Genomic DNA, 54,001 nt, shown 5'->3' on the forward strand with positions numbered 1-54,001 from the left:
GCTGTCGTCGCTGCTCATTCTGATCGGCGTTAGCATCTTCAGCCTGTCCAGTACCAGCCGTCCCAAGGCGATCGGCAGGGCTTTCATCGGGCTCGGTCTCATGCTGCTTGCGCTGCATTTGATCGGCGCTGCCAGCGAACCAATGCGCAAGTCGCCGGTTATCGGCGCGTTGCTGTCGGTACTGAACCAGGCGCCGATTGTCGGCTTCTTTCTGAGCGGGATCATGACGTTGGCAACCGCCTCGAGTCTTCCGGTGATCTTTCTTATCATTTCATTGGCCACCGGGGGCACGATCGATTCAGAGCTCACGCTCTATCTGGTTTTTGGCGTGAATGTCGGCGGCGCAATGGTGCCGTTGCTGGCGATATCCAGCGGGCCAGTCGCCAAACGGGTGCCGCTGGGGAACCTCGCGCTCCGTCTGGCCGGCTTCATTGCAATCGTTCCTTTCGCCGGTCCGGTCGCGGCGCAGCTGCAGTCCTTTGCCGGAAATGGCGCGAGCTTTGTGATGGATTGCCATCTGCTGATCAACGTCGTGCTCGCAGCTGCATTCCTGCCTTTTGTTGGAACGCTGGGGAATGTGCTCGATCGCGCGCTGCCGGAGCCGACCGCGGCAGAGCACGGGCCAAGGTATCTCGACGAATCGTGCTTGGACAATCCGGGCCTGGCGCTGGCCTGCGCCGCGCGTGAAACAATGCGCGTCGGCGACCAGATCGACGCGATGTTGTCGACGAGCCTGAGGGCGCTTCAACTGAACGACATCAAGCTCTGCGGCGCTATTGGAAAAATGGATGACGAAGTCGACGATCTTCAGGAGGCCATCAAACTGTATCTGGCCAAGCTGGGAAGAGAGGAGCCGGTCGACGAAAAGGACGCTCAGCGATCGACCGAGATCATTTCCTTCGCGATCAATCTTGAGCACATCGGCGACATCATCGACAAAAGTCTGAGAGAGCTGGCGGAAAAGAAAATCAAGCACCAGGCGGCCTTCTCGAAAGAAGGTTCTGAAGAGATGGAATCCCTTTTTGCACGGACACGCGAGAACCTGCGGATTGCTCAAAGTATTCTCATCTCGCAGAATATCGAGCTGGCGCGGCGTCTTGTCAGTGAAAAAGTTCATATCCGCAGGTTTGAACAATCGTCCGCCGAGAATCACCTTCAACGCCTGCGCGATCGGCGAATCGAGAGCCTGCAGACCTCCACGATTCACCTGGACATCATGCGAGACCTGAAACGGATCAACTCCCACATCATATCGGTTGCCTATCCCGCGCTCGAACTGGCGGGTGAACTTAGGGAGAGCCGGTTGAAGGGCCTGGAAGACGCTGACGACAAGGCATTGCTGACCGCTGACACGCCGACCTTCCGCTAGTCGCGTCAATTCGCCCTGCGACGTGGCTTGTCAGTTCGTTAATTTGCGTTGAAAGTAGCGCCGATCTCATCGGCCGCGCTGACGCTATCGAGCGTGGTCTGAACCATTTGAGCGGCCATGATATATGCACAGCTAAAGGCATTCCATGCGGTTGCGATGGAGGGCAGTTTCACAAAGGCGGCGGAACGGCTGCGGGTAAGCCAGCCAGCGGTGTCAAAGCAATTAAAGGAGCTGGAGGAAGCCTACGGCGTCAAGTTGTGCTCGCGGCATGGCGGCCAGGTTAAACTTACCGAGCATGGGGAAAAATTGCTTGATATCATCAAGGATATCTTCCTGCTGGAAGATCAAGCCGATGATTTTCTGCGGTCTGCCAAGGGCATGGAGCCGATGAGCTTTCGCGTCGGCAGCGATGCGCCTTATTCCGTGAGCGAGCTAATGTCGCGGTACTGTCAACGCCATCCGACCTTGCCTGTGTCTCTCACGATCAGCACCGCCGAGGAAACCGTTCGAAAGCTTCTGTCGGCTGCGATCGACGTGGCGGTGCTTATCCGGGTCGATCCGGATCCCCGCCTGCATATCGTGCAGTTTGCGGAACATACGATCATGGTGATTGTACCGGTCGATCATGCCTGGAGCGACCGGGAGAGCATCCAGATCGGCGATCTGAATGAGCAGCCTATGGTTGTCCGGTCAAAACAGGTGTCGCTGACCAGCAGGGTGTTCGATCGCGCCTTGCGCGTTGCCGGCGTCCGGCCGGTGACCACGCTGGCCGTCGACAGCCGCGAGGCGATGAAGGAAGCTGTTGCGGCGGGAGTGGGGATCGGCGTGATCCCGGAGATCGAAGCGGTATCGGACAGGCGGCTCAAACCCCTTCGCGTCTCCGACGCGACCATGACAATTCCGGAGAACGTCGTCTGTCTGAAGGAGCGCCGCAATTTCAAGGCAATCGCATCCTTCCTTCAGGTTGCGAGCACGCTCGCAACCCGGGATCGAAGCAAGGCGCTCAAGTAATTTCTAGTCTGCCATCGACTGCAGCATCGAAACTCGTTGCGATACGATGTCCAGCCATGCCGCAGCCTTTGGAAAGTCGAGTTTCCAGTCCTTCCCGATTCGGAGGAGTTCTTTCCGCAGATCGAGATAGGATAGCGCGCAAGCCAGCCCCGCGCCGTCGACGCTGAACCGCTCCAGGCTTGGCAGCTCGTGGGATTCGAACTGTCCGAGCGCGCGCCAGATTGCCGTCTCTTGCCGCTCCATCCAGTACGGTGATTGCTGATCGCCGGGCCGGAACTTGTATTCCCATCGCCGGGCCAGGGACGCATCCATGATTCCATGGGCGAGCGCGTGCCTTGTCAGAATGCGCCAGCGGTCATAACCACCCGCGGGGATCAGCCGGCCGAAGCTGTGACGTAAATCGAGGTAATCACAGATCACCAGCGAATCATAGATTACTTGGTTGCTGGGCGTGACGAGGGCCGGCACCTTGCCGAGCGGATTGGCATCGATATGGTCCTGATTATCCTTCCAGACATCAGTCTCGATCAACTCAAAATCGTCGGCCTGATTTGTCTCGATCGCAAAGACAAGGACTTTGCGCGCATAGGGTGAGGTCCGGGAGTAGAACAGTCGGTGTCCGGTCATGCCTGCCGCCCCCGCAAGGCCATCGTGCCGGCGAACCGTGCAGCACTTCCAAGCTCGCTTTCGATCTCAAGAAGACGATTGTACTTCCCGACGCGGTCGGACCGCGAGAGTGAGCCTGTTTTCAACTCTCCGGCGTTTGTGGCCACCGCGAAGTCGGCGATTGTCGTATCCTCGGTCTCGCCTGAGCGATGCGAGATGAGGCACGAGAACATTGAGCGGTGTGCCAGTTCAACAGCGCGCATGGTTTCGGACAATGTTCCGACCTGATTGGGCTTGACCAGGATGGCGTTGCCTGCCTTTGTCTTGATGCCCTGTGCTAGTCGTTCGTAATTGGTGACGAACAGGTCGTCGCCCACGAGCTGAACCTTGTTTCCGACACGGGCGGTAAAGGCCTTCCACCCGTCCCAATCGTTCTCCGCCATGCCGTCTTCGATCGAGACAATTGGATACCGGCCGATCAGCGTCTCGTATTCGGCAATCATTTCATCGGCGGATAGGCGGCGGCCTTCTCCCGACAGCACGTAGGTTCCGTTGTCGTAGAGTTCGCTCGCGGCGGGATCGATCGCAATCGCAACGTCCTCGCCGAGGCGATAGACCGTCTTATCCACGGCCTTGGCAATCAGTTGGAGTGCATCGTCCGCCTTCGACAATTGTGGCGCGAAGCCGCCTTCGTCACCCACATTCGTCGCGTGGCCGGCATCCATCAGGATACCCCGCAAGGTGTGGAAGATTTCGGTGCCCATTCTGAGAGCTTCGCTGAAAGATGGAGCTCCAATCGGAACCAGCATGAACTCCTGAAAGTCGAGCGGATTATCCGCGTGCGCGCCGCCATTGATGACGTTGAAGAAGGGCAGCGGAAGCACGTGGGCATTGACGCCGCCGAGGTAACGATAGAGCGGAAGGTGATTGGCTTCCGCCGCCGCACGGGCCACGGCCAGACTGACGGCCAGAATAGCGTTGGCGCCAAGACGCGTTTTGCCCGGCGTGCCGTCGAGTTCACAAAGAATGGTGTCGATGGCCAGTTGCTGTTCCGCATCGTGCCCGACCAGCGCGTCCTTGATCTCGCCATTTGCGGATTTAACGGCGCCCAGAACGCCCTTTCCCCCGAACCGGTTTTTGTCGCCGTCTCGCCGCTCGAGAGCCTCGTGCTCGCCGGTCGATGCTCCGGAGGGTGTGCTCGAAATGCCAAATGCGCCGTTTTCCAGCGTGACGCGGGCTTCGACGGTCGGGTTGCCGCGGCTGTCCAGGATTTCGCGTGCGACGATGTTTGTGATTGCGGTCATTCGGGTCCCCTTGGGCTCGTGGCGAGCGGTTTAGAGATTGAGAGGACTCGTTGATTACGCACGGCTGGGAGAGGGTCAAGCGCAACAGAATTATACGCAATATAACTGGAAAATATGTGCATCGTGGAGAGGGTTACGATAACGAAAGGAAAGTGTTGCCGTCGGCGCTTTTCTGAAATTTGTCGCCTCTCGCCTTCCCGGAGTATCCATCATGAATGCCTGGCCTCACGCCAATTCACGCAGTGCCGTTGTTATCGGCGCAGGGCCGGTGGGCGTATGCAGCGCGATCTACCTTCAGAAGGAGGGTTTCGACGTCACGTTGGTCGATCCTCGTGGGCCCGGAGAAGGATGCACCGGCGGAAACACCGGTTGTTTTGGATTCGGTTACTGCGCGCCGCAGGCAACGCCCGGCATCGTGAAAAAAGTTCCGAAGATGCTTCGCGATCCGATGCATCCGCTGAAGATCAGATATTCGCACGCACTTTCGGCGCTGCCGTGGTTTTATCGGTTCGCGCGCGCGAGCGATCCGCAGCGGGTCGCCGAGATTTCCGACTCGATGTCCGCCATCCTGAAGAAAGCCGAGGAGTGCTACGCGCCGCTGATTGAAGAGTCCGGCGCCAGCAAATTGGTGAGGATGAAAGGGCGCGTCTGGATCTACGAGTCCGAAGCGTCGCTCAAGAAAGCCAGATACGCGCACGATCTCTGCCGGTCGCACGGCGTCATCGTCGAGGAACTCAGTTCGTCGGAAGTGGTCGATTTCGTTCCGCAGTTGAAGAAACCGAATCTTCGCGGCGCTTATATGCCCGGCAATGGGCACGTCACCAGCCCTTTGCGGTTTGTTCAGATCCTGGCGGAGAAGTTTGTGAATGACGGCGGCCGCATCCTGAAGGAGGAAGCGACGGACGTTGAGAAGATGGGGGATGGCCGCTCGCGTGTCAGTCTGAAGAGCGGCAAGTCATGCATTTCGGATTCGGTGGTCATCGCGGCGGGCGCCTGGTCGAAGCGGCTTGCCGCCAAGCTGGGCGACCGCGTGCCGCTGGAAGCCGAGCGCGGGTACAACATGGTTCTGCCCAACATCGATTTCGAATTGAAGCAGCCGATTGTTCTGGCCGACCGCTTTGTTGCGCTCACGTCGATGGACGACGGTCTCCGGCTCGGCGGCATCGCGGAATACGCGAATATCGACGCAAAGCCCGATTATCAGCGCGCGGAGCGGCTGTTCCGGAATGCGATGACGCTTTTCGGCGACATCTCCTATAAGGGCTCGACCCGAGGGATAGGGCCGCGTCCCGCGGTGCCGGATTCCTTGCCGATTATCGGGCGATCCTCCAGCAACCCCGCAGTGCTTTATGCCTTTGGACATGGGCACGCCGGGCTGACATTGGGCGGGATCACCGGGCGTCTCGTCATGGAGATGGCGGTCGATCGCGAAACCACCATCGACATCTCTCCCTACAGCCCGCGACGCTTCGCCGCTTGATCTGGTTCCGGCGTTCCTCCACGCCGGTCTCCCGAGACGCCCCACTAGAGCGGGACGTCCTGATACTTGCCCGGTGCTTCGGCACCGGGCTCTTTTCAATTGGGCGGAGCTACCGATCATGACGCCAGTTCCGCCAGATCATTTGTCCATCAGGCGGCTTCTTGTCGCGAACCGCTCCGAGATTGCAATCCGGGTGTTTCGCGCCGCCACCGAGCTCGGCATCAGAACCTTTGGCGTCTATGCAGACGCGGACAAGCTATCGCTTCATCGCTTCAAGGCCGATGAGGCTTATCCGCTCGACCGCGATAAAGGTCCGCTGGAAGCCTACCTGTCGATCGAGGATGTGATCCGCATTGCGAAAGATCACAGCATCGACGCCATTCATCCGGGATATGGCTTTTTGTCCGAAAGCCCGGAGTTCGCGGATGCCTGCGCCGCCAATAAAATCCTGTTCATCGGCCCGTCGCCTGCGACCATGCGAACCCTGGGCAACAAGATCGCGGCGCGGACGCTGGCTGTCTCCTGCGGCATTGCTGTGATGCCCGCGAGCGCGCCGCTGCCGGACGACCCGGGCATGATTCTGGCGGCGGCGGATGCGATTGGCTATCCGGTGATGATCAAGGCCTCCTGGGGCGGGGGTGGCCGTGGAATGCGGCCGATCGAGAATAGAGCTCAACTCGTCGATGCGGTGCTGAGCGCCAAGCGTGAGGCGAAGTCTGCTTTTGGAAAGGATGAAGTCTACCTTGAGAAACTGATGCGGAAGCCCCGCCATGTCGAGGTGCAGATCCTCGGCGATTGCCACGGCAATCTGGTACATCTGTTCGAGCGCGACTGTTCGATACAGCGCCGCAATCAGAAAGTCGTCGAGCGAGCGCCGGCGCCGTTTCTGAGCGCCGCCGCGCGAGAAGCGCTTTGCGCGTCCGCGATCAAGATCGGCCGGGCATCCAACTACTGCAGCGCGGGCACCGTTGAATTCCTGATGGATGCGGATACCGGGAAGTTCTTCTTCATCGAGGTCAACCCCCGCATTCAAGTCGAGCATACCGTAACCGAAATGGTCACCGGTCTCGATATCGTTAAGGCCCAGATCAGGATTGCCGCGGGTGGGCGGATTGGCGATGCGGCGGAAACGGGTATTCCCTCGCAGGCCGACATTCGTCTGTCGGGTCACGCAGTCCAATGTCGGATCACGACGGAAAATCCGGCGAATGGCTTCATTCCCGATCATGGAAAGATCACGGCCTATCGTGGCGCCATGGGGTTTGGAATTCGCGTTGATGGCGGGACGGCGTATGCAGGCGCCATGGTGACGCCGTTCTACGATCCGATGCTGGAAAAGGTAACAGCGTGGGCGCCGACTAGCGGCGAAGCGGTCGATCGAATGGCACGCGCCCTGAATGAGTACCGGATCCGCGGCGTTGCAACAAATCTCGCATTTCTTCACAACGTCATCACGCATCCGCGTTTTCGCGCGAACGACTATACAACGCGGTTCATTGATGAGACGTTGGAGCTGTTCGATTTTGGCAAGCGCAAGGATCGCGCGACGAAGCTGCTAACCTGGATCGCCGATGTAACCGTCAACGGTCACCCCGATACGCGCGGCCGAGCCAGACCAGTTGCGGAGGCGCGGGCGCCGGAGATTCCTGCCTTCAAGAATTCTCCGCAGGACGGAACGCGACAGATACTGCAACGGCTGGGACCAGCCGGGTTCGCTACGTGGATGAAATCGCAAACGCGCGTCCTCGTCACCGACACCACCATGCGCGACGCTCATCAGTCGTTGCTGGCGACCCGCGTCAGGACGAGGGATATCGCCGCGATTGCGCCGGCATATGCTGCGGGCCTTCCGCAGCTGCTCTCGCTGGAATGCTGGGGTGGCGCGACATTCGATGTCGCGATGCGATTTCTGTCCGAGGATCCATGGGAGCGCTTGGCCCGGATTCGGGCGCAAGTGCCAAATATCCTGACCCAGATGCTTCTGCGCGGCGCGAACGGGGTTGGGTATGCCAATTATCCGGACAACGTGGTTCGGCACTTCATCGGCCAGGCTGCGCGCGCGGGAATGGATCTGTTTCGCATTTTCGATTGCCTGAACTGGGTCGAGAACATGCGGGTGTCGATCGACGCCGTACTAGACAGCGGCAAGCTTGCCGAGGGCGCAATCTGTTACACCGGCGACATTCTCGATCCGTCCCGCGCAAAGTATCCGCTCAAATATTACGTTGCGCTCGCCAAGGAACTCGAAGCCGCTGGCGTCCATATCCTCGGCCTGAAAGACATGGCCGGCTTGATGAAGCCGTCAGCCGCGCGTCTCCTAATTCGGGTGCTCAAGGAAGAGACCGGCCTGCCAATTCACTTTCATACGCATGACACATCCGGACTGGGTGGCGCGACGATTCTGGCGGCAGCCGAAGCGGGCGTGGATGCCGTGGACGCGGCAATCGACGCCATGAGCGGGACGACGTCGCAGCCGACATTGGGCTCCGTCGTCGCGGCGCTGGCGCAAACCGAGCGCGATACATGTCTGGACGTCGATGCGGTTCGCAGAATCAGCTTTTACTGGCAGGCTGTGAGGGCGCGCTACAGCGCGTTCGAAAGCGACCTGAAGGGCGGCGCATCAGAAGTCTACCTGCACGAGATGCCGGGCGGACAGTTCACCAACTTGATAGAGCAGGCGCGTTCGCTCGGCCTCGAAGCCCGATGGCACGAGGTGGCGAAGGCTTACCGGGCCGCCAACGATATGTTCGGGGACATCGTCAAGGTGACGCCGTCATCGAAAGTCGTTGGCGACATGGCCCTAATGATGGTGTCGCAAGGATTGACAGCGCAGAACGTGATGGACCCCGATCGCGAGATCGCATTCCCAGCTTCCGTCGTGGACATGCTGCGCGGAAATCTGGGCCAGCCCCCGGGCGGATGGCCGCCATCGCTTCAGGCGAAGGTTCTCAAGGGTGAAACGCCGATCATGCAACGGCCCGGATCGCTGCTGCCGCTGGCGGACCTGGCTCTGGAGCGCATCGAAGCAGAGAGAGTTTGCGGCCGGGCGCTGGAGGATACCGAATTTGCCACCTACCTGATGTATCCGAAAATCTTTGCGGAGTTTGACCGGTCACGGCAAAAATACGGGCCTGTATCTGTTCTTCCGACGGACGTCTTCTTCTATGGCGTGAAAATCGGTCACGAAGCTGCATTTGAGATTGAAGACGGCAAGACTCTGGTCGTGCGATTGATATCGGTTGGCCAAATCCGCAGTGACGGTCAGGTCAAAGTCCTTTTCGAACTTAATGGATGTCCACGCTTCATCACCGTTCCCGACAGGTCCGCGACTACCGCGGCCAAGGTTCGCGCGAAGGCGCAAGACGGGAATATCGGCCATATCGCGGCACCGATGCCCGGAATCGTCTCGACCGTCAACGTGACGAAAGGTCAGCGCGTGAAATCAGGCGACGCTTTATTATGTGTCGAGGCAATGAAGATGGAAACCGTCCTCGTCGCGCCATGCGACGGTCGCGTTGCTGAGATTCTGGTAAGTCCTGGAGTGCAAGTTGAGGCCAGAGACCTCCTTGTTGCAATTCTGGAAACGGACTGGAGTCATGAAAGCGGTGGGCAAAAAGCCGCGAGCGAGGCGAGGATCCTGTCGTGACAACAATTCCGATGCGTATTCGTCCGGTGCATCAGAACTTGGCGGATAGATCGCGCGTCGAAAACACGCATGACCGCTGTATTCGCGTATTTCGTTCTCGCATGTTGCGGAATAGTTATGCGTGCTTTGATAGCCGGCAAATTGCCCTCAGTAGCGGTCCCAGGCTGAGCGGTGCGACGGCAATTTGCCTTTCGCTAGTCGCGCTATGGCACTGTCATCGATCAGGGCCGTTGGGCTGGACAGGCTTTTGTCGAAAGCGAAACCCCATTTTCCGGCCGTAGCTCAAGCGGTAGGTTTTGGTCTAGGAAGGCCGAAAAAGCGTTATCTTTCAATGGAGGTTGACGGACACTCTCTCCGCCACATCGAATCTCCGTTCAATCAATCGCAAGGAGCGGATGTTGCGCCTCCCGTGACCACCGGTTCTAACGATATCGGCACGGATGGCCCGGAGGAGGCGCCTTTCGCGTTTTGGGCGACATTTCGCACGGTGGGGTGTTACGCTTCCGGGATTTGAACTCACTTCAAGGCCATTTCGGCGGCGAGGGATGGCGCACGAACGGCGGGTTTTGGTGAATGATAAAGACACTACTTCTAGAGTTAGGCTGCCCGTCGATATGAAAACAGCGCCTCAACGTTAGTGGGTTTCGCGATGTAGCGGACCACTGACTCGAACCCCCACCGCTCGCAGAGCAACTCACCGCCTCAAGCAAGATAGGGCCAAGTCCGCGCCCACCGTAAGGCCCAGCCAGTCTGGCAACGACCGCTCTGTCGGCTGGACCTTAGGCGAGTCTCAGCAAGCGCGCCCAAATCCCCGAAGATAGTAACGTCGGAGCGGTCGCCGTTCGCGTTAAGAAATGCCGCAACGAAATCGCAACGAATTGGGCGAAACGACCGTAAACAAAACGGGACGGAAGGGGCCGCCACAGCAAGAAAAATCAACAACTTAGAAAATGTTCACTGCGTTCGGGAAGCACGGTTCGGAGCTCGCGCGGCGTGTGCACGATGTGTGCACCGGAGGATCAAAGAAAATCTAGCGACAACCAACGTGGGCAAACTGAACTGAACGCGCGGCGGTGTCAGCGGCGCGTCGATGCCTAGGGGGGAAGTGATCTCGTTCGGCTGGCCGCGAAATTGCGCCGGCCGTTTGCCGCGCGCTCAATTCGCCAGAATGGGACCTTATGGAAATCTGCTGGGAGGTTGAACATGAACGATCGCTGCGGAACTGAGTTGTCTTCCGTTCGGTTGGTTCAATCGCGGCGAAACTGCGGGCGGCGCTTGGCGACGAAGGCTGCGATTCCTTTTTTTCGCGTCATCGCCGCGGCCGTTCGCGATAATCGATCCTTTTCGAGCTTCGAGCTGTTCCGACCAAAGGCGCGCGTCGGACGAAGCGCGCGCCGACGTTGCTCATCATGGACGAAGTTGGTCCGAACGCGACGCGGGATCGGAAGCCCACACGCTGCTTAGTGCAGCTGTTAGCCCGCTCGATGAGTATATTTCGTAGTCATTGTTGCGCGTTGCCCTGCCGCGAGGGGCTTCGCTCAGTAGCGTCTTCGGTGCCCACGAAATGGCCGGGCTGGAACGCGATACGAACGGTGGTAATCGGGCCGAGATCGCTCCAAGTGGTACGGTGCATGATCAACAGTGCCTGTCCCTGCCGCGTCTGCAACAACCGCGCGTCACGCCGGTTAGCGTTCTCGGCCGAGAAACCAAATTCGGCGCGCAGATACGGATAGTTGCGCACCAGCCATTCGTTGGCGTTTATTCGGCGGAAATCGGCCTGCTCCAGCCTCGGTACGGCGTGAGGATTGATCCAACGGTCCTCCAACTGGATGGGCTTGCCGTCACCATAATGCACGGTTCGAAGGTGCAGCAGGATCTCGCCTTCCGGCAGGCCGAGCCGTACGGCGACTTGCGCTGGAACCGGGCTGCGCCGTTGGGTCACCATGCGATGGCTGTAGGCCATGCCAGCCTGCTCGATTTGCTCCCGCACGATTGGAATGGAGAATGTCGCCTTGCGGGCCGGATTGACGGCAACGCGGGTGCCGGCCCGTCTACGACGATCCAGGAGCCCCTCGTCAGCCACGAGTTGCAAGGCCTTGTTGACCGTCGAGCGGGCCACGTCGAACTCGACGGCCAGCTCCGCCTCGTCTGGGATGCGATCGCCCTGGCGCCATTCGCGTTCGACTATACGACGCCGAACCTCGCTGGCGATGCTTTGCGCCTTGTGCACGGTCGGGCCGCCTTGTCTTTCGTTCACATCCGCTCCTGCAATCTGCCAATGCAGCCCAGATATTCGGCGATGATTTGCTCATGGTCCACATGCCGCCCATTGCGCACGACGTGGCGGCCTGCTGCCCAGACGTCGCGGACGAGACTGTCGTCGCCGGCAAAAATAAAGCTGTCGAGAATCTCGTCGCGCTCGCGAGCATAGAGAACCGGATTGAAGAGCGATACGGCGCAAAGATCGGCCCAAAGACCTGGGGCGATGGCTCCGCTCTCGCGACCCGCCGCCGTTGCGCCGCCGTCGAGCCCAGCCTCGTACAGCATCCGCCCGGTGGAGCGCCCCGGCTCGGCCAGAACGGCGCGTGCGCTGTCGCGCAGGCGCTGGCTGTATTCGAGCGTGCGCAGTTCCTCGACTAGCGAGATGCGGACATTGCTGTCTGAGCCGAACCCCAGTCGCCCTCCCGCTTCCTTCCATATCGTGCCGTTGAAAATCCCGTCGCCGAGGCTCGATTCCGTAATCGGACAAAGGCCGGCAGCGGCGCCGGTCACAGCCAGGCGGCGGGTTTCGTCCACAGTCATGTGTGTCAGGTGAATCAATGTCCAGCGCCGATCCGGGCTGTGGTTATCAAGCAGCCATTCGACGGGGCGGCGGCCATAAACAACCTCAACCTCCTCGATCTCGGGAATCTGTTCGGCGAGGTGCATATGCAGCGGGCGTTCGGGACGCAGGTTCACGCATAGCTCAAGCCCCTCGGGACTGACTGCCCGAAGTGAATGCGGTGCGACGCCGATTCCGGCATCGGACGGCAGGTGGCGCAATGTCCCCTCTACGGCCTCGAGGAGGCGCCCGAATTCGTCCGGCGTCGTCCCGAAACGCCGCTGGCCAGGCCCGCGAGGCCGCCGATCTACGCCGCCGAACTGATAGTGCACCGGCAGCAGCGTTAGGCCGATGCCCGTGCGCGCGGCCGCGGCGGCGATCCGCTCGGACATTTCGGCGACATTGTCATAGCGTGCCCCGCCCGGCTGGTGATGCAGGTAGTGGAATTCGACATTGGTGGCATAACCGGCCTCCAGCATCTCCATCTGCACAAGCGCCGCGATTGCTTCCACATCTTCAGGCGTGAGGTGGTCGAGGAAGCGGTACATAATCTGCCGCCAGGTCCAAAACGTGTCGCGCGACTGCAGGCCGCGCGCCTCCGAGAGGCCGGCCATTGCGCGTTGAAAGGCGTGCGAATGGACATTCGCCATGGCGGGCAGCAGCAACTCGACGCGTTCGCCGCCGGAGGACGACCCGGTTTCGACTTTCGCAATCCGCCCATCTACCCCGAGTTCAACGCGCACATTTTCCGCCCAACCTTCCGGAAGAAGCGCGTGCTTGGCCCAAATGGCGGTCATCCTTGTCTCCTTCGTTGGCTACGGCCAGGTTCGTCGCATCAATAAGTCTAGACATATTGGTATAATAAGATTAGACATATATATGTCTTATGTTCAGACTTATTACTTCATAGAGCTTGGCCGCGGAGGATGCGCGTCGGATGCAAATTCTCAGAAATGCCAGGATTGCAGGGGTGGGGGGCGGGGTGTCTGGGCTCCTCAACGGCGCTTCCATTGCGATCGAGGATGGCCGGATCGCCTGGGTCGGTCTCGACGCAGACCTGCCAGCCGCCCATAGCGATGCTCCTACACGCGATCTCGAAGGCCGGCTCGTAACGCCGGGCCTGATCGATTGCCATACGCATATTGTCCACGGCGGCGACCGCGCCGGCGAATTTGAGATGCGGCTCGAGGGGGCGAGCTACGAAGAGATCGCCCGCTCCGGCCACGGCATCCTGTCTACCGTGCGCAGCACCCGCGAGGCCGACGAGGAGAAGCTTCTGGCGCTGGCGCTGCCGCGCGTGGACGCCCTGATCGCCGAAGGCGTCACCACACTGGAGATCAAGTCTGGCTACGGGCTCGATGTCGCTTCCGAGATCCGGATGCTCCGAGTCGCACGCCGCATTGGCAAGGTGCGCCGCGTCCACGTCGTCACCACTTGGCTCGCGGCCCACGCCCTCCCTGCAGAATACCGCGAAGACCGCGTCGGCTACATCCGCGAGGTGGCGATCGCCGGCATGGAGCGCGCCCATGCCGAGGGCCTGATCGACGCGGTAGACGGCTTCTGCGAAGGGATGGCCTTCACGCGCGACGAGATCGCGACGGTGTTCGATCGCGCGATCATGCTTGGCCTGCCGGTCAAGCTGCATGCCGAGCAACTCTCGGACCTCGGCGGCGCGGCGATGGCGGCACGACGCGGCGCACTGTCGGTCGATCATCTTGAATATCTGGGTGCCGACGGCATCGCGGCGATGGCCGCGTCCGGCTCGGTCGCGGTCTTGCTGCCCGGCGCCTTCTATACACTGCGCGAGACGAAGCATCCGCCCGTCGAGGCGCTGCGCACGGCGGGCGTAGCGATCGCGCTTGCGACCGACTGCAACCCTGGCACCTCGCCGCTCACCTCGATCCTGCTGACGATGAACATGGGCGCGACGCTGTTCCGCATGACCCCCGCCGAATGCCTGAGGGCAGTGACCTGCAATGCGGCCCGCGCGCTAGGCTTGGCGGACCGCGGCGTGATCTCGCCCGGTGCGCATGCTGATCTGGCGATCTGGGACATCCGTCACCCGGCCGAGCTTTCCTATCGCATCGGCTTCAATCCTCTGCACGCCCGTGTTTTTGGAGGACGATATGTCTGAACTCGCGCTACCCCAGGTCAGGTCACTCTGGTGGCGCCCGGCGCGTGTGGCGCGAGGGGAAATTCAACGCAACATCATCTTGGGCCAATTGTCGGCCTGACTAGGGGAATGAAAACTTGAACAATCCGAGACACAACATCCGCGATGTCTTCCCGGCGACCGGCACTGAGATCAGCGCCAAGAGCTGGCTGACCGAGGCGCCCCTGCGCATGCTGATGAACAACCTCCACCCCGACGTGGCTGAGAACCCGCATGAACTGGTGGTCTATGGCGGCATCGGCCGGGCCGCACGGACGTGGAAGGATTTCGACCTGATCGTCGACAGCCTGAAGCGGCTGGAATCCGATCAGACGCTGCTGGTGCAGTCCGGTAAGCCAGTCGGCGTGTTTCGCACCCACCAGGACGCGCCGCGTGTGCTGATCGCGAACTCGAACCTGGTGCCGCACTGGGCGAACTGGGACCATTTCAACGAACTCGACCGCAAGGGCTTGGCCATGTACGGCCAGATGACCGCAGGCTCGTGGATCTATATCGGCTCGCAGGGCATCGTTCAGGGCACATACGAGACCTTCGTCGAGGCCGGCCGCCAGCATTACGGCGGCGACCTGAAAGGCCGGTGGATCCTGACCGGCGGCCTTGGCGGCATGGGCGGCGCTCAGCCGCTCGCCGCTGTGATGGCAGGGGCGAGCTGCCTCGCCGTCGAATGCGACGAGGCGCGCGCCGATTTTCGCTTGCGTACCCGCTATGTCGATGAGAAGACGCACAGCCTCGACGAGGCGCTCGCGCTGATCGACAGCTGGACCAAGGCCGGCGAGGCGAAATCCGTGACGCTGATTGGGAATGCGGCCGAGGTCTTCCCCCAATTGGTCAAACGCGGCGTGCGCCCGGACATCGTTACAGACCAGACCTCGGCGCACGATCCGATTCACGGCTACCTGCCGCTCGGCTGGACGGTGGCGGACTGGCGCGCCAGGCAGGCGAGCGATCCAAAGGCGGTCGAGAAGGCCGCGCGCGCCAGCATGAGGGTGCAGGTAGAGGCGATGGTCGCCTTCCACGGGCAGGGCATCCCGACGGTCGACTATGGCAACAACATCCGCCAGATGGCGCTAGAGGAGGGATTGGAGACTGCCTTCGCCTTTCCTGGTTTCGTGCCCGCTTACATCCGCCCGCTCTTCTGCCGCGGCATCGGACCGTTCCGTTGGGTCGCGCTGTCGGGCGACCCCGAGGACATCTACAGGACCGACGCTAAGGTCAAGGAGCTGGTCAACGACCCGCATCTGCACAACTGGCTGGACATGGCGAAGGAACGCATCAGCTTCCAGGGCCTGCCGGCGCGGATCTGCTGGGTGGGTCTTGGCCTGCGCCACAAGCTCGGCCTCGCCTTCAACGAGATGGTGCGCAGCGGCGAGCTGAAGGCGCCGATCGTGATCGGCCGCGACCATCTTGACGCGGGCTCCGTCGCTTCGCCGAACCGTGAGACCGAGGCGATGCGGGACGGCTCGGACGCCGTCAGCGACTGGCCGCTGCTCAATGCACTCCTGAACACGGCGTCTGGCGCGACCTGGGTCAGCCTGCATCACGGCGGCGGCGTCGGCATGGGCTTCTCGCAGCATTCCGGCATGGTCATCGTCTGCGATGGAACGGAGCAGGCCGACAGGCGTCTCGCCCGCGTATTGTGGAACGACCCCGCGACCGGCGTCATGCGCCACGCCGATGCGGGATACGAGATCGCGATCGACTGCGCCCGAGAGCATGGCTTGAACATGCCGGGCATTCTCTGAGCGTTTTTCGGCGCCGCCGGCTGCCGGCGGCGCTCAGACATGCATGGCAACCGATAAGTCCGGGAAGAAAACGAGAAGGTCACGCGGAGGCGGTCGAGGCTCTGGCCGCTCTGCTGCCCGTGCCGGAGGGGTGGGATGAGCGAAGTGTTCGAAGTTACCCGTGGCACCTCTCCGGTCATCCTCGGCTTTCCCCACACCGGCGTCGACGTGCCTGCTGACATACGGAGGCGGTTAAACGACAACGGCCTGTTGCTGGCCGACACCGACTGGCATCTGCACAGGCTCTATGAAGGCCTGTTGCCCAATGCAACCATCGTGCGCGCCACCTTCCACCGCTATGTCATCGACGCCAATCGCGATGCGGAAGGCGTTACCCTCTATCCGGGCCAGAACACCACGACGCTGCCGCTGACCGATTTCGACGGCAAGCCGATCTGGAAGGAAGGGGCGGAGCCGACCGAGGCCGACATCGTCGCCCGGCGCGACGCCTTTCACCGGCCGTATCATGCAGCGCTGGCCGCCGAGATCGAACGCGTCAAGACCACGCATGGCGTTGCGGTGCTCTACGACTGCCACTCGATCCGCTCGCTGATCCCCTTCTTGTTCGAAGGCCGCCTGCCGGACTTCAATATCGCCACCGATGGCGGCGTCACCTGCGATCCGGCAATCGAGGCGGCCACCGTTGCGGTGACGGAAGTGGCCGAGGGCTACACCCATGTGCTCAACGGCCGCTTCCGCGGCGGCTGGACCACGCGCCATTACGGCCGGCCGCAGCAGAATGTGCATGCGATCCAGATGGAGCTGGCACAGGTCAACTATCTGGCCACCGAAGGCTTCCCCTTCGATTACGACGCGGTCAAGGCCGATCGCATGCGTCCCCACCTGAAGACCATTCTCGAGCGCATCGAAAAGGTCGCGGAGAGCAACAGGACCATGACCACCCCCGCCACAATGAACGCGAGGCGAAAAACGGCTTGCAACCTTCAAGCGCTCACACGCCGTTGAAATTGTTGAAGCGCTTCCGCCCAATACCATGGGAAACCTACTCAAGCGCGAACTGCGAGATCCCTGTTGGATCGGTCGCGGCGTCAGATCCGATGTTCTCGCGAGGGCTTCGCCGGTGAAGATGGTACCGGCCTGGTGCCTGGCTATGCGTACTACGTTGCTGCCTGAGATTTCCGGGCGACGCTTTTCGACGGCCGGGTCTGGAGGAGGCCGGACATCATCAGATCGACCATCGCGTCCGCGAATTCATCGCCGCGCAATTTTCCGGCCGGCGAATACCACTTGGGCAACCAGAAAATGGCTCCCATGAACGTAAAGACTGCCAGGCTCGGCTCTACCGGTCGAATGGACCCATCACGGATCCCCTTCTCAATGATCTTCACGAACATCTTGTGAAAGACGTCGCGCTGTTTGACGATCTCAGCGCGGTCCTGGTCCCGTAGAGCATCCATGTCGACCAAGACGGCGCAGGCCCCTAGCTCCGTGGTAAATGAAGAAATGTGCTGTCGCAGAATGTTTCGCAACTGCTCGGCACCCGTACCGCCCAGCGCTTTCCCATGCTCGAAAGCTTCTCCGGCAATACGCATAGTGACCTTATGCAGCTCGTAGAGGATCTCCTGCTTGTCCTTGACGTAGTTGTAGAGTGTTCCCTTCGAGACCTCTAGCGCCTCTGCAATGTCGTCAAGCGACGTATTGTGATAGCCGCGCTGCCCAAAAGCCTTGCCGGCTTCCTTGAGCACAGCCTCGCGCTTGAGGCGCCTGATCTTCATGCTAGTTTGCAGCGAGTTCTTCCAGGGTGCCAATGTGAACTCCCGAATCATGGTGCGCGAATCTCAATCTACCATCCGTCGCGCTAGCCTGGATCAACGGTAAATCATTTTTCTGACTGGGGATTACAGGTTTTTGCAGGCTGCGTAAAACATAATATCTGTCGATAGGGCAGCCGACTGGGGCGGGCAGAAAACATCATTCCAGATGGCGGCGCAGACCCTCAGTAGAAGTGATGACCAGGGTGCTTCGCGTTTTACTGGCTCGCCCCTTTGCACACGCGCGCAGCCACTAGCCAAAAAAAAGCCAGAGTCCCGATGGGAGCTCTGGCAGTCTCGGGAGGAGAGGAAGTAGGTTCCTTCGCTCAGTCTCAACAAATATCATGTTGACTATGAAGTCAATATTTTATATCGTTTGAACATACATGGTGACGCGAACTGCTCGACCCGGGAGGCGACATGCCGGAAGCCGCGTGGCTTGCTGATGACCACCGTGCCTTCGGCCAGACGGTCCGGAAATTTCTTGAGCGGGACTACGAGCCCCATCGCGCACGTTGGACGCGGGAGCGGCGCGTGCCCCATGCCTTCTGGGAGCAGGCGGGCGCGCTCGGCATCCTCGGCGCCTCCACGCCGGTCGAGTATGGTGGGTCGGGCCTGTCGCGAACCTTCGATCTGGTCACCTATTTGGAGCAGGGCCGGATCGGCGATACCGGGTGGGGCATCGGCGTCCATAACATCGTCCAGCACTATCTGGCCGCCTTCGCGACGGATGGGCAGAAGCGCGCTTGGCTGCCGAGGCTCGCCTCCGGCGGATGGGTTGGTGCAATCGCGATGACCGAGCCCGGAGCCGGGAGCGATCTGCAGTCGATCCGCACCACGGCCATCGCCGACGGTAACGAATACGTCCTTAATGGCCAGAAGACCTTCATCTCCAACGCGGCGAATGCCGATTTCCTGATCGTCGTCGCCAAGACCGATCCGGAGGCGGGGGCCAGGGGCATTTCCCTGATCGCATTGGAGACAGCTGGCGCCGAGGGGTTCCAGCGCGGCCGAGCGCTCGACAAGCTCGGCATGGACCGGCAGGACACGATGGAGCTCTTCTTCCAGGACTTGCGCATTCCGCGTGCGAACCTCATCGGCGAGACAGAGGGCCGCGGCTTCTACCAGCTGATGGGGCAGTTGCCTTGGGAGCGGCTCGTGATTGGGGTTTGTGCCCTCGCGGCGTCCCGCTGCGCGCTCGAAATTACGCTCGATTACGTCAAGAATCGCAGGGCGTTCGGCCAGCGGCTGATGGACTACCAGAACACCCGCTTCAAGCTCGCCGAGGCCAAGAGCGAGAGCGAGATTTTTTCCGCCTTCATTGATCGCCTGGTGGAGGAACTGGAGGCCGGCACGCTCACGCCCGAGAGGGCCGCCATGGCCAAGTGGTGGGGAAGTGAAATGCAGGGACGCATTGTCGACAACTGCCTGCAACTGCATGGCGGCTACGGCTACATGAACGAGTACCGCATCGCCGAACTCTACCGAGATGCCAGGGTGCAGCGCATCTACGGCGGTACGAACGAGATCATGCGCGAGCTGATTGCGCGCTCGCTGGACCGGACCTGACTTGGCGAAGCTGATTGGCGACCGGCGTGACGTCATCATCGCATCCGACGTCACGATCGCTTAGAACTCCTCGCTCGATTGTCTGAAGTCAGAAGAAAAAAATTGACTTCATAGTCAATTTGTCGATATACAAGATCGCCTAGCGTACCGAGCTTGCCCGACAGGGGGAGCGACTACGACAGAAGCGATGAAGCGCCGACGATTAAACCCACCCAGGAGTCGGCGTCGAGGCGCTTGGCAGTCTGGGGACGGGCGAAGTACCTAACGGAGGAGAGGACATGACTGGGATCAGGACTGGTGTCGCGGCGACGGTGCTGTTTGGCTTCGCAATCGTCGGCTCGCAATCTTATGCTGGCGGAACGTACGACCCTGGTGCGACCGACGCTGAAATCAAGATCGGGCAAACCATGCCCTATAGTGGTCCGGCGTCGTCATATGGCGTCATTGGCAAGTCGCAGGAGGCTTACTTCAAGAAACTCAATGCGGCGGGTGGTATAAACGGCCGCAAGATAGTCTTCCTGTCCCAAGACGACGGCCTTCAGCCCCCCAGGGCGCTGGAAGTTTCACGCAAGCTCGTCGAGCGGGACGAAGTGCTCTTCCTCTTCGGCAGCCTCGGCACTGCCACGAACACAGCAGTGCATCAGTATGCCAATCAGAACAAGATCCCCCAAGTTCTGATCGACACGGGTGCCGCCAAGTTCAACAACCCGGCCAAGTATCCATGGACGATTCCCTATCTGCCCAGCTATGAGACCGAGGGCGAGATCTTCGGCAAGTATATCCTGCAGGAGAAGCCGAACGCCAAGGTCGGCATCCTCTACCAGAACGACGACTCCGGAAAGGACGCGCTGCGCGGTCTGGCGCGGTCACTCGAGGCGGCCGGCAAGACGGTCGCGATGAAGCAAACCTACGAAGTGACCGACGCGACGCTGGATTCGCAGATCATCGCGCTGAAGGGCGCGGGCGTCGATGCCTTCTTCTTCTTCGGCCTGCCGAAGTTCTCTGCCCAGATGATCCGCAAGAAGCACGATATTGGCTGGGAGCCGCTTACGCTCATCTCCAGCGTCGCCTCGTCCGTCGCGACCGCACTCGAGCCGGCCGGCCTCGACAAGTCGATAGGCCTCGTCACCGCCGACTTCCTCAAGGACCCGACGGACAAGGCTTGGGCCAACGATCCGGACGTCGTCGAGTGGACCGCCTTCATGAACAAATGGTATCCCGGCAATCTCACGGATGTGAACAGCGTGCATGGCTACATCATGGCCAAGCTCCTTGAGCAAATCCTGACGCAGTGCGGTGACAATCTCACACGGGAGAATGTCATGAAGCAGGCCGCCAACCTCAAGGAGCTTCGTGTGCCGATGCTGCTTCCCGGTATTGTCGTCAATACGAGCTCGACCGACTACGGCGTGATCGAGCAGGTGCGGCTTTCCCGTTTCGACGGCAAGAACTGGGTCGGCTTTGGCGATGTGATCGGCAGGTAGCTAGTCGGATGAGGGGTTGCTCCTGTCGGAACGCCCCTTGATCTGCCAATACGCTACGCCTCGCCAGTGGGCGTCGGCGTCGAAAAAACCAAGCAGGAAGACTTCAATGGACGTGGCTATCAAGCCGAAAAATATCGCACTGAGCGACATCGCAGCGGTCGATGCAGCGATTACGTCGCGTCGCTCTTGCCGGCAGTTCCTGCCGAAGCCGGTACCGAGCGAAGTCATCGTCGATATTCTCGAGGTCGCAAGCCGCGCACCTTCGGGACATAATGCCCAGCCATGGAACGTCCATGTGTTGACCGGTGCGGCGCTCCGCCGTTTCACCGCCGCCATGGTAGCCAGTTTCAATGACTACTCCCTTGCGGACCAGCGGGTCGAGGACAGTGACGTCTATCCGACCGAATGGGTGTCGCCTTACCTCGAACGTCGCCGCAGGGTCGGTGGCGCGCTTTATGCAAGCCTTGGAATCCAGCGCGGCGACAAGGAGCGCATGCATGAGCAGTTGCGCAAGAACTACGAGTTTTTTGGGGCTCCTGTTGGAATGATCTTCACGGTCGCGGAGGTGATGGTCCGCAACGTTCTCGACTGCGGAATGTTCATGCAGAACATCATGATAGCGGCCCGCGCCAGGCAGTTGGAAACATGCCCGCAGGCGGCTTTCGCGGTACTTCGCAGTGCCGTGCAGGAAGCGCTCGTACTCCCAGACAACGTTCGCGTGATTTGCGGCATGGCGCTGGGCCACAGCGACGGCCAAAGCCCCGCCAATGGTTTTGTGAGCGAGCGGGAGCCGGTCACGGCGTTTACGCGGTTTTACGACACGTGACGTCGCGCGGACCGGAAACATCAACCCCGCGTCCGATCGGCGGGTCGAAAAAGCCCGCGGAGGACGCGCCGCGGGACGTCCAAAAGAATGGACACAGGCTGATGCAAGCTGATGTCGAGCTTCACCAGGAATCTGCTCTCGCCGGAAGAATCACGGCCCTGTCGATTCGCGATCTGTCGATCAGTTTCGGAGGCATCACGGCCCTCGACGGTATGACGTTCGACGTCGAGAAGGGAACCGTCTGCGGTCTCATCGGACCGAACGGCGCGGGCAAGACGACGTTGTTCAACTGCCTTAGCCGCATCTACGAGCCGGCCAGCGGGCAGATCCGGTGTGGCGACGTGGATGTCCTGAAAGTGCCGCAGCACGATGTTGTGCGGCTGGGTATCAGCCGCACTTTCCAGAACATCGCCCTTTTCAAGACCATGTCGGTCCTCGACAATATCCTGGTCGGAGCTCATTGCACGGCAAGCAGCGGCTTCGTCGCCAACGCGTTGCGTACGTTCGGCGTGAAGCGGGAGGAGGGGTGCCTCCGCGAGCGTGCCGGCGATCTCCTGCGCCTTCTCAACCTCGTCGCAGTGCAAGACAAGGCGGTCGCGGACCTCCCATTCGGGTACCAAAAACGTGTCGAGCTCGCGCGAGCGCTGGCCTCGAATCCGATGCTTATTCTGCTCGACGAACCGGCATGTGGCCTCAACCATGAGGAGATCGACGGACTGCGGACCATCATCCGCCGCATCCGCGACGAACTCGGCATCACCGTGTTGCTCGTGGAGCACCACATGGGCCTTGTCATGAGCGTCTCCGACAAGGTTGTCGCGCTGAACTTCGGGCAGAAGATCGCGGAAGGGAGCCCTTCGGAAGTCCAGGGACATCCTGATGTTATCCGCGCGTATCTGGGAGGAAAGTCGTGACGGCCGCGTTGCTCGAAATACACGGCCTGTGTGCCTCCTATGGCGCTACCCAGGTCGTCCATGGGGTCGACCTCATGCTGAAGGAAGGTGAGATCACGACGCTGCTCGGCGCCAACGGCGCTGGCAAGACGACCGTTCTGCGCGCGATCTTCAACATGGTGCGGACACGCGGTGACATCTTCCTGCGCGGCGAGAAAATCAGCGGTCGCGCGACCGAGGACATCGTCAGGCAGGGGTTTGCGCATGTGCCAGACGGACGGGGCACCTTTTCGGCCATGACGACCGAAGAGAATCTTCAACTCGGCGCATACACCCGCAAGGACAGCAAGGACGTGCTGTCCGACATTGAACGGATGTACAGCCGTTTTCCGGTTCTCAAGCAGCGGCGGAACCAGCAGGCGGGGACGTTGTCGGGCGGAGAGCAGCAGATGCTCGCTATCGCCCGGGCGCTGATGCTGCGGCCGAAGATTCTGCTTCTCGACGAGCCTTCCTTCGGCCTGGCGCCTCTGATCGTTGCGGAAATCTTCGAGATCATGAGGCGTATCAACAAGGAGGACGGCGTCAGCATTCTGCTAATCGAGCAGAACGCGAACCTAGCCCTCGACCTGGCCGAGCGCGCCTATCTTCTGGAAACGGGGCGGATAGCCATCTCGGGACCGGCTAAGGACTTGAAGAACGACGAAGCGGTTCGCCGCTCTTATCTCGGACACTGAGGGGCAGGGGCGCGGTCATGGAAGAGCTGCTGCATCAGATTTTCGCGGGCATAGCGACAGGCGGAATCTATGCCTCGATCGCACTTGCTCTCGTGATGATCTATCAGACGACCAATCACATCAATTTCGCGCAGGGCGAGATGGCTATGTTCTCGACATACATAGCCTGGACGCTGATCCAAGCTGGAGTGCCCTACTGGATCGCATTCCTGGCGACCGTGGTCTTCTCCCTCGTGGCGGGCGTGGCAATCCAGAGGATCATCATCAAGCCGCTGGAGAGGGCACCGCTGCTGACCCACGTGCTGATCTTCATTGGCCTGCTGGTGATCTTCAACAGCGTCGCGGGCTGGGTCTGGGACTACACGATCAAGTCGTTTCCCTCGCCGTTCGACGGCACGTTCCTGCCGAGCACCCGGTTTTTCTCCAGCCATGAACTCGGCGAGATCATCGTCACCCTCATCCTTCTCGCGGCGCTGTTTGGCTTCTTTCGCTTCACGACGCTGGGGTTGGCGATGCGCGCGGCTGCGCTCAATCCCGTATCGAGTCGCCTCGTCGGCATACGGGTGAGCTGGATGCTGGCGCTCGGCTGGGGGCTCGCTGCTGCGATCGGATCGGTGGCAGGCATGCTCATCGCGCCTGTCGTGTTTTTGGACCCCAACATGATGAGTGGCGTCTTGCTCTACGGGCTAGCCGCGGCGCTGCTCGGCGGAATCAACAATCCCTGGGGCGCGGTCCTGGGCGGTTTCATGCTCGGCGTCATCGAGAACCTTGCTGGAGCCTATCTCGTCGGCACCGAACTCAAGTTGAGTGTTGCGCTGATCATGATCGTTCTCGTGCTGCTGATTAAGCCGTCGGGCCTGTTTGGGCGACCAGTTCTGGAACGCGTTTAGCGCGAGAGGAAAAGCGAAATGACGACGCAAACATCACATCTTGTGCGACGGCATGTACATATCGGTTGGATGCCCGCCTATAAGCCGGCTCTTCTAATCCTCCTGGGAGCCGTAGCCCTCGCGCTTCCATTCTTCCTGAAGAATTTCACCGTCTTTCAGATCGCGCTGTGTTTCGTTTATGCGATTGCCGTCCTTGGGCTGAACTTGCTGATAGGCTACAGCGGCCAGGTATCTATCGGTCACGGCGCATTCTATGCCGTCGGCGCTTACATCGCAGCGATCCTGGTGTCCAAGTTCGGCGTGCCGTATTGGGCGACGATTCCGATTGCCGCTATCCTGTGTTTCGTAGTGGGCTTTCTCTTTGGTTTTCCGGCGCTCAGACTCGAGGGACACTATTTGGCCCTGGCGACACTGGCGTTGGCCATCGCGTTGCCTCAGGTCCTCAAGCACGCCCAGCTCGAAAGCTGGACCGGTGGGGTGCAGGGCATCATCATCCCAAAGCCGGTGCCGCCAATCGACCTACCTTTCTCTGGCCGATATGATCTGCCGCTCGGATTGGTTTTTGACTTCAAGCTGACGCCCGACAGATGGCTTTATTTCTTCTGCGGCAGTGTCGCCGTCATTCTGTTCCTCGTGGCGCAGAACCTCGTCGCCGGACGCATCGGTCGCGCACTACTGGCCCTACGAGACCATCCGGTAGCCGCCAAAGCGATGGGCGTGAATACTGCCCGCTACAAGTCGCTCACTTTCGGCATCAGCTCCATGTATACCGGCATCGCCGGCGCGCTCAGCGCTGTTGCTGTCCAGTACGTCGCCCCCGACAGCTTCACCTTTCTCCTGTCGTTGTCGCTCATCGTCGGATGCGTAATCGGAGGGGTGACGTCGATCTGGGGCGCGGTCTTCGGCGGTGTATTCATTCAATTCGTGCCGAATGTCGCGGACGAGCTATCTAAGGCCGCGCCCTGGGCGGTCTACGGCGTCATTCTCATTCTTGCCATGTATGTCCTTCCTGAGGGAGTGGCCGGCCTGATCAGCAGCGTCAGACAGCGCCTTGCAGGCAGGTTCGGACATGCGCTCGCCGGTCCGGCGCCGAAGCCGGCACTCGATGAAATCTGAACCGATTGGGGGTCCGCAGATGCGTATCGCAGATTATCTTGAAATTGCCGCCGACCGGTTTCCGGAACGTGAAGCGATCGTCTTCGGTTCGGTCCGAATGACCTATGCGGAAGCGGCTCGCTACGCCCATGCCATCGCCAACCGGCTGCGCAAGTCCACGGGGTCGGGTTCGAACGCGAATATCGGGATCTACAGCCCGAACGACCACCGGATCACCTTGCTGGAGCTCGGCATCAACCGTGCCGGGCTGGCATGGGTAGCCGTCCATGACCGCAACTCGATCGAGACCAATGCGCAGGTCATTTCGTTCATGGATTGCGAGATGATCTTCTACGGCAGCACGCTCGAACAAAGTGTCGCAGAGCTGAAGCAGCTCTGTCCTGGCGTCAGGGAGTGGATCTGCATCGACGCGCCTTCCTCCCACGGGGAAGCCCTCGACCAGTGGATCGAGGGATGCTGGCAGCCTTTCCCCTGGGAGCCGGTCGCGCTCGACAATGTCGCCTTCATCATGCCCACGGGTGGGACGACGGGCCCGTCCAAGGGGGCAGTGCACACCCAGCGAAGTGCGGAAGCGGAGATCGTCCACCTCAACGCATCCCACTATCCGGGGCGCGGCCAAATCAAGCTGCTGACCATCGCGCCGCTCTCTCACGTGGCGGGGCTCTTTGCGCTGGCGCTGTTGCCGAATGGCGGCACCAACTTCATCCTGCGCGGCTTTTCGGCTGACGAGGTGCTGGACGCCATCGAATGTGAGAGGATCACGCACCTCTTCCTGCCGCCGACGCTGGTGAGCGCGCTGCTGGCGCATCCGCGCACGGCGACGGCGGACTTCTCGTCGCTCGTCGTGCTGACAACCGGCGCGGCACCGATCGCGCCGGAGAAGTTCAAGGAGGCCGTGCGTGTGTTCGGCCCCGTCATGTGGGAGGGGTTCGGGCAGTCCGAAACGCTGACGCCAGTGCTCATCAAGCGTCCCGAGGACTATATCCGCGCCGATGGCAGCTTCAACGAGGACGTTTTGGTGTCGGCGGGCCGCGCGTGGGACTATGTCGACGTGCGCATCCTGGACGATAACGGAGCGTTCCTGCCGGCTGGCGAACGCGGCGAGATCGCCGTGCGGTCCTCCTGCTGCATGAGCTGCTACTACAAGAACCCGCAGGCCACGGCGGAGACGCTGGTCAACGGCTATGTGCGGACCGGCGATATCGGCGTCATGAGCCGAGATGGTTTCGTCACGATCCTCGACCGCAAGAAGGACATGATCGTCACCGGCGGGTTCAATGTCTTTCCGGCCGAGGTCGAGGCCATCATCAACGAACATCCCGCCGTCCTCGACTGTATCGTCGTCGGCGTCCCGGACGACAGATGGGGCGAAGCCGTTCGCGCCGTTGTGCAGCTGAAGAGCGGAATGTCGGTCTCGGAGAACGAGTTGATCGTCCTGTGCAAGCAGCGGCTCGGAGGGGTCAAGAGTCCCAAGGTGATCGAGATCTGGCCCGATCTGCCGCGCAGTGCGGTGGGCAAGCTGCTGCGGCGCGAGGTGCGATCGCAGTTCTGGAAAGATCGCTGGCGGTCGGTGGGATAGGGCGTTGGTCGAACCCTTCATTGAGGTAGTTGCGATGTTTGCGAGTCGGTCGGATTCGAATAACGGAAAAGCGAGACGCCCCCTGGAGGGGCTTAGGATTGTTGATTTCACCCGTGTACTCGCGGGGCCTTACTGCACGGCACTATTGGCTGACCTTGGGGCCGAAGTGATAAAGGTCGAAAGTCCGGATGGTGACGACTACCGCCGGATAGGTCCTTTCAGGAACGGCGAAAGCCTGCTTTTTCAAACGGTGAATCGCGGCAAGCGATCAATTGTGCTCGACCTGAAATCCAGGGAAGATCTTGCAGTAGCGCATGAGTTGATTGCCAGCGCCGATGCGCTCATCGAGAATTTTCGACCTGGAGTAATGTCAAAACTCGGCTTGGGCTACGAAGTTGCTCGGGCAGGCAATCCGGGCCTCGTTTATGTGAGTCTTTCGGGATTTGGCGCGGTCGGCCCTTTGCGCGATCTCCCTGCATACGACGTCATTGTTCAAGCCATGAGCGGCTTGATGGACTTGACAGGGGAGCCCGATGGAACGCCAACCATGGTTGGCGAGGCGCTAGGAGACATCGCGGGCGGATTGTTTGCGTCCCTGGGGATGATTTGTGCATTGCTCGATCGCGAGAGAACGGGGAGTGGCAGATTTATCGATGTTGCGCTCTTGGACAGCCTGCTTTCGGTAATGCCAACTGCGGCATGCCGTGTGCTGCTGGAGGGAAGTACGCCGCGGCGTTCCGGAAACAAGCATCCGTTGTCAGCTCCATTTGGGATCTACGCCGTCAAGTCTGGACACGTTGCAATAGCGGTTCTGAATGACCGGCTCTTTCAGCTGTTTTCCGAAACAATCGGATTCCCGGAGTTAAGGAATGACCCAAGATTTCTGAGTGATGCACTGAGGCGGGAGAACGAAGTGGAACTTAGCCTCTACATCGAAAGGTGGGGGAGTGAATATTCTGCCGCTCAAGCCGTCTCAATTCTGTCTCAGGCCGGCATTCCAGCAGCGACAATAGTATCTGCCAAAGATGCTTGGACTGGGGAACACATACAGGCCAGGAACCTGACGTCTGTCGTCGAGCATCCCGAACTTGGTGAACTGCGAATACCCGAGCAACCAGTACGTTTCGATGGATCGCCACGAGGGGGACGTCGACCTGCACCGGCGTTGGATGCGGATGGGGAGCAGATACGTCGAGAACTCGCTGCACAGACCGGAAAGGGAAAATAGCTGTGGTGGAGGAATTCGAGCAAGCGATAGTTGATCAGGTAAAGCGGTTTGCCCGGGAGGTCCTTCTGCCCCAGGCGGAACGGATCGATCGGGAAGAGCTTTTTGTCACACGACATCAAGCAGCGCTTGGTGATCTCGGCGCAATGGGCATGAATTTGCCGGAGACGTGGGGCGGATTGGGCCTTTCAGGTTCAGCTCTGTATCAGGCGGTAGAAGCGATAGCCGCGGTGTGCGGCTCTACCGCTTCCATGTTGACTGCGCACTTCCTCGCCACCGATTCCGTTCTGATAGGTGGCAATGAAGACCAACGAGCGGAAATCCTACCATTGGCTGCGAGTGGCAAATACCTCGGAGCGTTTGCTTTGACCGAGCCGGGAGCGGGATCGAACCCGGCCGAGATGTCAACGAGGGCAAGACGAGAAGGAGATGGCTACCGCATAACCGGTCAAAAATGCTTCATCTCGAATGCGGCCGCCGCTGATTTTATTGTTGTCTACGCCAAATCCAATCCCGATGCAGGTGCGCGTGGAATAAGCGCCTATTTGATACGGCCGTCGGAACACGCAGGAGTGGAAATCTCCTCCCATGAAAAAACAATGGGCCTCCGCGGGGGGCATGTGTTCACGGTGAGCCTTGACTGTTTTGTTCCTGCATCTTGTCTATTGGGAGACGAGGGCCAGGGATTTCGAACGGCTATGAAGGTGTTGGACAATGGTCGAATAGAGGTTGCTGCGCAAGCTACAGGAATAGCAGGCGCCGCTCTGGAGGCGGCAATTGACTACGCCAAGACCAGATTTGTCGGAGGGCATCCGATCGCGGACCTGCAAGGACTCCAATGGATGCTCGCCGATTCAGCTACCGAACTTGCGGCCGCTCGCGGTCTTGGCCTGAATGCCGCGCGCTTGCGTGAACGTCGAGAGCGCTTCTCGGTGGAAGCTTCAATGGCGAAACTCTATGCCAGCGAAGCGGCGTGGCGTATTGCCGACCGTGCGCTGCAGATCCACGGCGGCTATGGATACACACGGGCCTTTCCGCTGGAGCGCTACCTGCGTGACCTCAGAATATTCCGCATATATGAGGGTTCATCGGAGATTCAGCGCAACATTATCGCCAGAACCATTCTCAACGATGGGTACCGTCGTCCAACCAGTTGATCCTGTGGGGCGGGCGGTCGAACTATGCGCCGGGGCGAGACCTAAACGAGATCTGCGGCGGAATAGACAGGCGGAAAGATGAGTATGCGGAAAGAACGCTGGATTCCCAGTCCGACGCCTGAAACGAGTCATTTCTGGGAAGGCACAAGGATCGGATTGTTGCGTTTGCAGAAATGCGACGACTGCTCGCACGTCTACTTCCCGCCACGTCCAGTTTGCAGAAAGTGCGGTTGCTCGAACGTGAGCATTGTTGAGGCTTGCGGAAAAGCCATCCTGGCCAGTTACGTGATAAGCCATTTGCCCGTGCCGGGGTTTGAATCTCCCTATGTAGTTGCGATCGTTGAGTTGGAGGAAGGGCCAAGGATGCTCACCAACCTGATCGGCGTAGACGCTTCTCCGACTTCGATGGAATTGGGTATGGACCTTGAGGTCGTCTATTCCCGCTTGAACGATACTATCGCACTCCCTCTTTTCAAACCCTCGGGGAATAACCAATGATGCCAAGGAGTGCCGTTATTGTAGGCGCGAGTGAAACTTCGCAACTCGGCAAGATCGAAGATATGTCTGAGTTGGGAATGCATGCTCAGAGCGCTCTTCTCGCACTGCAGGACGCCGGCTTGAAGCCCTCCGATATCGACGGTATTGCGGCGATAAGTGAGTACGCGGCGGAAATTGCGTTCTGTCTCGGCATCACGCCAAGATGGATCGACAGTACAAACGTTGGCGGATGCTCATTCATGCTGATGGTCCGCCATGCGGCTGCTGCTATAGAAGCGGGCCTTTGCAACACAGTTCTGATTACCCACGGAGAGAGCGGTCGGTCGCAAATTGGTGCAAGGCCTTGGCCGGCATATACCCACTCTCTGCATGGTCAATTCGAAATGCCGTACGGCGCCCTTGATCCAATCATTCAGTGCAATCTGCCATTGCTGCACTACATGGAGAAGTATGCCGTAACACGAGAGGCGCTAGCATATGTTCCGGTGGTGCAGCGCGAATGGGCCGCGTTGAACAGCAGGGCCCATGCGAGAACGCCACTTACTGTTGATCAGGTGCTTGATGCACGCATGATCGTTTGGCCATTGACCAGGCTGATGTGTTGCCTGGTTACCGATGGTGGAGGCGCACTCGTGCTCACTTCGCGCGAGCGCGCTCGCGACCTCACCGATTTTCCGGTCTATCTGCTTGGCAGCGGAGAGGGTGTGGAGACTATTTTCGCAAGTCAAACGGAGAAATTGGCGGAAGGAAAGGCAAGTCGCATTTCAGCGGAACAAGCATTTCGGTCAGCAGGCTTAGGTCACAAGGATATAGATCATTTGATGCTCTATGACCCTTTCGCCCAATTTCCGTTGTGGGGGCTCGAGGCGCTTGGCTTTGTCAAAGCCGGAGAAGCTGCTGCCTTCTATGCCGATGGACATACGCGGCCTGGCGGCAAGCTGCCGGTGAATACCAATGGTGGTGGATTGAGCTACACGCATACCGGGATGTACGGGATGTTCGCGATCCAGGAGAGCGTTCGACAGCTTCGGGGCCAGGCCGACGCCCAGATCCCTGGAATTCGCACCTCCCTCTGCCACGGGGTTGGCAACGTATTCGAGGCAGGGGGCACCCTCGTATTGGGCAACGCAGTCTAGCCCGTCCTGTTCTTGAGCGACCTGGCCGGGTAGCGCGGGAGTGCATGAATGTGGTCACCGCGGGGGATGCGTGCTCTGGCGCGAAGATTCCCATCGCTCCGACATTCTCCTTGCACTCAACGGTCAAGGGGATTCGATCAGCCTCATTCCATGCCTCCGGCGAGCGCCGTCGCCGTCCCGCAACGCCTTAGAGCTCCGCTTCCAGCGGCCATATTGACTATAAAGTCAATTTTATATATCAATAGATCATTTCGTAGGGGGATGTGCTCAGAACTCTGTTTCGGGCGAATTTCGATAGGGCAGAGTTAGTATGACCGTTCATAAGCAGTACCCCCTCCTGTTTTCGCCACTGAAGCTCCGTGGCACTCGCCTCAAGAACCGAATTCTCATGGGCGCGATGCACACGGGCCTGGAAGAAGCTGTCGCTGGTTTTCAGAGATTGTCCGAGTACTACGCCGAACGTGCCCGGGGCGGCGTCGGCATGATCATCACGGGAGGGACCGCTCCCAATGAATACAGCGCCCACGGAGCAAAGCTTTCGACCATTGCTGAAGCGGACCAGCATCGTCTCGTGACCGACGCGGTGCATGCGGCCGCCCCCGATGTGAAGATTTGTCTTCAGATACTGCATACTGGTGCACTGGCTAAGCACGCCCAAGGCATTGCGCCATCGGCCGTAAAATCGCGCGTGGGCAACTACGTCCCACGCGAACTGAGCGGGGAGGAGATAGAGCAGCAAGTGCATGACTTCGCGCGTTGCGCCCAGTTGGCGCGAGAGGCGGGGTATGATGGCGTTGAAGTGGTCGCGTCCGGCGGTTACCTGCTTTCCGCATTTCTGGTCGAGAAGACAAACCAGCGCACTGACGAGTGGGGCGGATCCTTTGAGAGGCGGATGCGATTCCCTCTTGAAGTCATTCGGCGCGTACGTGCGGCGATCGGCACTGATGGCATATTTGTCTTCCGAGTTCCTGCCATGGACATGCTCGAGGGCGGAATGTCATGGGAGGAAGTTGTAACCTTGGCGAGGGCGGCAGAAGCGGAAGGTGTCGATATCATCAGCGGGCATTTCTGCTGGCACGAATCGCCGGTGCCGACGATAGCGACGATGGTGCCCCGCGCCGCGTTTACACAGGTTACTGCTCGGCTGCGGAAGGTCTTGAAGGTGCCGGTTGTCACGAGCAACCGGATCAACATGCCGGAGGAGGCAGAAAGGGCTCTCTCGAGGGGTGATGCAGACATCGTCTCGATGGCGCGTCCGATGCTCGCTGACCCGAATTTCGCTCTCAAGACCGAACAGGGTCGCGAGGACGAAATCAATACCTGCATCGCTTGCAACCAGGCCTGTCTCGATCACACTTTCTCGGGCAAACAGGTGAGTTGCCTGGTCAACCCGCGTGCCTGCCACGAGACCGAACTAAACTACCATCCATCACTTTCGCCCAAGTCAGTCGCAGTGGTGGGGGCGGGGCCTGCCGGATTGGCCTACGCAACCATCGCTGCACAACGTGGGCATAAGGTAACCTTGTTTGAAGCGTCGAACGAAATCGGCGGGCAATTCAACCTCGCAAAGCGAATTCCTGGGAAAGAGGAATTTCACGAGACGCTGCGCTATTTCGGACGCATGCTTCAAATCCACGGCGTCGATGTGCGTCTTGGCTCTCAAGCGACGGCTAGTGGGCTCAGGGCTTTGCAACGTGACGGAGTCGTCCTGGCAACGGGCATTAGCCCCCGTCGGCTAGCGCTAAATGGCGTCGATCACACCAAGGTGGTGAGTTACATAGATGCAATTCTGGACAGCAGTGTCGTGGGTGATCGCGTCGCGATCATCGGGGCAGGTGGTATCGGGTTCGATGTCGCAATGCTGTTGTCCCAGGCATCGGCCTCCAGCGCATTGGACGTCGAAGAATTTGCTCGCGAATGGGGAATCGACTTTCGCAATCATCCGCGAGGCGGCGTAACCGGTATCGAACCGATGGTGGTGCCATCGGCACGAAAGATTTACCTGATGCAGCGAAAGATGCAGACGGTCGGAAAGGGGTTGGGCCGTACTACCGGCTGGACTCATCGTCTAACTCTGACACGCCGCGGCGTCGAGTTGATCAGCGGCGTCGATTATTTGAAGGTCGATGATGACGGCCTCCATACCCTGGTGGAGGGGCGCGCGCGGCTCTTCGAAGTCGATACGGTTGTCATATGTGCCGGCCAAACACCGCGTCGCGAACTTTATGATGACCTGCTGAGCGCCGGCGTGAGCGTAACGCTTGTGGGCGGCGCTCTCGAAGCTGCCGAGCTCGACGCTAAGAAGGCGATCGAGCAGGCCAGCCGCTTGGCCGCAGCATTGTGACTTCGCCCAGAGAGGGAAGCCTTGCCCATCCACTCAAGACCAAGCCGCAGCTCCCTGTTGGATTGGTTGCGGGCGTCAGACTTGAAGTTCTCGCGAGGTTTCGCCAGTGAAGACGGTACCGACCTCGTGCCTGGGTATGCGTGCTACGTTGCTGCCGGAGATTTCCGGGTGACGCTCTTCGACGGCCGGGTCTGGAGGGGGTCGGACATCATCAGATCGACCATCGCGTCCGCGGATTCATCGCGGCGCAATCTACCGGCCGGCGAATACCATTTGGCAGCCAGAAAATAGCTCTCATGAACGTGAAGACTGCCAAGCTCTGGTCGATTGGACTCATCACGGATCCCCTTCTCAATGATCTTCACGAACATCTTGTGAAAGACATCGCGCTGTTTGGCGGTCTCAGCGCGGTCCTGATCCCGCAGAGCATCCATGTCGACCAAGACGGCGCACGCCCATAGCTCCGTGGCAAATGAAGAAATGTGCTGTCGCAGAATGTTTCGTAACTGCTCGGCACCCGTGCCGCCCAGTGAATTCCGTTGCGTGACCTATTGACTCTGTAGTCAATATTTTATACGAAGAGAATATCGAAGGTTATGAGATCGTCAAAGTTCAGGATGAAGGAACGGCGAATGAATATCTTGGACCTCACCGGAAAGGTGAGCTTGGTGACAGGCGCGGGCCAGGGAGTCGGGCGGCAGATTGCGTTACATCTGGCTGCTCACAATGCACGCAAGGTGGTCGTGAACGATTACTATCTGGATCGCGCGGAATGCGTCGTGGACGAGATTAGGCGATCGGGGGGCGCCGCCGTCGCGGTCGCGGCCGATGTCTCCGACTTTCATGCAGTCAAGGAAATGATGAAGAGCACGCTCAGCGAATGCGGTGCGATCGACGTGCTTATCAACAATGCGGGAAACGAAGGAGCCGTCGTTCCTTCCGGTCCCCTCAAGCAATTCTGGGAGACGGGACCTGAGGACTGGCGAGCCTATCTGGCTGTCAATCTCGACGGCGTCTTCAATTGCGTCGCCGCAGTCACGCCGTCCATGATGGAGAGGCAGACAGGAAGGATCATTACCATTGTTTCAGATGCAGGCAGGGTTGGTGAGCCGGGACTAGAGGTCTACTCGGGTGCCAAAGCAGGCGCTGCAGGCTTCATGCGAGCGATCGCCAGATCGCTTGGGCGTTACAACATTTCCGCAAATTGCGTTTCGATCGCTATGACCAGGACGCCGCGAATCGGACCTGTAATGGATGCGATGCCTCCGGACCAGCGGAAGAGGGCGCTCGACAAGTACGTTGTCCGGCGATTCGGCGAGCCCGAAGACGTCGCAAACATGGTGCTGTTCCTGGCATCAGACTCGAGCTCATGGATCACCGGGCAGACCTATCCCGTAAACGGCGGATTCTCCTTTGGATTGTGAACAATGACGGACGAAAAGCAGAGAATTTTGGTTGAGCCGCGAGGACATATCCTCGTCATCACCATGAATCGACCTGAGGCAAAAAATGCCTTCGATCTGGAGACCGCGCGCGAGATGGAGCGTGCGCTTGACCTGCTGGATGATGACAGGAATCTCAGAATCGGGATCGTTACAGGCGCCGGCGGGAATTTCAGCGCGGGTGCGGACCTGAAGGCCGTTGCGCGCGGCGAATGGGCGCAAACCGAGAAGCGAGGCGGGTTTGGAATCTTTCGCCGGCCTCCGCTCAAACCACTTATCGCAGCCGTGGAGGGTTACGCCGTTGGCGGCGGATTCGAATTGTGTCTTTCGGCGGACATGATTGTCGCGGCGCGCGACGCGCGCTTCGGGCTGCCGGAGGTTCGGTATAACGTCGTCGCAGTGGGAGGCGCGTTATTCCGGCTTCAAAAGCGCATGCCGTACAACCTTGTGACGGAACTGGCCATGACCGGTCGCTTCGAGGAGGCCGGCTTTTTTCATCGTCATGGCGTCGTCAACAGGCTGACGGATCCTGAGCGAGCACTCGATGGTGCGATCGAGCTTGCGAACGAAATCCTCGACAACGGCCCCACCGCAGTGTGGGCGACCAAGGAGATCATCTTCCAGTCGAACTTCTGGAACGAGCCGGTCGGCTGGGACGAGCAGCTTGCGATCGCCGCCCCCGCCGTTCGCAGTGCGGACTCCAAAGAAGGATTGAAGGCCTTTGCGGAGAAACGCAAGCCGCGGTGGGAAGGACGCTGATACCGCATTCGCGCGTCAGTCAGAGCGAAGTCAGCATCAACAGAGGAGATTCACCCATGACCGCGGCTATCATCGGCGGGGTTGGCATGACCCAGTTCGGAAAGCACCTTAGCCGATCGATGCATGATCTCGCGAGCGAAGCCGCCAGGCTGGCGTTACGTGACGCGGGTGCGACGACCAGCGACGTCGATATGGTCGTCTTCAGCAACGCTGCCGCTGGCCTCGTTACAGGTCAGGAGATGATCCGTGGCCAGACGTCACTCCGTGACATGGGTTTGGGCGGTTTGCCGTATCTTAACATTGAAAATGCTTGTGCAGGTGGCGGTACGGCTGTCGGTGTAGCGCAAATGGCGATCGCTTCGGGGCTGGCGGATGGCGTGCTCGTGGTCGGTGCGGAAAAACTTGCTCACGAAGATAAGACTGTAAGCTTTCGGGCTCTCGCTGCGGCCGTCGATGTCACCGAGAACGCGTCCTCGGGTGAGGCGGACGTCTCGCCGTCCAGGTCCGTCTTTATGGATATCTATGCGGAGAAGACGCGCAAGTATATGGCGGAGAGCGGTGCGACACGCGAGGACTTCGCCGATGTGACCGTCAAGAACAGGGCAGCTGCGGCCCTCAATCCGCTTGCGCAGTTCCGTGAAGGCGTGACCCGTGAAGAGGTTCTCAACAGCCGGCTTATTTGCGAGCCTCTGACGCTCCTTATGTGTTCGCCGATCGGCGATGGCGCAGCCGCGATTTATGTATGTTCAGCCAAGCGCGCTCGCCAGCTCGGCGTACGCGCCGTTCTGCTGCGCGCTGTTGGCCTGGCCTCGGCTAATGATGGCGGTGTCGCGCCCAGTGCGGTCGGCCGCGCCGCCGATATCGCCTACGCACAAGCAGGTATCGGCCCGGAAGATATCGACGTCGCCGAGACGCACGACGCATCTTCGCCAGCAGAGATATTGTCTTACGAGGCGCTAAGGTTCTGCAAGCCGCTGCAGGGAGCCGCGTACTTCCGCAGCGGAGCCACCAAAATCGGCGGCCGGCTGTCGGTGAATCCAAGCGGCGGCCTCGTGGGGCGCGGACATCCTGTTGGCGCCACCGGCGTCGCGCAGATCGTAGAGTTGGCCCAGCAGTTGCGCGGCCAGTCGGGTTCTCGCCAACGTCCAAATGCAAGAGTGGCACTGGCTCACGTAGCCGGCGGACAGATTGCAGACGACGCCGCGGCCGCAGCGATATCAATACTTAGCCTTTGACTCTCGATCAGCGTCCTTAAGATGCTGATCGCTTCCGAAGCATTCCAATCATGACAAGACGTACACCTCATGGAGACGCCAATGTTCGCAGACGGCCTACTCAAGGGCAGACGCATCCTTGTCACCGGCGGTGGCACCGGCCTCGGCAAGGCGATGACCACGAAGTTCCTGAAACTCGGCGCAGAGGTACACATTTGCGGTCGCCGGAAGGTGGTGTGCGATGAGACCGCAGCCGAGTTGATGAAGGCACATGGCGGCAAGGTGATCAGCCATGGCCTCGACATTCGCGATGCGACAGCGGTCGATCGCACGGTGGGCGAAATCTTTGAGACCAGTGGCCCGCTCACGGATCTCGTCAATAACGCAGCCGGCACACTTATCTCCCGCACCGAGGATCTCTCGTCGCGCGGTTTCGACGCCATCGCCAACATCGTCATGCACGGCACGTTCTATGTGACGCATGCGGTCGGCAAACGCTGGATCGCCGGCAAACACCGCGGCAATGTGGTGTCGATCGGCACCACCTGGGTGCGCAACGGCAGTCCTTTCGTGGTGCCGTCGGCCATGAGCAAGACGGCGGTGCACGCCATGACCATGTCGCTTGCAACCGAATGGGGCCGCTACGGGATTCGCCTCAACGGAATCGCGCCCGGCGAAATTCCGACCGAAGGCATGAGCAAGCGGCTCAATCCCGGCGAACAGCCTGGGGAGCGCACCAAGCTGATCAATCCCATGGGCCGCGTCGGCACCATGGAGGAGTTGGAAAATCTCGCGACCTTCCTGATTTCCGGCGGCTGTGACTGGATCTCAGGAGAGACCATCGCGCTCGATGGTGCACAGGCGCTCGCTAGTGGCGGCAGTTTCTACGAATTGCGCAACTGGAGCGACGCCGACTGGCAGGCGGCTCGCGAACGGATCCAGGCACAGAACAATATGGACCGGGCGCAGCGGGCGTGATTGCTACAGCTTTCGTCATTCCGGGTCTGCAATGATCGAATCGCCAAACTCAAGATTCTCACATTCAGCTGCCGTGTCGCCGGCTCCCCCGCTGAATGCGAGCGGCAAGATTCGTAACGTCGACCTGCGCTAGATGGTAAAGACAGGATCGTTCGAGGTTCTGCAATGATGGCGATCGTGATCGGTGAAACATTCAGCTGTTCCGTAAGCACGACGAGCGCCCACACGGCGCATGCCTTTGGCAACGACGGTGTCCATCTGATCGGGACGCCTGCTCTTATCGGCTTCCTCGAAACCGCATCGAACGGATGCATCAAGGATGCGTATGACGAAGGCGAAGCCTCGGTGGGAACCTCGGTCAATGTCCGTCACCGCGCTGCGGCTCCGAAGGGAGCGACGATCGACGCAAGCGCGCGCGTGACCGCGGTTCAAGGCCAGCGGGTAGAGTTCGCCGTCTCGGCACGGTGGAATGGTATTCTGCTTATGGAAGGCACGCATACCCGGACAATCGTTGTTCTTCCGAGTTTTCTCAAGAAGTTCGCCTGATTGTAATTGCTAGGCTGTGGGCTGGAAAACCACGGTAGGACTTTGAATCACGCAGCGTAGTTTAATGGTAGAATGAGGGTTCTAGTTCCTTCGCCCTCGCTTCAATCGTCCTGGCCATCGCAAGGTGAGCCGACTTACATACTTGCGGTAGTCGGTGGGAGGTGAGGTCCTTCGGAACAAGAATAATGGGGTTAGCACCTTGGCGGGCCAGGACACCTGCTCTTCTACAATCGCGGAATCTCGAAGCCTTCGTCTCCGACGATTCCGACCTCATCAGGCGAATGGCGGTCGAAACCGATCATGTCGCCCGCGGCCCGCGCTTCGCATTCGAGCGGGAGCTTGGACGCGGCGATCTGGTCGAGTTGGGACTGGACTCGGAGTTCTGGTACGAATGCTGGATGCTCACGACGTGGGCGAGATGGCGATCGCCGATCGTCAAAGCAATCGCCCAGTTCGCCAGGGAGTAGAGCAGCAGGCGACTGCCGCCGATGTCCACTGGTTTGACCAGAGCACTGGCCCGCGAACTGGACATCATGACATCAGGGTCAATTGCGTCATTCCGGGCTGCATCATGCATCAAGCGCAAGCTCGCCCTAGTGCAACGCGCGCATTTTCAGAACCGGAACTTTGGCTACGACCTCAACAGGCAACCCATTCCAGCCCGCCTGTTCCAAGGAGAACGCCGCAACGAAATCGCAACGAATTGGGTGAAACGAAGGTGAACAAAAAGAGACGGAAACACTGTCGCAACGAGAAAAATCAATAACTTAGAAGATATGCACTGCGTTCGGGACGCAGGCGGCTTGTCCAAATATGCTAGGTCGGCATTAGATTCCATCGGCGGGTGGAATAGTGCGCACTCTCGAGGGGGACTAATGGATCGGAGGATATTTCGATAGCGTATGCAAAAAGGCGTAGCCGAAGTCCGCCTTGCGTTTCGCTGTGAAGGCGCCTCAAACGCGGGTAAACGGTCTGGCCAAGGTCGTGCAGGTGGCGATAGGAGGATTGCCGGCACTTTCCCGGCCATCAACGGTATCGTCCAGGTTGGTCCGCTCGCTCAACCTTGGCGACGAATGAATCCGGTGATCGACACCTTCTCCCAGATGCCCGCCGCGGCAAAGGGATCGGCGCGGTTGAAGGCTTCCACTTCGGCGCGGCTCGGCGCCTCGATCAGGAACAGGCTTCCAATCATGGTCAGACCGTCGTCGGAAACGAGTGGGCCCGACATCACGATCTTCACGCCGAAGGGTGAGGTATCCGACAGGAACGTCTTATGCGCTTCGTAGTTCGCAAGTCGGGACGGCAATGCTCCAGGTCGATCGATGGCGTGAATCGCGAACAGCATGGTGGTCTCCGGGTAAATTTTGAAGGTGTAACGGCCGTCGCGACGGCCGTTACGATTTCGGGAAGAAGAGCTGCGCTATTTTCCGGCGAGCTTGGTGGCATCCTCCCACGACGGGCAGGTTCGCGCTTCCAGCGGCATGTCGAAGGGTTGGTAGTTGTCCTTCGTGATGACGGTCGGCTTCAGCACGATCTCGGTGATGACAGGCATATCGCGCAGCGACCGGATCGCCATCATGGTGCCGAGACAACCCTGGGCAAAGCCGTTGTAGTCGCCGCTGGCGAGCAGTTTGCCCGACTTGATGGCGTCAACGGCTTCCTTGGTGCCGTTGATGCCGATCACCTGCGCCTTGCGGTTGGCTCCGTCGAGCGCTTCGATGGCGCCGATCGCCATGGCGTCATTGGCGGCGAGGACCCCGTCGATCTGCGAATTGGACTGCATCAGGTTTTCCATCACCTGCAGTGCCTGCAGGCGCTGATAGTTGCCGGGCTGGGACGCCAACAGTTTGGCACCCGAGTTCTCTTTCAAAGCGTCGTTGAAGCCCTTGACGCGGTCGACATTGGTCAGCGAACCCTTAACACCCTCGATGATGACGATGTTGCCTTTTCCGCCGAGCGTCTTGAGCAGATGGCGCGCGGTTTCGAGGCCCAGGCTGTAATCGTCTGCGCCGACGAATGAAACGAATTTGCCGCCGGCGGAGCGATCGGTAATGTTGACGACCGGGATCTTGGCGGCGTTGATCTTCTCCACGCCTGGTACCATCGCCTTGTAATCGACCGGGGTGAAGATAATGGCGCTCGGCTTCTTCACCACCACATCCTCGATCTGGCTGAGCTGTTCGGGGATGCTGTCCGGCTTAGTCGGAATATAGTGTAGCGTCTTCGCGTTCAGCGCTTTTGCCATGACATCTGCGCCGATCCGCACAGTCTGAAAAAAGGGGTTGGTCTGGTTCTTGGTGAATACCGCGAGAGTCTCGCCATCTGCTCGCGCAGGTGTCGCGAGCACGCCAGCCACGAGGAGCGGCAGTACGGCGCAGGCCAGTTTCCGGTGTTGTTTCATGGTTTCCTGTCCTTTGGTTTGTTGGTCGTTCGAGAAAATTCTATTACGTGCGGTGGCGGGTCTTCATATCGAGCCAGACCGCGAGGATGACGATCACGCCGGTGACGAGCGGTTGCCAGTTGGCGCTGACGGAAAGCAGGTTCATACCATTTAGCACCAGCGTCAGGATCAGCGCGCCGACGAAGGTGCCGAACACGGTGCCGACGCCGCCGAACAGCGAGGTGCCGCCGATTAACACGGCGGCGATCGCCGGCAGCGTCAGGCTTTCGCCGATGTCGGCTTCCGCAGAGTTGAGGCGGGAAAGGAAGATGATAGACGCCAGCCCGGCCATGGTGCCGGACACGGTGTAGACCAGCAGTAGCCGCCGCGAGACCGGAATTCCCGAGAGCCGTGCTGCGATTGGATTGGCGCCGATCGCGTAGATCTCCTGGCCCCAGGTGGTCCGTTGCGCAAAAACTGTTCCGATGGCGAGAAAGATCAGCAGCAGGTAGACCGGGATCGGCAACCCGAACAGATAACCGCTGCCGATCTGGCGGAAGCCGGCTGGAAAGCCGTGGATGGTTTCTCCCGCCATGTACCAGTAGCTGAGGCCGTTCAGGACCCAGAGCATTCCATAGGTCGCGATGAAGGAGGGGATGCGGAGGGCGGTCACCATGATGCCGTTGAGCAGCCCGACGGTGCCGCCGACGAGAAGCCCGACGAGAATCCCCAACGGCGGCGAGCCGGTCTGATGGATCACCGTGCCCGCGATACAGGCAGACAGTGCGACATTGGCGCCGACCGAAAGGTCGAGACCGGCGGTCAGGACCACCAGCGTCAGTCCCGATGCGATGAAGAAGGTCAGACTCGCCTGGCGCAGCACGTTGAGCAGGTTGCCTACGCTGAGGAATGAATCGCTCAGGAAGGAGAGTGCGGCGCAAATCAGGAACACTGCCAGCAACCGATAGAAAAGCTGGATCGCGTCTTGCGAGAGGAAAGCGCGCGGTGGAGAGAAGGACTGCTTGTTGATGTCGGTCATGACCTGCTCCGAATTCCGTCCAGGAACAACGCGATGATGACGAGAACGCCGACGCTTGCAACCTGCACGGACGATGGCAGCGCCATCAAGTTAAGCCCGTTCCGCAGCACGCCTACCGCAATGACCCCGAGCACGGTGCCGAGCAGCCATCCATTGCCGCGCTCGAAGGAAGTCCCGCCGACAGCGACCGCGGCGATGGCGTCGAACTCGAGGCCAAGGCCGGCTGTCGGGTGGCCCGAGTTCATGCGCGCGGTCATCAGGAGGCCGGCGATTCCAGCCATGGTGCCGCCGATCGCATAGACGGCGATCAGCAGCCGATTGGGCGAGAGGCCTGCGTATTTCAGCGCTTCCCGGTTGCCGCCAAGGGCGAAGATGTAGGTGCCGAAGCGGGTGTGATAGAGCAGCAGATGAAAAAAGGCATAGGTTGCGAGCGCCATCACCACCGGCACCGGTACGCCAAGAACAACCGCAGAATAGATATTGCTCACGCTGGGCGGAATACCGACCACGCTCTGACCGTCGCTGACGATCAGCGACAGGCCCTGCGCCATTCCGAGCGTGCCCAGTGTCGCCACGAACGGCGGGATGCCGACGATGGCGACCAGCCAACCGTTGAGTGTGCCGAAGGCGAAGCCGACCAGTACTGCAGCGCCGAGCCCCAAGAGCATCGATCCGCTCGCCAGCGAAACGATGGCTACGACGAGAGAGGTGAGGGTGAGAACGGCGCCCATCGAGAGGTCCAGCCCCTCGGTCATGATGATCAGCGTCATCGGCAATGCCAGCATCATCAGGATGGTTGACTGCACCAGCACGTTGGAGAGGTTCGCAATTGAAAGGAATCCCGGTGCGATTGCGCTGAATACCGCGATCAAAATCACCAGCACCAGTGCAACGCCGGGTATCCGCTGTAGCGGAGTGGATTGCGCAAACGTCGCGGCCTCACGCATGATGCATCCCCAATCTCACGATGTTTTCCTCGGTCAGCTCCGCGCGCGACAGATGACCGGCGATGCGGCCTTCGCGCATCACGTAGGCGCGGTCGCAGACATGGCAGATTTCCACCTGCTCGGACGAAATCATCAGCGCAGCGGCGCCCTCGGCGACCAGCCGATCGATGAGAGCGAAAATCTCGGATTTGGCGCCGACGTCGATGCCGCGCGTCGGCTCGTCGAAGATGAACAGTTTTGCGCCTGCCGCCAACCACTTCCCGATCACGACCTTCTGCTGGTTGCCACCGGAAAGCAGGCCGACCGTCTGCCGGGCGCTCGGGGTTGCGATCCGTAGCTGCTTGATCAGGCCGTCGGCGGTGCGCTGCGCCTGGCGTGGATCGAAGAGCGTGTGCGGAAATAGCTTGCGGAGCGCCGACACCACCAGATTGTCGGTGACCGAGCGCAACAGCGCGAGCCCCTCGCTCTTCCGGCTCTCGGGAATCAGCGCGATGCCGCGGCGGACGGCCAGATCGGGCCCACCGGAGATTGGCTTTCCGTCGAAGATGATCTCGCCGCCGGTCGTGGGGTCAGCGCCGAAAATCGCGCGCGCGACTTCGCTGCGCCCCGATCCGACCAGTCCGCACAGGCCGACGATCTCGCCTGCGCGGATCTCGAGGTTGATGTCGGTGATGCCGGTCGGTGCCGTGAGGCCCTTGACCTCGAGCAGTATCTTGCCGGCTTTCTCCGCAAAATTGCGCGGATAGGTCATGTCCACGGTTCGGCCAACCATCATGCGCACAAGGTGGTCTGGCGTCACATCGGCCGGGCGCACTTCGTCGATGCGCCGCCCGTCGCGCAGCACCGTGATGCGGTCGCCGAGCGCGAAGACCTCGGCCATACGGTGCGAGATATAGACGATGGCAACGCCATCGGCCTTCAACCGCGCGATCAGTTCAAACAGCAATTCGGTCTCACGGTCGGAAAGCGCCGCCGTCGGCTCGTCCATCACCAGGATGCGTGCGTTCTGGCTGATCGCCTTGGCGATCTCGACCATCTGCTGTTGCGCCACGCCCAGCTTGTGGACGGCGATCGAGGGATCGATATCAAACCCAATCGAATCGAGCACGTGTCTGGCGTCGGCGAGGACCCGGCGACGGCCGATAGTGCCGGGCATGCGGCCTTTCGGTTCGCGGCCGAGGAAGATGTTCTGTGCGATATCGAGATGGGGTACGAGCGAGAATTCCTGGAAGATCACGGCAATGCCGAGTTTCTGCGCATCGACGGTCGATGCAATGGCGACCCTCTCCCCCTTGTAATAGAAATCGCCGCTGTCAGCGCTGTAGGCGCCGCACAGCACCTTCATCAGGCTCGATTTGCCGGCGCCGTTCTCGCCGAGCAGCATGTGCACTTCGCCAGGCCAGATGGCGAAGGACACGTCGTCCAGTGCCTTGACGCCCGGAAACTGCTTGCTGATGCCGCGCAGCTCAAGCAAGGAAGGAACGGTGTCCGTGCGCGGCGCCGGACCCTCGATCGGCAAAGCCATGCTCATATGCCTGCTCCTTCGGCAAAGATCTTTCCCGGATTCATCAGCCCTTGCGGATCGAGCGCCCTCTTGACGCTGCGCATCACATCGACGGCGTCGCCGAGCTCGTCGACAAGGAAGCCGATCTTTCCGAGGCCAATGCCGTGCTCGCCGGTGCAGGTGCCGTCCATGGCGATAGCGCGGGCGACCATGCGGGCGTGGAGTGCCTTGGCACGAGCGACCTCATCGGAATTCGCGGGATCGATCAGGATCAACATGTGGAAATTGCCGTCGCCGACATGACCAACGATCGGGGCCACGAGATCACTCGCGTCGGCGTCCTTCCGCGTTTCGGTCAGACATTCGGCAAGCCGCGACACCGGCACACAGACGTCGGTGATCATGGCGCGAGCACCAGGCTTCAAGCCCAGACCGGCGTAGAGCGTGTTGTCGCGGGCATGCCAGAGCCGGCTGCGTTGCTCGGCGGCCTTTGCCCATTCGAAGCCGCGCCCGCCGTGATCGGCTGCGATCGCCTCCGCCGCCTCGGCCTGTTCGGCAACGCCCGCTTCCGAGCCATGGAACTCAAAGAACAGGGTAGGTGCCTCACGATAGCCGAGTTTCGAATGGCTATTGATGCCGCGCATCATGACGTCGTCGACGAGCTCGATCCGCGCCACCGGAACAGCCGACTGGATCACCGCGATCGCGGTATCTACCGCGTCCTGCAGCGTGTCGAAGCTGCAGACCGCCGCCGAGATTGCCTGCGGCAAGGGATGCAGCTTCAAAGTGATCTCGGTGATGACGCCGAGCGTGCCCTCGGCGCCGACAAACAGCCGCGTCAAGTCATAGCCCGCTGAGGATTTGCGCGCGCGCTTGCCAGTGCGGATCACGCGCCCGTCCGCCAGCACTACTTCGAGCGCCATGACATTGTCCTTCATGGTTCCGTAGCGCACCGCCATCGTGCCGGAGGCGCGAGTCGAACTCATGCCGCCTATCGAAGCATCGGCACCCGGATCGATGGGGAAGAACAAGCCGGTCCCGCGCAGTTCGGCATTCAACTGCTTGCGGGTGATGCCTGGCTGCACCACGACGTCCATGTCGCCCGTGTGGACGGCCAGCACCTTGTTCATTCGGGCGAAATCGATACAGACGCCGCCTGCGACCGCCGCGGTGTTGCCTTCGAGCGAGGTGCCGGCGCCGAACGGAATGATCGGCATGTGCAGGTTTGCGCAGAGCCTGACGATCTCAACTACTTCCTGCGTCGTCTCCGGAAACACCACCACATCGGGCGGCAGGAAGCGATGATAGGCTTCGCTCTGCCCATGCTGCTCGAGCACGCTGCGTGCGACAGTGGCGCGCAGACCGATTATGGCTGAGAGGCGCTCGACCAATGTCGTTGCGCCGACCGGCGATCCCATCAAAATTCCTCCCAAATAGCTGTTGATGATCCGGACTCTTGACGGTCCGTTTCAACGCATTGTCCGCTTAGGCAGCCCGAGCACTGCTCGCGATTTGCTTGAGCCCGAAATCGTAGTTCAGATGAAAGAAGTCGCCGTCCACCATACGGCCATCCGGCGCGCGACCGGCCGGGCAGCGCTGGAACTCGCGGATCAAACTGTCCTTGACGCCAAACACCACGTCGGAATCGAGATACTCGTCTCCAGCCACGAACACGTGCGTCACAAGTTGCTCGTAACCGGGCGCGGAGATCATGAAATGTACATGCGCCGGCCGCCAAGGGTGGCGGCCCTGCGCCTCTAGCATCTCTCCGACCGGGCCATCGTGCGGGATGGGGTAGGCAGCGGGCTTGATCGACCAGAAATGGAAGTTGCCATTCTGGTCGGTGTGGAAACGCGCGCGCATGGCGAGGTCGCCGATTTTGTCGAACTGCTGCACGTCGTAATAGCCGTCGTCGTCGGAGTGCCAGACATCGACCACCGAACCGGCCAGCGGCCCGCCCCCGACGGATGAGACCGAGCCGGTAACGATCATGGCGTCGCCCTCCATGCCGCCGGAAATATCGTCGCCAGGCTGCTTCTCCGGTGCGGCTTGAACGAAGAACGGGCCAAGCACCGTGGTTTCGGTGGCGCCTTCCGGTACAGGATGATTGATCGCGTCCACCAGCATCGACACCCCAAGCGTATCAGACAGCAAGATGAACTCCTGGCGCTTGTCGTCGCACATATGGCCGGTACGGGTGAGGAAATCGATGCCGTACTCCCATTCCCTCTGCGTCGGGCGAACCTCGCGCACGAAGGCGTGGAGGTGTCGCACCAGCGCTTCGCTGACCTGTCGGATACGTGGATCGGTTGCCCCCGCGATCCGCTCGAGTACCGCATCGGTGATGGTGTTTTTGTTGAAATTACGCAATTTGGCCTCCGTTGATCAGAGTTTTGGTTCGCCAAGGCCCGACAGCTGTTCGACATGGCGCACGGTTGCGATGAAGTCGGTTTCGCCGTCGCCCTGGGCGATCAGCGAGCCGTAGGTTTCGCGTACTTGAGCCGCGAGCTGCAGTGGCACGCCGACGGCGTGACCGGCGTCCAGGATGAGGTCGAGGTCCTTTGCCATCTGCCGGCAGGAGAAGGTCGAGTCGAAATTCCGGCTCCTGAGCGGTGCGGTCTTGTATTTCACCATTGGAGAAGCCACCGCACTGTCGTCGAGCACCGCGAGAATGTCCTGCCAGGCGATGCCGCCCTTGCGCGCCAGGGCGAGGCTTTCGGCCATCATGGCCGCCGACACTGCGATCATCAGATTGACTGCGAGTTTTGCATAGCGCGCCTCTTCGCCCGCGCCGAGATAGGTCTGGGCGCGCGTGAAGGCGCCGAGGAGCGGCTTGACGTTTTCGAACGCCGCCTTCGGACCCGACACGAAACAAGTCAGCGCCCCTGTGTGGACGATGCTGGCATTTCCGGATACCGGTGCGCGCAGATAGGCAATACCGTGCGCCCGGGCCGCGCCATCGACATCGCCGGAAGCCTCCGCGCTCACGGTGCTGGTTTCGATCAAGATCGACTCTGGCGCCATCGCGCCGATGAGGCCGTTGTCTCCAAGCATGACCACGCGCAACGTCGCATCGTCCGGCAGCGAGGTGATGACCACCGGCCTGCCGTTGACCGCGTCGGCCGGTGAGCTAGCGACGGAGATGCCCTGCTCACGGGCTGCAGCGAGTCCAGCCGCACTCTGATCGAAAGCGGTCACGGTGTATCCCGCCTTGGCGGCGAGGACCGACATCGGCAGGCCCATCTTGCCTATTCCGATCCAGCCTATGTCGTTGAAAGGTTTTGTCATGTTTGTGGTCCGATAATTGTCCGTTGGCTGGCCTTCAGGCGGCGCGGCGCTGTCGTTCGATATCATGCACCAGCCGTCGGCCGGATTGCGCGAGCTGCTGCTTCCTCTCATCCAGCGCGTCAAACAGCACGCGCCCGTTCCGTTTTTTCCAGACGCCCCCGATCATGACGGCCTCGATATTGGCGAGGCTGGTCTGCATGGTCACGGTGGAGACGGGATCGTGCACTGGAAAAAGATTGAGATCGGTGGCGTTGATGACGACCAGATCGGCAAGCTTTCCCGGCGTCAGCGACCCGATGTCGTCTTCGCGCCCGAGCATGCGGGCGCCTTCGATGGTGATCCAGCGCAGCGCCTCGCGCGTCGGGATCGTTGTTGTGTCGGGAATGGTGCCGTGCGCGCGTCGGGAATCCGCGTTGTCGAGAGCGCGCTGCATCGACAGTGCGGCGCGGGTGGCGCCGAAGAGGTCGCCGGCCAGCACCGATTCGAGATCGATCCCGATGGAGGGACGGGCGCCAAGCTTCAGCAGCCGGCCGGTGATCGGAAACCCGTGGCCCTGGATCATCTCGTTCTCGGGGGTAACGCAAAACGTTACCCCGAGATCGACCAGGCGATGCAGGAGATCGTCCGACAGGTCGTTGCCGTGGACGATGTTGATGCCGGCGCCGACGAGGTCGGCTTCGATCAGCTTCTCCCAACCGCCCGCCGTCTTGGCGAGACCGCCTCCCTGGTGCATCGATGCGATCAGGTCGAGTTCTCGCGCCAGGCGGAAGTCGTGCATCGAGACGTCGAACGTCGAATAGTGTGGGCCGAGAATCGCAAGACCAAGGGTCACCAGGCCGTTCCGGTCGGTAAGCGGGCCGGCCAGCAGCCGTTCGACCTCGCGACGGGGGTGCGGAACTTCGGAAAAATGCCGTTCGCCCGGTTTCGGCTCCGGCTTTGGCGAGCCATGGAAGAACGCGGCGCGGATGCCACTCTCGACCAGGCCGCGCACGGCGGCATCCGTGTGATCAGGCGTTGGATTGTTGTGGCACCAATCGACCAGCGTGGTGGTACCGCAATTGATTTGGTTCAGCGCGCCGACCAGCGTCGCGATATAGATGTCGTCGGGCCGGAACACCGTCGCCAGCCCGGCATGCATGCGGCGGAAATACTCGAGCAGCGTCCAGTTCGCCGCGAAGCCGCGCAATGCCGTCTGCCAGGTGTGCATGTGTGCGTTGATTAGCCCGGGAATGACAATGCGACCGGTCCCATCGACGATTTCCGCTTCGGCCGAGCCGCTGCCGAGGTCGATGTGGGGCTGCACCTCGATGATCCGATCGCCTTCGATCAGAAGATCGCCGGAATCCAGATCGCCAAGCTCCGCATCCATGCTCACGATCGTTGCTGATTTGATCAGGGTGCGACGCATGTCCTTAAGCCGCCACTGGAGGCGCCACGGGCGCTGCACCCGACCAGGCCCGCTCGATCAGCGCGCGGATGGCGTTGCGCTCGATCGGCTGCGGGTTCCAGTAGGCGTTGGTGACCGCAAGATCTGCGGCTCTGTCGATTCCAATCTCGGGCATGCCGATGTCGCGCAGTGCGAGCTTGGCATTCAGCCGGCGGGCGAGATCGTAGAGGCCACGCGCCGGGTCCGGGCTGCCGATCGCGCGCGCAATTCGAGAGGCTGCCTCCGGCACCGCAGGCGCGTTGTAGGCGAGCGCATGCGGAAGGACGATGGTATGGGTCTCCGCATGCGGCAGATCGAAGGTGCCGCCGAGGGTGTGGCACAGCTTGTGGTGCAGCGCCATTCCGACCGTGCCGAGGCAAACGCCACACAGCCAGGCGCCATACAGCGCATCGCTGCGCGCCTCGCGATCATCGGGCTTCGCGACGATCGCGGGCAGGGCGCGAGCGAGCGCGCGGATTCCTTCCTCGGCCATCAACGAAATGACGGGATTGGTGTCTCGGGCATAAAGCGCTTCCACCGCATGCGCGATGGCATTGATGCCGGATGTTGCCGCGAGGGCCGGCGGCAGCGAGAGCGTGAGGTCGACGTCGTAGATGACGGTTTCCGGCAGCACGTCATTGGTCCGCACGGTCGTTTTCAGGCCGTCCCTGGTTTCACCGAGGATCGGGGTCATCTCGGAGCCGGCATAGGTGGTCGGAATGCAGAGTTGGTTGACCCCGGTCCGCAGCGCAAGCGCCTTGCCCAACCCCGTCGTCGATCCGCCGCCGAGCGAGACGATGCAATCGGCATCGCAATCCTTCATGGCCGCGAGCGCCAGCTCAGTCACTTCGACCGGCGTATGCATTGTGGCGTTTGAAAAAATGCCCGCAAACGGCGGTCCAAGCGCCGATCCAAGATCGCGGCCTTGCGCTTCCTGCTGCGGCGTCGTCAGGACCAGCGCACGCTTCGCCCCGAGGCGCTGAAGCTCCTCCGGCGCGGCGCTCAGCGTGCCGCTGCCGAAAACGACGCGACAGGGCAGATTTTCGAAGGTGAACGAACCGATCACGCACCGGCCCCTTTGATTGGATAGTCGACCTGAAAGCGCCCGACGCGTAAGTCACCGAGTTCCTCGCGCACCCGCAGGTGCTCCGGATGCGTGGCATAGGCTTTCAACGCGGCGCTGTCCGCGAATTCGGAGACGAGAACGACGTCGCAGGCGTAATCGACGTCGCTGACATCGAGGCCGACCTCGATGTGGTTGAGGCCCTTGATCAGGCCCTTGAGACCCTCGAAGGCATCCTTGACCTTGAGCCGCGCCGCCGCGCGCTCCTCCGCGGTTTCCCCGCGCAAGCGCCACATCACGATGTGCCTGATCGGCCCCGGCATCCCTGATTTCCTCGCCTGTTGCCATTCTTGGTCCCATTTTGCCTTGCAGAAATCGGAAATAAAGACCAAAGATTGGAACTCTCTTTTCCGCAAATAGGAAAAATGGACCGCGTTCTGCAACTAGAGGTTTTCGCCAAAACGGCCGAGCTGCTCAGCCTCTCCAAAGCCGCAGAGACGCTCGGCATGTCCAACGCAGCAGCAAGCCGTCATCTCAGCGCTCTCGAAGAGCGGCTGGCGGTGAGGCTGATCGAGCGCAATACGCGGCGACTGTGGTTGACCGAAGCGGGACAGGAGTTTCTGCAGCGATGCAGCGCGCTGCTCAATGAGCTTGCCGAAGCAGAAGATGCCGTCAGCGAGCGGGCACTATCGCCGGGGGGGATGTTGCGCGTGACGAGCTCGCTGTCGTTTGCGACGATCTATCTAGCTCCGATGCTGCCGGCACTTCGTGCGCAGTATCCAAAGCTCGGCGTCCAGATCATTGCTGCCAACCGCTATTCCGACTTTATTGAGGCGGGAATCGACATCGCGATCCGCACACGCGAGCACGAGCCAGATTCTAACATCATCGTTCGCCGCATCGGTCGGATGCGGCGCGTGCTCGCCGCTTCGCCGTCATACCTGGAAGGGCGAGGGCGGCCGGAGACCCCTGCCGATCTCGCGCACCACGAGATGCTGATCTACAATCTCGCCAACGATCCCTATTCTTTGCGGCTGCGCAGAGTAAACGCGACGCAAACAGTGCGCATCACACCTACGCTCGATAGCAATGATGGTCAGGTGATCCGCCGCGCCGCGCTTGCCGGCCTCGGTATCCTGATTCAGCCGCTCTACATCGTGCAGCGCGATATCCTGGAAGGCAAACTCGTGCCTGTTCTGACAGAGTGGGAGCTACCCTTACTGACCATGAACATTGCTTACCAGAACCGCGCCAGGTTGCCTGCCAAGATCAGGGTCTTTTCGGATTTCTTGGTCAATCACATCCGCTTGAACTCCGAGGCGGGAATTTGGATTGACGCAAAGGATTAGGTTTACGGGATGAACGCCGGCAGCTGTTCAGGGGCCATCCCGCGCTTAATGTGCTACCGCTTGACATATATTTCCGGTATGCGAGCTTTAGCAAAATAGACTAGAGGGTGGGAGATGTCCGAATGGCCAGTAACGGGGCCTCGAACCATGTCGCCCGTGTTCTGTCGGCGGCCAGCCATCTGGCCAATGCCGAACCCGAGTCGCGGATTGCCCTTTCCTGGCGACGCTGCCTGTTCGACCACAAGCTCGATCCTGCCCTGCAGCGGCCACCGCAAACGTTCACGGAATCTGAGATCAAGCGCTTTTTCGAGCCAGTAGAAGGATTGGTTCAGGTTGCGATTCCAGAGCTGGAAGATCTTGCTCGTGTACTCCGCGATTCCGGCTATTGCGTAAATTTCGCAGATACAAACGGGACCATGCTCGTCAGCCGTCTTCCGGGTGGAGACTATGAAAGGATATTCCGCGAGCGAGATATATATACTGGCTCGAATTTCTCGGAATCCTGTGAAGGAACGAACGGGGTCGGTACCGCGCTCGCCGAGCAGAGGCCAATCTTGGTGCATCGCGACGAGCACTTCCGCGAACAGTACAGCATCTTCACGTGTGGCGTAGCCCCGCTGTTTGATCATTGCAGCAGATTGGCTGGCGTCCTGAATATTACATCTTGCCGCAGCGATCTTGAGCGGGCCGCCCACCAGCTTGCGTTCGCGATCGCGGTGGAGAGTGCAAGGCGAATTGAAAGCTCGATCTTTCGCCGGCAGTTCGAGACTTCTTGGATAGCGACCTTGCCCGGTGATCAAGGCAGTGGATTAATCGCATATGACGACGATCGTCGCGTTGTCGGCGCATGTCGCCGCGGCCGCTCCATCCTCGGATTGACGAATGAAATGATCCAATCCGGCGTCAACCTCTCAAGCCTTATCCAGCTGGACGGACATGCGGCACGGGCACAGGAGACATCGGTTGAGCTGCGACGGGTAGATGGTACTCCGCTGGGACGGGGAGAGATTGCTCGGCCGGCAGTAGCAAGGTCAATGAGGACGCGGTCCGAGCAGCGTCGCGAGGCTCCGCCTAATCAGTTTACCAGCCTATTCAAGCTGGCCGGCAGCGATCCCACGCTGACCATGGGCATTAAGCGACTGATGACGATCAGCGACCAGAACTTGCCGATCCTGCTGCATGGGGAGACCGGTACGGGCAAGGACGTATTTGCGCGGGCAATTCACGCCTCCAGCAATCGTGCCCGCAACCGCTACGTCGCGTTAAATTGTGCCGCCATGCCTGAAAGCCTGATCGACGCTGAACTGTTTGGATATGAAGCGGGCGCCTTTACTGGCGCGAGGCGCGAAGGATCGAAGGGACTAATCGTGCAAGCGGACGGCGGCACGCTATTTCTCGACGAAATCGGAGACATGCCAATCGCTCTGCAAACCCGTTTGCTGAGGGTACTCGAAAATCGCGAGGTTTGGCCCTTGGGAGCATCAAAGCCCGTAACTGTCGACATCAAACTGATCAGCGCAACACACCGTGATCTTGCTCGCATGGCTAATGACGGAACGTTTCGGGCGGATCTTTACTACAGATTGCGTGGCTTGCAGATCCGGCTGCCCGCCTTGCGTGACCGCGCCGACAAGGCAGATGTTATTTCGCAAATCGCGAGCGAGGAAGCTCCGAATTGCCGGATCTCACATGACGCTTGGACGATGCTGCTTCACTATCCGTTCCCCGGGAATATGCGTCAGCTTAGGCACGCGTTGCGACTAGCTGCTTGCACCGCCGAAGACGGCATTATTGTCGAAGCCGATCTGGACCTGCCGCCTTTCGGCAGTCTTGTTGCTGAGGTCAATCAAGTCGATGAGCGGGCAACGATCGTCGCCGCGCTGCGCGATCACGGCGGTCGCGTGTCCAGCGCCGCAAGAGCGCTCAAGCTCAGCCGCGCCACACTTTACCGCAAAATCAAGCTCCTCAAGATCGACGTGCCTGATTAGGCAAAGGCCACTACGATTACGGCGTCAATCAGGAGAAATTGCTCCAACTCGATCGTCGCGCATCCACATCCCCGAGTGAAAACGGGTCGCGGATATCGCGCACGCCTTGGAAGCTGCTGCGCAAATAAACGAGTGGACTAGCTCTGGTCGCGACGCGTACGTCTTGGACTTCGCCCACGAATACCGAATGAGTCTTTGTTTCGAATTCCTGTGCCAGCAAGCAATCAAACGCGACGACGGCGTCCTCCAGCAACGGAGCGCCAGTGGCGCTCTCGATCCATCGCCCAAATGCGAAACGATCGTCGCCGTTGAGCCCCTTCTGGCCACTAAATGTCAGCGCCAGTAATGTGTGATCCTCGCTGAGGAAGTTTATTGCGAAGCATGCTTCGGCACGAATACGTGCATGTGCGCTGGCATTACGGTTTACGCAGACAAGCAAGGAGGGCGGATCGTCGGACAGCGAGCAGGCTGACGTTACCGTCAGACCGGTGCGCTGCCCCGGCTCGGTGCCGACCGTCACCAGCGCGACGGCGCCTGTGCATTGACGCATCGCCTGCTTGAACCTCTGAGCATCGATGATCATGCCTTAGGTGGCGTGGACACTTATCGCATCCATAAGACGATGGCGGCGACAGTGACGATGGCAAGGTAATTTCGGGCTGTC

Annotated in this window: 46 protein-coding genes (1 of these 46 running past the window's edge); 28 read left to right on the forward strand and 18 right to left on the reverse strand. The window is 60.3% G+C overall.

Annotated features, from left to right (window positions below; translation table 11 throughout):
* Both JQ567_RS23035 and JQ567_RS23040 read left to right on the forward strand, forming a co-directional pair.
* A protein-coding gene (locus JQ567_RS23035; protein ID WP_249165641.1) for a Na/Pi cotransporter family protein crosses the window boundary here: on the forward strand, positions 1–1,369 show its 3' portion. 320 nt of this gene lie to the left of the window's left edge; the window shows 1,369 of its 1,689 coding nt (coding positions 321–1,689); its start codon lies beyond the left edge, outside the window; the stop codon is at positions 1,367–1,369.
* Between the two features lie 117 nt (positions 1,370–1,486).
* Entirely contained in the window at positions 1,487–2,380 is an 894-nt protein-coding gene (locus JQ567_RS23040; protein WP_283816542.1) for a LysR substrate-binding domain-containing protein, read from the forward strand.
* 3 nt (positions 2,381–2,383) lie between these two features.
* Here JQ567_RS23040 and JQ567_RS23045 read toward each other — a convergent pair whose 3' ends face one another.
* Both JQ567_RS23045 and eno read right to left on the reverse strand, forming a co-directional pair.
* Positions 2,384–3,007 (reverse strand): glutathione S-transferase family protein, encoded by a 624-nt coding sequence (locus JQ567_RS23045; protein ID WP_212440913.1) that lies wholly within the window; start codon positions 3,005–3,007, stop codon positions 2,384–2,386.
* Positions 3,004–4,290, reverse strand: a complete 1,287-nt coding sequence (gene eno / locus JQ567_RS23050; RefSeq protein WP_212440914.1) for a phosphopyruvate hydratase — start codon at positions 4,288–4,290, stop codon at positions 3,004–3,006. The genes JQ567_RS23045 and eno overlap by 4 nt, the downstream gene beginning before the upstream one ends.
* Before the next feature lie 211 nt (positions 4,291–4,501).
* Between eno and JQ567_RS23055 the strand changes: the two genes are divergently transcribed.
* Positions 4,502–5,770 carry an FAD-binding oxidoreductase gene (locus tag JQ567_RS23055; protein ID WP_212440915.1) on the forward strand — a complete coding sequence of 423 codons (1,269 nt, stop codon included), beginning with the start codon at positions 4,502–4,504 and terminating at the stop codon, positions 5,768–5,770.
* Between the two features lie 118 nt (positions 5,771–5,888).
* Positions 5,889–9,416: a pyruvate carboxylase gene (gene pyc, locus JQ567_RS23060; RefSeq protein ID WP_212440916.1), complete on the forward strand. Its 3,528-nt coding sequence runs from the start codon at positions 5,889–5,891 to the stop codon at positions 9,414–9,416.
* 1,501 nt (positions 9,417–10,917) lie between these two features.
* Here the strand turns inward: pyc and JQ567_RS23065 are convergent.
* Positions 10,918–11,673, reverse strand: coding sequence for a GntR family transcriptional regulator (locus JQ567_RS23065; protein WP_212440917.1), 756 nt, complete (start codon positions 11,671–11,673; stop codon positions 10,918–10,920).
* Positions 11,670–13,034 (reverse strand): formimidoylglutamate deiminase, encoded by a 1,365-nt coding sequence (locus tag JQ567_RS23070; RefSeq protein ID WP_212440918.1) that lies wholly within the window; start codon positions 13,032–13,034, stop codon positions 11,670–11,672. Before JQ567_RS23070 ends, JQ567_RS23065 begins: the two co-directional genes overlap by 4 nt.
* Before the next feature lie 140 nt (positions 13,035–13,174).
* On the opposite strand from JQ567_RS23070, the gene hutI reads away from it, so the two are divergent.
* The 3 genes from hutI (at position 13,175) to hutG (ending at position 17,157) form a co-directional block, all read left to right on the forward strand.
* Positions 13,175–14,371 (forward strand): imidazolonepropionase, encoded by a 1,197-nt coding sequence (hutI, locus tag JQ567_RS23075; RefSeq protein ID WP_212440956.1) that lies wholly within the window; start codon positions 13,175–13,177, stop codon positions 14,369–14,371.
* A gap of 116 nt (positions 14,372–14,487) precedes the next feature.
* Positions 14,488–16,152 (forward strand): urocanate hydratase, encoded by a 1,665-nt coding sequence (gene hutU / locus JQ567_RS23080; RefSeq protein WP_212440919.1) that lies wholly within the window; start codon positions 14,488–14,490, stop codon positions 16,150–16,152.
* 135 nt (positions 16,153–16,287) lie between these two features.
* Entirely contained in the window at positions 16,288–17,157 is an 870-nt protein-coding gene (gene hutG / locus JQ567_RS23085) for an N-formylglutamate deformylase (RefSeq protein ID WP_212440920.1), read from the forward strand.
* Between the two features lie 152 nt (positions 17,158–17,309).
* On the opposite strand, the gene JQ567_RS23090 is transcribed toward hutG, so the two are convergent.
* Positions 17,310–17,927, reverse strand: coding sequence for a TetR/AcrR family transcriptional regulator (locus JQ567_RS23090; RefSeq protein WP_212440921.1), 618 nt, complete (start codon positions 17,925–17,927; stop codon positions 17,310–17,312).
* A 456-nt stretch (positions 17,928–18,383) separates the two neighbouring features.
* Here JQ567_RS23090 and JQ567_RS23095 point away from each other — a divergent pair, with 456 nt between their 5' ends.
* The 13 genes from JQ567_RS23095 (at position 18,384) to JQ567_RS23155 (ending at position 33,414) form a co-directional block, all read left to right on the forward strand.
* A complete protein-coding gene (locus tag JQ567_RS23095; RefSeq protein WP_212440922.1) occupies positions 18,384–19,532 on the forward strand; it encodes an acyl-CoA dehydrogenase family protein in 1,149 nt (382 codons plus the stop codon).
* 278 nt (positions 19,533–19,810) lie between these two features.
* The gene (locus JQ567_RS23100; RefSeq protein WP_212440923.1) at positions 19,811–21,016 is read left to right on the forward strand and encodes an ABC transporter substrate-binding protein; all 1,206 of its coding nucleotides are present in this window, start codon (positions 19,811–19,813) and stop codon (positions 21,014–21,016) included.
* Between the two features lie 16 nt (positions 21,017–21,032).
* Positions 21,033–21,842 (forward strand): nitroreductase, encoded by an 810-nt coding sequence (locus tag JQ567_RS23105; protein WP_249165642.1) that lies wholly within the window; start codon positions 21,033–21,035, stop codon positions 21,840–21,842.
* A gap of 101 nt (positions 21,843–21,943) precedes the next feature.
* On the forward strand, positions 21,944–22,756 hold the full coding sequence (locus JQ567_RS23110) for an ABC transporter ATP-binding protein (protein WP_212440924.1): 813 nt from the start codon (positions 21,944–21,946) through the stop codon (positions 22,754–22,756).
* Positions 22,753–23,469, forward strand: coding sequence for an ABC transporter ATP-binding protein (locus JQ567_RS23115; RefSeq protein ID WP_312017449.1), 717 nt, complete (start codon positions 22,753–22,755; stop codon positions 23,467–23,469). Before JQ567_RS23110 ends, JQ567_RS23115 begins: the two co-directional genes overlap by 4 nt.
* Positions 23,470–23,486: 17 nt before the next feature.
* Positions 23,487–24,359 (forward strand): branched-chain amino acid ABC transporter permease, encoded by an 873-nt coding sequence (locus JQ567_RS23120; protein WP_212440925.1) that lies wholly within the window; start codon positions 23,487–23,489, stop codon positions 24,357–24,359.
* Positions 24,360–24,377: 18 nt separating this feature from the next.
* Positions 24,378–25,475, forward strand: a complete 1,098-nt coding sequence (locus JQ567_RS23125) for a branched-chain amino acid ABC transporter permease (RefSeq protein WP_212440926.1) — start codon at positions 24,378–24,380, stop codon at positions 25,473–25,475.
* A 19-nt stretch (positions 25,476–25,494) separates the two neighbouring features.
* The gene (locus tag JQ567_RS23130) at positions 25,495–27,054 is read left to right on the forward strand and encodes a class I adenylate-forming enzyme family protein (RefSeq protein WP_212440927.1); all 1,560 of its coding nucleotides are present in this window, start codon (positions 25,495–25,497) and stop codon (positions 27,052–27,054) included.
* Positions 27,055–27,058: 4 nt separating this feature from the next.
* Positions 27,059–28,282 carry a CaiB/BaiF CoA-transferase family protein gene (locus JQ567_RS23135; protein WP_249165643.1) on the forward strand — a complete coding sequence of 408 codons (1,224 nt, stop codon included), beginning with the start codon at positions 27,059–27,061 and terminating at the stop codon, positions 28,280–28,282.
* Between the two features lie 2 nt (positions 28,283–28,284).
* Positions 28,285–29,436: an acyl-CoA dehydrogenase family protein gene (locus JQ567_RS23140; RefSeq protein ID WP_312017450.1), complete on the forward strand. Its 1,152-nt coding sequence runs from the start codon at positions 28,285–28,287 to the stop codon at positions 29,434–29,436.
* 84 nt (positions 29,437–29,520) lie between these two features.
* The gene (locus tag JQ567_RS39100; protein WP_212440928.1) at positions 29,521–29,934 is read left to right on the forward strand and encodes a Zn-ribbon domain-containing OB-fold protein; all 414 of its coding nucleotides are present in this window, start codon (positions 29,521–29,523) and stop codon (positions 29,932–29,934) included.
* Positions 29,931–31,070 carry a thiolase C-terminal domain-containing protein gene (locus JQ567_RS23150; protein ID WP_212440929.1) on the forward strand — a complete coding sequence of 380 codons (1,140 nt, stop codon included), beginning with the start codon at positions 29,931–29,933 and terminating at the stop codon, positions 31,068–31,070. The genes JQ567_RS39100 and JQ567_RS23150 overlap by 4 nt, the downstream gene beginning before the upstream one ends.
* Positions 31,071–31,380: 310 nt before the next feature.
* The gene (locus JQ567_RS23155; protein ID WP_212440930.1) at positions 31,381–33,414 is read left to right on the forward strand and encodes an NADPH-dependent 2,4-dienoyl-CoA reductase; all 2,034 of its coding nucleotides are present in this window, start codon (positions 31,381–31,383) and stop codon (positions 33,412–33,414) included.
* A gap of 143 nt (positions 33,415–33,557) precedes the next feature.
* On the opposite strand, the gene JQ567_RS23160 is transcribed toward JQ567_RS23155, so the two are convergent.
* Complete coding sequence (locus JQ567_RS23160) at positions 33,558–33,944, reverse strand: hypothetical protein (RefSeq protein WP_212440961.1); 387 nt, start codon at positions 33,942–33,944, stop codon at positions 33,558–33,560.
* Positions 33,945–34,046: 102 nt separating this feature from the next.
* Here JQ567_RS23160 and JQ567_RS23165 point away from each other — a divergent pair, with 102 nt between their 5' ends.
* From JQ567_RS23165 to JQ567_RS23190, 6 genes are all read left to right on the forward strand, one after another.
* Positions 34,047–34,838, forward strand: a complete 792-nt coding sequence (locus JQ567_RS23165; RefSeq protein ID WP_212440931.1) for an SDR family NAD(P)-dependent oxidoreductase — start codon at positions 34,047–34,049, stop codon at positions 34,836–34,838.
* A gap of 3 nt (positions 34,839–34,841) precedes the next feature.
* On the forward strand, positions 34,842–35,615 hold the full coding sequence (locus JQ567_RS23170; protein WP_212440932.1) for a crotonase/enoyl-CoA hydratase family protein: 774 nt from the start codon (positions 34,842–34,844) through the stop codon (positions 35,613–35,615).
* A gap of 56 nt (positions 35,616–35,671) precedes the next feature.
* Positions 35,672–36,850 carry a thiolase family protein gene (locus JQ567_RS23175; protein WP_212440933.1) on the forward strand — a complete coding sequence of 393 codons (1,179 nt, stop codon included), beginning with the start codon at positions 35,672–35,674 and terminating at the stop codon, positions 36,848–36,850.
* Between the two features lie 81 nt (positions 36,851–36,931).
* Positions 36,932–37,807: an SDR family oxidoreductase gene (locus JQ567_RS23180; protein WP_212440934.1), complete on the forward strand. Its 876-nt coding sequence runs from the start codon at positions 36,932–36,934 to the stop codon at positions 37,805–37,807.
* A gap of 165 nt (positions 37,808–37,972) precedes the next feature.
* Positions 37,973–38,353, forward strand: a complete 381-nt coding sequence (locus JQ567_RS23185; RefSeq protein ID WP_212440935.1) for a thioesterase family protein — start codon at positions 37,973–37,975, stop codon at positions 38,351–38,353.
* Between the two features lie 185 nt (positions 38,354–38,538).
* Positions 38,539–38,820: a LysR substrate-binding domain-containing protein gene (locus JQ567_RS23190; protein WP_212440936.1), complete on the forward strand. Its 282-nt coding sequence runs from the start codon at positions 38,539–38,541 to the stop codon at positions 38,818–38,820.
* 590 nt (positions 38,821–39,410) lie between these two features.
* On the opposite strand, the gene JQ567_RS23195 is transcribed toward JQ567_RS23190, so the two are convergent.
* From JQ567_RS23195 to JQ567_RS23245, 11 genes are all read right to left on the reverse strand, one after another.
* Entirely contained in the window at positions 39,411–39,698 is a 288-nt protein-coding gene (locus JQ567_RS23195) for a YciI family protein (RefSeq protein ID WP_212440937.1), read from the reverse strand.
* Between the two features lie 75 nt (positions 39,699–39,773).
* A complete protein-coding gene (locus tag JQ567_RS23200) occupies positions 39,774–40,754 on the reverse strand; it encodes a sugar ABC transporter substrate-binding protein (RefSeq protein ID WP_212440938.1) in 981 nt (326 codons plus the stop codon).
* Positions 40,755–40,797: 43 nt separating this feature from the next.
* Entirely contained in the window at positions 40,798–41,772 is a 975-nt protein-coding gene (locus JQ567_RS23205; RefSeq protein ID WP_212440939.1) for an ABC transporter permease, read from the reverse strand.
* Positions 41,769–42,719, reverse strand: coding sequence for an ABC transporter permease (locus tag JQ567_RS23210; protein WP_212440940.1), 951 nt, complete (start codon positions 42,717–42,719; stop codon positions 41,769–41,771). The genes JQ567_RS23205 and JQ567_RS23210 overlap by 4 nt, the downstream gene beginning before the upstream one ends.
* Complete coding sequence (locus JQ567_RS23215) at positions 42,712–44,250, reverse strand: sugar ABC transporter ATP-binding protein (RefSeq protein ID WP_212440941.1); 1,539 nt, start codon at positions 44,248–44,250, stop codon at positions 42,712–42,714. Before JQ567_RS23215 ends, JQ567_RS23210 begins: the two co-directional genes overlap by 8 nt.
* Positions 44,247–45,641, reverse strand: a complete 1,395-nt coding sequence (locus JQ567_RS23220) for an FAD-linked oxidase C-terminal domain-containing protein (protein WP_212440942.1) — start codon at positions 45,639–45,641, stop codon at positions 44,247–44,249. Before JQ567_RS23220 ends, JQ567_RS23215 begins: the two co-directional genes overlap by 4 nt.
* Positions 45,642–45,708: 67 nt before the next feature.
* Positions 45,709–46,593, reverse strand: a complete 885-nt coding sequence (locus JQ567_RS23225; RefSeq protein ID WP_212440943.1) for an intradiol ring-cleavage dioxygenase — start codon at positions 46,591–46,593, stop codon at positions 45,709–45,711.
* Between the two features lie 15 nt (positions 46,594–46,608).
* On the reverse strand, positions 46,609–47,511 hold the full coding sequence (locus tag JQ567_RS23230; protein ID WP_212440944.1) for an NAD(P)-dependent oxidoreductase: 903 nt from the start codon (positions 47,509–47,511) through the stop codon (positions 46,609–46,611).
* Positions 47,512–47,545: 34 nt separating this feature from the next.
* On the reverse strand, positions 47,546–48,919 hold the full coding sequence (locus JQ567_RS23235; protein WP_212440945.1) for an amidohydrolase family protein: 1,374 nt from the start codon (positions 48,917–48,919) through the stop codon (positions 47,546–47,548).
* 4 nt (positions 48,920–48,923) lie between these two features.
* Positions 48,924–50,003: a maleylacetate reductase gene (locus tag JQ567_RS23240; RefSeq protein WP_212440946.1), complete on the reverse strand. Its 1,080-nt coding sequence runs from the start codon at positions 50,001–50,003 to the stop codon at positions 48,924–48,926.
* Complete coding sequence (locus tag JQ567_RS23245; protein WP_212440947.1) at positions 50,000–50,323, reverse strand: Dabb family protein; 324 nt, start codon at positions 50,321–50,323, stop codon at positions 50,000–50,002. The genes JQ567_RS23240 and JQ567_RS23245 overlap by 4 nt, the downstream gene beginning before the upstream one ends.
* A 102-nt stretch (positions 50,324–50,425) precedes the next feature.
* On the opposite strand from JQ567_RS23245, the gene JQ567_RS23250 reads away from it, so the two are divergent.
* Positions 50,426–51,349: a LysR family transcriptional regulator gene (locus JQ567_RS23250; protein ID WP_212440948.1), complete on the forward strand. Its 924-nt coding sequence runs from the start codon at positions 50,426–50,428 to the stop codon at positions 51,347–51,349.
* Positions 51,350–51,471: 122 nt separating this feature from the next.
* Positions 51,472–53,337, forward strand: a complete 1,866-nt coding sequence (locus tag JQ567_RS23255) for a sigma-54-dependent Fis family transcriptional regulator (protein WP_212440949.1) — start codon at positions 51,472–51,474, stop codon at positions 53,335–53,337.
* Between the two features lie 28 nt (positions 53,338–53,365).
* Here the strand turns inward: JQ567_RS23255 and JQ567_RS23260 are convergent, their stop codons facing one another.
* On the reverse strand, positions 53,366–53,920 hold the full coding sequence (locus JQ567_RS23260) for a flavin reductase family protein (protein WP_212440950.1): 555 nt from the start codon (positions 53,918–53,920) through the stop codon (positions 53,366–53,368).
* Between the last annotated feature and the right edge of the window lie 81 nt (positions 53,921–54,001).

Origin of the sequence: Bradyrhizobium sp. AUGA SZCCT0431, assembly GCF_018131065.1 — a bacterium.
GTDB lineage: Bacteria > Pseudomonadota > Alphaproteobacteria > Rhizobiales > Xanthobacteraceae > Bradyrhizobium.

What these genes read in the sequence shown, in the direction of transcription:
- JQ567_RS23040 (WP_283816542.1), top strand. Translation starts at nt 1,487, where the DNA reads ATGATATATGCACAGCTAAAGGCATTCCATGCGGTTGCGATGGAGGGC.
- JQ567_RS23045 (WP_212440913.1), bottom strand. Translation starts at nt 3,007, where the DNA reads ATGACCGGACACCGACTGTTCTACTCCCGGACCTCACCCTATGCGCGC.
- eno (WP_212440914.1), bottom strand. Translation starts at nt 4,290, where the DNA reads ATGACCGCAATCACAAACATCGTCGCACGCGAAATCCTGGACAGCCGC.
- JQ567_RS23055 (WP_212440915.1), top strand. Translation starts at nt 4,502, where the DNA reads ATGAATGCCTGGCCTCACGCCAATTCACGCAGTGCCGTTGTTATCGGC.
- pyc (WP_212440916.1), top strand. Translation starts at nt 5,889, where the DNA reads ATGACGCCAGTTCCGCCAGATCATTTGTCCATCAGGCGGCTTCTTGTC.
- JQ567_RS23070 (WP_212440918.1), bottom strand. Translation starts at nt 13,034, where the DNA reads ATGACCGCCATTTGGGCCAAGCACGCGCTTCTTCCGGAAGGTTGGGCG.
- hutI (WP_212440956.1), top strand. Translation starts at nt 13,175, where the DNA reads ATGCAAATTCTCAGAAATGCCAGGATTGCAGGGGTGGGGGGCGGGGTG.
- hutG (WP_212440920.1), top strand. Translation starts at nt 16,288, where the DNA reads ATGAGCGAAGTGTTCGAAGTTACCCGTGGCACCTCTCCGGTCATCCTC.
- JQ567_RS23090 (WP_212440921.1), bottom strand. Translation starts at nt 17,927, where the DNA reads ATGAAGATCAGGCGCCTCAAGCGCGAGGCTGTGCTCAAGGAAGCCGGC.
- JQ567_RS23095 (WP_212440922.1), top strand. Translation starts at nt 18,384, where the DNA reads ATGCCGGAAGCCGCGTGGCTTGCTGATGACCACCGTGCCTTCGGCCAG.
- JQ567_RS23100 (WP_212440923.1), top strand. Translation starts at nt 19,811, where the DNA reads ATGACTGGGATCAGGACTGGTGTCGCGGCGACGGTGCTGTTTGGCTTC.
- JQ567_RS23110 (WP_212440924.1), top strand. Translation starts at nt 21,944, where the DNA reads ATGCAAGCTGATGTCGAGCTTCACCAGGAATCTGCTCTCGCCGGAAGA.
- JQ567_RS23120 (WP_212440925.1), top strand. Translation starts at nt 23,487, where the DNA reads ATGGAAGAGCTGCTGCATCAGATTTTCGCGGGCATAGCGACAGGCGGA.
- JQ567_RS23125 (WP_212440926.1), top strand. Translation starts at nt 24,378, where the DNA reads ATGACGACGCAAACATCACATCTTGTGCGACGGCATGTACATATCGGT.
- JQ567_RS23130 (WP_212440927.1), top strand. Translation starts at nt 25,495, where the DNA reads ATGCGTATCGCAGATTATCTTGAAATTGCCGCCGACCGGTTTCCGGAA.
- JQ567_RS39100 (WP_212440928.1), top strand. Translation starts at nt 29,521, where the DNA reads ATGCGGAAAGAACGCTGGATTCCCAGTCCGACGCCTGAAACGAGTCAT.
- JQ567_RS23150 (WP_212440929.1), top strand. Translation starts at nt 29,931, where the DNA reads ATGATGCCAAGGAGTGCCGTTATTGTAGGCGCGAGTGAAACTTCGCAA.
- JQ567_RS23155 (WP_212440930.1), top strand. Translation starts at nt 31,381, where the DNA reads ATGACCGTTCATAAGCAGTACCCCCTCCTGTTTTCGCCACTGAAGCTC.
- JQ567_RS23165 (WP_212440931.1), top strand. Translation starts at nt 34,047, where the DNA reads ATGAATATCTTGGACCTCACCGGAAAGGTGAGCTTGGTGACAGGCGCG.
- JQ567_RS23170 (WP_212440932.1), top strand. Translation starts at nt 34,842, where the DNA reads ATGACGGACGAAAAGCAGAGAATTTTGGTTGAGCCGCGAGGACATATC.
- JQ567_RS23175 (WP_212440933.1), top strand. Translation starts at nt 35,672, where the DNA reads ATGACCGCGGCTATCATCGGCGGGGTTGGCATGACCCAGTTCGGAAAG.
- JQ567_RS23180 (WP_212440934.1), top strand. Translation starts at nt 36,932, where the DNA reads ATGTTCGCAGACGGCCTACTCAAGGGCAGACGCATCCTTGTCACCGGC.
- JQ567_RS23185 (WP_212440935.1), top strand. Translation starts at nt 37,973, where the DNA reads ATGATGGCGATCGTGATCGGTGAAACATTCAGCTGTTCCGTAAGCACG.
- JQ567_RS23190 (WP_212440936.1), top strand. Translation starts at nt 38,539, where the DNA reads ATGGGGTTAGCACCTTGGCGGGCCAGGACACCTGCTCTTCTACAATCG.
- JQ567_RS23195 (WP_212440937.1), bottom strand. Translation starts at nt 39,698, where the DNA reads ATGCTGTTCGCGATTCACGCCATCGATCGACCTGGAGCATTGCCGTCC.
- JQ567_RS23200 (WP_212440938.1), bottom strand. Translation starts at nt 40,754, where the DNA reads ATGAAACAACACCGGAAACTGGCCTGCGCCGTACTGCCGCTCCTCGTG.
- JQ567_RS23205 (WP_212440939.1), bottom strand. Translation starts at nt 41,772, where the DNA reads ATGACCGACATCAACAAGCAGTCCTTCTCTCCACCGCGCGCTTTCCTC.
- JQ567_RS23210 (WP_212440940.1), bottom strand. Translation starts at nt 42,719, where the DNA reads ATGCGTGAGGCCGCGACGTTTGCGCAATCCACTCCGCTACAGCGGATA.
- JQ567_RS23215 (WP_212440941.1), bottom strand. Translation starts at nt 44,250, where the DNA reads ATGAGCATGGCTTTGCCGATCGAGGGTCCGGCGCCGCGCACGGACACC.
- JQ567_RS23220 (WP_212440942.1), bottom strand. Translation starts at nt 45,641, where the DNA reads ATGGGATCGCCGGTCGGCGCAACGACATTGGTCGAGCGCCTCTCAGCC.
- JQ567_RS23230 (WP_212440944.1), bottom strand. Translation starts at nt 47,511, where the DNA reads ATGACAAAACCTTTCAACGACATAGGCTGGATCGGAATAGGCAAGATG.
- JQ567_RS23235 (WP_212440945.1), bottom strand. Translation starts at nt 48,919, where the DNA reads ATGCGTCGCACCCTGATCAAATCAGCAACGATCGTGAGCATGGATGCG.
- JQ567_RS23245 (WP_212440947.1), bottom strand. Translation starts at nt 50,323, where the DNA reads ATGCCGGGGCCGATCAGGCACATCGTGATGTGGCGCTTGCGCGGGGAA.
- JQ567_RS23250 (WP_212440948.1), top strand. Translation starts at nt 50,426, where the DNA reads ATGGACCGCGTTCTGCAACTAGAGGTTTTCGCCAAAACGGCCGAGCTG.
- JQ567_RS23255 (WP_212440949.1), top strand. Translation starts at nt 51,472, where the DNA reads ATGGCCAGTAACGGGGCCTCGAACCATGTCGCCCGTGTTCTGTCGGCG.
- JQ567_RS23260 (WP_212440950.1), bottom strand. Translation starts at nt 53,920, where the DNA reads ATGATCATCGATGCTCAGAGGTTCAAGCAGGCGATGCGTCAATGCACA.